Raw genomic sequence first — 57,671 nt, 5'->3', positions numbered from 1 at the left:
GCCGAGCTGGTGAAACCCACGGCCAGCCGGCCCGTCTCGCCGCGGGCGGCACGGCCCACCACTTCGGCCAGCCCATCGGAGCGGGCCAGCAGCGCCCTGGCCTCTTCCAGCAGCGCCAGCCCCGCCGCCGTGGGCCGCACGCCGCGCGGCAGGCGCTGCACCAGCTCCACGCCCAATTCGTGCTCCAGGCCCTGCAGCAACCGCGTCAGCGGCGGCTGCTGCATGCCCAGGCGCTCGGCCGCACGCGTGATGTGGCCTTCCTCGGCGATGGCGACAAAGGCGCGCAGTTGGCGAAGCTCGGGCACATCAATACTTTCAAGGTATGGGAAGGCTTCGATTGTGGCATTTGCAATCATGAATGGACGGATTTACGCTCGCGCCCCACAAACACACCTACCTGAAAGGCAACACGATGACCTGGTCCGCAAAGCAGTACACAACGTTCGAGCAGGAACGCACCCGCCCCGTGCGCGACCTGGTGGCCGCCATTCCCGATCTGCCTGGCCGCGCCGTGCGGCTGGCCGTGGACCTGGGCTGCGGCCCCGGCAACTCCACCGAGGTCCTGGCCCAGCGCTTCCCCGGGGCCACCATGACGGGACTGGACAATTCCGAGGACATGCTGGATGCCGCACGCAAGCGGCTGCCGGGCACGGCCTTCTGCCTGGCCGACATCGCCACCTGGCAGCCCGACCAGCCGCAGGACGTGATCCTGGCCAATGCCTCGCTGCAGTGGCTGCCCGATCACCAGCAGCTTTACCCGCGCCTCGTCAGCCACCTGGCCCCCGGTGGCAGCCTGGCCGTGCAGACGCCGGACAACCTGGAAGAACCGGCCCACCGGCTGGCACGCGAAGTGGCCGCCAGCGGCCCCTGGGCTGCCACGATTGGCGATGTGCGCCACCCCGCACGGCACAGCGCGGACTTCTACTACGCCCTGCTTCGCCCGCACTGCAGCAACGTCGATGTCTGGCGCACCACCTACTTCCACCCGCTGGCGCGCGGCCATGCCGCGGTGGTTGAGTGGTTCAAGGGATCGGCGCTGCGTCCCTTCGTCGCGCCGCTGGACGAGGAGCAAAAGGCCGGCTTCTACGCAGCGTATCTGCAGGCCATCTCCCAGGCCTACCCCGCGCTGGACGATGGCACGGTGCTGCTGCCCTTCCCCAGGCTGTTCATCGTGGCCAGCCGCTGAAGCAGCGCGCCTTCGGCCCTCAACGCGCCGGATGCGGCTCGATGAGATCCCACAGATTGCCGTAGAGGTCTTCGAACACGGCCACGGTGCCATGGGGCTTGCGCTGGGGATCCTGCACAAAGCGCACGCCGCGCGAGCGGTAGGCTTCGAAGTCGCGCAGGCAGTCGTCGGTCTGCAGGAACAGGAACACGCGCCCGCCGGTCTGGTTACCCACGCGCGCGGCCTGTTCCTCATTCGTGGCACGGGCCAGCAGCAGGCGCACACCGCCGCCACCGGGAGCCACGGTGACCCAGCGCTTGCCCTCGGACAGGGCGGTGTCCTCGATCAGCACGAAGCCCAGCGCGCCCACATAAAAGCGCAGCGCCTCGTCATAGTCGCGCACGGCGACGCTCACCTGTCCTATCACCTGGGGCATGGAATCCTTTGCAGCAATGGTGCGGTCCTCGGACCGCGGGCCCGCGAGGATAACGGAGCCCTGTCAATGCCCTGCCGCCCTGGGCCGTAAGCCCTGCAGCTGGCCCCACAATGGCGGCTTGCAATTGCCTCGTGAGGGACGGGAATCCATGCTGAATGCCTTGTGGCTGGGCTTTTTTCTGGTGGCGGCCGTGGCTGCGCTGGCGCAATGGCTGGTCGGCGGCCAGGCCGGGATTTTCTCGGCCATGGTGCAGGCGCTGTTTGCCATGGCCAGGCTGTCGGTCGAGGTCATGGTGCTGCTGTTCGGCACGCTGACGCTGTGGCTGGGCTTTCTGCGCATCGCAGAGAAGGCCGGCGTGGTGGAGTGGCTGGCGCGCGTGCTGGGCCCGTTGTTCGCCAGGCTCATGCCCGAGGTGCCGCGCGGCCATCCGGCCCTGGGCCTGATCACGCTGAACTTCGCGGCCAACGGGCTGGGACTGGACAACGCGGCCACGCCCATGGGCCTGAAGGCCATGCGCTCGCTGCAGGAGCTCAATCCCCGGCCCGACACCGCCACCAATGCGCAGATCCTGTTCCTGGTGCTCAATGCGTCGTCGCTGACCTTGCTGCCCGTGACCATCTTCATGTACCGCATGCAGCAGGGTGCGCCCGATCCCACCCTGGTCTTTCTACCGACCTTGCTGGCCACCTCGGCCTCGACCCTGGTCGGCCTGCTGGCCGTGGCCGTCGTGCAGAGGCTGCCGCTGTGGAGCCCCGTGGTGCTGGGCTACCTGCTGCCGCTGTGCCTGGCGCTGGCGGGCTTCATGGCCTTTCTGGCCACGCTGTCGGCGGCCGCGCTGGCGCAGCTGTCATCGCTGCTGGGCAACCTGACGCTGTTTGCCCTGATCGTGCTGTTCGTCACCCTGGGCGCCTGGCGCAAGGTCGCGGTCTACGACAGCTTCATCGAGGGCGCCAAGGAAGGCTTTGACGTGGCCAAGGGCCTGCTGCCCTACCTGGTGGCCATGCTCTGCGCCGTGGGCGTGTTCCGCGCATCGGGCGCGCTGGAGTATGCGCTGTCGGGCATACGCTGGGTGGTCGATGCCATGGGCATGGACGCCCGCTTCGTGGACGCCCTGCCCACGGCCCTGGTCAAACCCTTCTCGGGCAGCGCGGCGCGCGCCATGCTGATCGAGACCATGCAGACCCAGGGCGTGGACAGCTTCGCCGCCCTGGTGGCCGCCACCATCCAGGGCAGCACCGAAACCACTTTCTACGTCCTGGCCGTCTACTTCGGCGCCGTAGGCATACAGCGCGCCCGTCACGCCGTGCCCTGCGCCCTCATCGCCGAACTGGCCGGCGTGGTGGCGGCCATCGTGGTCTGCTACAAGTTCTTTGGCTGAAGGCACAAATGGGCGCTGCGCCTGAAGCCGACGCGGTCCAAGGCGAGGAAGACCGAGCAAGTGCCTACGCCGGCCGCCCCGCCGCGAGAGTGTCGCACCTCTCGGGAGAAGCCGCGCAGCGGCTCAGGGGGAACTAAAGTTCCGGCATGATCGCCTCGGCATAGTCATACAGCGCCCCCAGGATCTCCTCGCCGCGCTCGTCGGCAGTTTCCGATAGCTGATCGACCATGGCAAACATCTGCTCGGCCGTGCGTGCGCCGCCCTTGCCTTCGATCAGGCAGGCCGCGCAGTGCTGCAGCCAGCGCTGGCGCTCGGCCGGGTTCAGGCTGGCGGGGAAATTGCGGGCGCGGTAGCGGAACAGCAGCTCGGTCAGGCGTGCATCGTCGAAGCCCGTGCGGTCCAGCGCCAGCTCCTGCGCGGACAGGCTGCGCAGGTGGTTCAGGCGGCGCCGGTCCTCATTGCCCACGAAACCGCCGTACAGGTCCTGGTCGGCATCCAGCCCTTCCTGCGCAGGGCGCTGGTGAACGGCACGCCACAGCGCGCTCATGTCGGGCAGGTCCCGTGCAATGGCCGCATGGCCCATGCACTGCTCCACATCGATGCCCCATTGCGCGGCCATGGCCGGGCTCAGCGTCTTGAGGCTGCCGACCACCATGGGCGACTTGTTGACGTGGATGCTCTTGATGGGCAGGCGCTGCATGCCTTCGGGCAGGTCGGCCGCGCGCGAGAACAGGCGCAGGCGCAGCGTGTCCACGTCGATGGAGGCCAGCTCGGACGGGTCCTGCGCCAGATCCCAGCAGATGATCTCGTTCTTGTTGGTGGGGTGCGTGGCCAGCGGCCACATGACGGCGATGCAGCCGCGCTCGGGCCGGATCATGCCGCTGACGTGCAGAAAGGGCCTGGCATGCGCCGGCTCGGCCGGCAGGCCCATTTCCTGCAGCACACGGTCCTTCTTGTGCAGCGAGAAGGCGAAGTCGAACAATCTGGGCTGGACCTTGCGGATCAATCGGGCCAGCCCGATGGTGGCACGCACGTCGGACAGGGCGTCGTGCGCCTTCTCGTGCAGCAGGCCGTTGGCGCGGGCCAGGTCCTCGAGCTTGAAGCTTGGAGATCCATCCTCCTTTTTCGGCCAGACAATGCCTTCGGGGCGCAGCGCATAGACCATGCGCACCACGTCGAGCAGGTCCCAGCGCCCGCAGCCGTTTTGCCATTCGCGCGCATAGGGGTCGATGAGGTTGCGCCAGAACATGAAGCGCGTGATCTCGTCGTCAAAACGGATGGTGTTGTAGCCCACGCCCACGGTGCCGGCCTGGGCCAGTTCCGCCTCGATGCGGGCGGCGAACTGGGCCTCGGGCATGCCCTGCTCCAGGCATTGCTGGGGCGTGATGCCGGTGATCAGGCAGGACTGCGGATCGGGCAGGTAGTCGCCTGCCGGCTGGCAATACCACATGACGGGCTCGCCGATTTCATTGAGTTCCGCATCCGTGCGGATGCCCGCGAATTGCGCGGGCCGGTCATAGCGCGGCTGGGCGCCGAAGGTCTCGTAGTCGTGCCAGAAGAAGGTATGGGCCATCGGGCGAGTATGCCTGCGAAAAAAGTGCGTCCGGACATCACAGCAAGGGTGAGCAAAGGCGCGCGCCGGAGTCGAACAGGCGCAGTGCGAAGCCCAGGTCGCGCTTGAAATGCACGCGCTGCGCCTGCTCCAGGTCCAGCTCGAACTGGCGCGCCAGGTCGCCATTGAGCTGGGGCCCGTAGGCGATGGCGCAGACTTCGTAGTTCAGGAAGAAGCTGCGGTAGTCGAAGTTGGCCGTGCCGATGATGGAGATGCTGCCGTCCACCACCAGCGTCTTGGAGTGCAGCATGCGCGCCTTGTATTCGTAGACGCGCACGCCGCAGCGGATCAGTTCGTCGTAGTAGGAGCGCGCGGCCGCCGTGACCAGGGCCGAATCGGAGCGGCGCGGCACCAGCAGCTGCACATCCACGCCGCGCAGCGAGGCATTGGTGAGCGCGGCCAGCGCGGCCTCCGTGGGAACGAAGTACGGCGTGGTCAGCCAGACACGCTCCTCGGCCGCGTTGATGGCCGCAAGATGGGCGCGGTAGATGGCCTGCAGGCCGTTGTCGGGGCCGGAGGTGATGACCTGCACGGGCAGCGGGCCCTCGGGCGCGTCCGGCAGCAGCAGGTCGATGTCGGCGGGCTCGCTCTTGGGGTCCTTTTCGAGGGCGTAGGCCCAGTCCTCGAGGAACACGGTCTGCAGCCAGTTGACGATGGCGCCCTCCAGGCGCAGGTGCACGTCGTGGTAGGCATCGGGCATGACACGCGCGTTCTCTTCGTCGGTCACGTTGACGCCGCCCGTGAAGCCCACCTTGCCGTCGCACACCAGGATCTTGCGGTGGGTGCGGAAGTTGATGACCGGGCGCAGCCGCCGGCCGATCTTGGTGCCATGGAACAGCGCGACCTCGGCGCCCGCATCCTCCAGCGGCTGCAGAAAGCGCCGCCCCAGCTTCTTGGAGCCCAGGGCATCCACCAGCAGGCGCACCTGTATGCCTGCGCGGGCCCGCTGTATCAGCAGGTCGCGCAGGGCCGTGCCGGTCTGGTCGGGCTCGAAGATGTAGTACTCGAGGTGGATGTGGTGGCGCGCGGCATTCACCGCGTCGATGATGGCGTCGAAGGTGGCCGCGCCACCGACCAGCAGCCGCAGGTCGGTGGCCGTGCTCACCGGAAAGTCGCTGGTGGCGGCCACCAGTCGCGCGACCTGGTGCAGGCGCTCGGGACTGCCGGGCATGCGCTCGCGCAGCCGCTGCACGCCCGAGCGCACGCGCGATGTCTTGCGCGCGCGCAGCCGCTTGATGCGCTGGCGCTTGAGCCGTTGCGGGCCGAAGAAATAGTAGATGGCCAGCCCGCCCACGGGAATCGCCGCCATGGACAGCAGCCAGCTCAGTGTGGCCACGGGTGCGCTGCGCTGCAGAAGGATCCACACCGCGACGATCACCACATAGACCGACCAGGTCACCGACAGCAGCAGCAGCGCATTCTCATGGGTCAGGTACTGACGAAGCCACTCCACAAAGACTCCTTCGGGCGGATCAAAGAAAAAGCCGGCAGCCCGGGGGGCTGTCGGCTTGCGCGATGGGCATCAGGCGATGCACATCAGTCGGCGGTGGCCTCTTTGGGCTCGGCCGGCTCGGAAGCCGGATCCTGCCTGGGCTGGGGCGTGATGTCGAGCCTGACCTCGCCCTTTTCGGCGTCGTCGGCATCGACCACCCAGTCCACTTCCAGGCGGCCACCGTCGACCAGCTGCCCGAACAGCAGCTCGTCGGCCAGCGAGCGCCGGATGGTGTCCTGGATCAGGCGCTGCATGGGACGGGCGCCCATGAGCGGATCGAAGCCCTTCCTGGCCAGGTGCTTGCGCAGCGCGTCGGTGAAGGTGACCTCCACGCGCTTTTCGGCAAGCTGCTGCTCCAGCTGCAGCAGGAACTTGTCGACCACGCGCAGGATGACCTGCTCGTCCAGCGGCTTGAAGCTGACGATGGCGTCCAGACGGTTGCGGAACTCCGGCGTGAACAGGCGCTTGATGTCGCCCATTTCGTCGCCGGCCTGGCGCGGGTTGGTGAAGCCGATCGAGGCCTTGTTGATGGTCTCTGCACCCGCGTTCGTGGTCATGATGAGGATCACGTTGCGGAAGTCGGCCTTGCGCCCGTTGTTGTCCGTCAGCGTGCCGTGGTCCATGACCTGCAGCAGCACGTTGAAGATGTCCGGATGCGCCTTCTCGATTTCGTCGAGCAGCAGCACCGAATGCGGCTTCTTGGTCACGGCCTCGGTCAGCAGGCCACCCTGGTCAAAGCCCACATAGCCCGGAGGCGCGCCGATCAGGCGGCTGACGGCATGGCGCTCCATATACTCCGACATGTCGAAGCGGATCAGGTCCACGCCCAGAATGTAGGCCAGCTGCTTGGCAGCTTCCGTCTTGCCCACGCCGGTGGGGCCCGAGAACAGGAAGGAGCCGATCGGCTTGTCCGGCTTGCCCAGGCCCGAGCGCGCCATCTTGACCGAGGAGGCCAGCGCCTCAAGCGCCTTGTCCTGGCCGAAGACCACGCTCTTGAGGTCGCGCTCCAGCGTCTGCAGCTTGCTGCGGTCGTCGTTGGACACGTTGGCAGGCGGAATGCGCGCGATCTTGGCCACGATGGCCTCGATCTCGGCCTTGTCGATGGTCTGCTTGCGCTGCTCCACCGGAATGATGCGCTGCGCGGCGCCGGCCTCGTCGATCACGTCGATGGCCTTGTCGGGCAGGTGGCGGTCATTGATGTACTTGGCCGACAGCTCGGCCGCAGCCTGCAGGGCGGCGGCGGCGTACTGCACGCTGTGGTGCTCCTCGAAGCGCGACTTCAGGCCCTTGAGGATGTCAACGGTCTCGGCCACCGTGGGCTCGACCACATCCACCTTCTGGAAGCGCCGCGACAGGGCCGCGTCCTTCTCGAAGATGCCGCGGTACTCGGTGAACGTGGTGGCGCCGATGCACTTGAGCTGGCCGCTGGACAGCGCCGGCTTGAGCAGGTTGGACGCGTCCAGCGTGCCGCCCGAAGCGGCGCCCGCGCCGATCAGCGTGTGGATCTCGTCGATGAACAGGATGGCGTTGGGCTTGTCCTTCAGCGACTTGAGCACGCCCTTGAGGCGCTGCTCGAAATCGCCACGGTACTTGGTGCCTGCCAGCAGCGCGCCCATGTCCAGCGAATAGACCACGGCCTCGGTCAGCACCTCGGGCACCTTGCCTTCGGTGATGCGCCAGGCCAGGCCCTCGGCGATCGCGGTCTTGCCCACGCCGGCCTCGCCGACCAGCAGCGGGTTGTTCTTGCGGCGGCGGCACAGGATCTGGATGGTGCGCTCGACCTCGTAGTCGCGCCCGATCAGCGGATCGATCTTGCCATCCTTGGCCGCCTGGTTGAGGTTCAGCGTGAACTGCTCCAGGGGCGAGGCCTTTTCGTTGCGTTCGCCACCGGCACCCTCTTCGGATTCCGCAGGGTTCTCCGCCTTCGCAGGCTCGGGCGGCTCGCCCTTCTTGATGCCGTGGGCGATGAAATTGACCACGTCCAGGCGCGTCACGCCCTGCTGGTGCAGGTAGTAGACGGCATGCGAGTCCTTTTCACCGAAGATGGCCACGAGCACGTTGGCGCCCGTGACTTCCTTCTTGCCGTTGCCGGTCGATTGCACATGCATGATGGCGCGCTGAATCACACGCTGGAAACCCAGCGTGGGCTGCGTGTCCACTTCGTCGGTGCCCGCGACCTGGGGCGTGTTGTCCTTGATGAAGTTGGACAGGGCCGAGCGCAGGTCATCGATGTTGGCTGAGCAGGCGCGCAGCACTTCCGCTGCACTGGGGTTGTCCAGCAGGGCCAGCAGCAGGTGTTCCACGGTGATGAACTCGTGGCGCTGCTGGCGTGCTTCGACAAAGGCCATGTGCAAGCTGACTTCCAGTTCCTGGGCGATCATTGATGACTCCTTTTCGCTTGCTGGGGATTATTGACTGCAACCATAAATCAGGGCGGCCCGGGTTTATTCAACAGGCTCGAACATGGCCTGCAACGGATGGCCCGCTTTCTGGGCGGCCTGCAGCACCTGCTCGACCTTGGTGGCCGCCACATCGCGCGAGTACACGCCGCAGACGCCGCGGCCGTCGAGATGGATCTTGAGCATGATCTGGGTGGCCGTTTCGCGGTCCTTGCCGAAGAGTTCCTGCAGGACGATGATGACGAATTCCATGGGCGTGAAGTCATCATTGAGCATCACGACCTGGTACATCTGCGGCGGCTGCACGCGCTGGCGCCGCCGCTCCAGCACCACGGCGCCGTCGTCATCGGACACGGGCCGCACTGTGGGAATGGCAGGAGGGGTCGAAGGGGGTTGGGTTGCCATGAAAATCATTCTAGCCATCGGAGCCACTGTTTTCCGGAAGGGATATGCGAGGCGTGCCTGAAGAATTCAAGCGCGGCGCCTGCCCGGGCTGGCCAGCACGCACCAAAGCAGTGCCTGCTTGCCACCACCGGGCGCTGCGCCACCTTGCGCGTCATTCGTAGACCACCTTGACCTGGGCGCTGCCCGCCTGGGCATACCAGGCGGCCAGGGCCGCGTCGCTGGGATAGAAGCGGCTGCCGTCGCCCAGGGCCAGCTCGCAGCTGGCCGAGCCGCGCTCGTCCTCGCAGACCAGTCCCAGGCGCACTTTCATGCCGCGCTGCAGCTCGCCATGCTCGCCCTGCTCCACCACGGCGGGAAACTGGCGCAGCAGGCCAACCACGTCGGGCATCTTCTCGCCCACGCTGACCTGCAGGTAGCGCGCGAAGCGGCAGCGCGCATCGGCCAGGTTGAACAGCTGCTGTGCCTTCATGCGCAGGCCACCGCTGAAGTGGTCCAGCTGCAGGCGCCCGGTGATGACGACGAATTCGTCGTCCTTGAGCAGATCGCGATAGGTATTGAGCGTGTTCTCGTCCACCGAGGCCTCGATCACGCCCGAGCCGTCATCGATCTTGAACAGGCCCAGCCGCCCGCGCTGGCCGTTGATGGCGCGGAAGTCGCTGATGATGCCGGCCAGGGTCTGGGGCTCGCGGCTGTCGCGCAGCTCGGCCAGCGGCGTGCGCACAAAGCGGCGCACCTCCTTTTCGACCTCGTCGAACAGATGGCCCGACAGGTAAAAGCCCACGGCGGTCTTTTCCTGGGTCAGCCTCTCCTTCACGCCCCAGGGCAAGGCATCGGCCAGGGGCGGCTCCTGGGTGCTGGAGCCCACGGCGTCCTCGCCCATCATGTCGAACAGCCCGCCCTGATTGGCATTGGCCAGCGTCTTGTTGGCGAACTCGAAGGCATGGTCGATGGAGGCCACCAGGGCCGCGCGGTTCAGTTCGATGGCATCGAAGGCACCGCCCTTGATCAGGGCTTCCAGCGTGCGCTTGTTCAGGCGCGTGCGGTCCACGCGCACGCAGAAGTCGGCCAGGCTCTTGAACGGCCCCTTGTCGGCGCCGCGCGGGCCCACGCCACGGCCTTCACGGGCCGCTATGATGGCCTCGATGGCCTGCTGGCCCGTGCCCTTGATGGCACCCAGGCCATAGCGTATGACCTTGTCGGTGACGGGCTCGAAGCGGTACATGCCGCGGTTGACATCCGGCGGCTCGAAGCTGATGCCCATCTTGAGCGCGTCTTCGTACAGCACCTTGAGCTTGTCGGTGTTGTCCATTTCCACGGTCATGTTCCCGCAGTAGAACTCGGCCGTGTAGTGCACCTTCAGCCAGGCCGTGTGATAGGCCAGCAGCGAGTAGGCGGCGGCGTGCGACTTGTTGAAGCCGTAGCCCGCAAACTTCTCCATCAGGTCGAAGACCTCGTCGGCCTTTTCCTCGCTGATGCCCTGCTTGGCCGCGCCCTCGCGGAAGATCCCGCGGTGCATGACCATTTCCTCGACCTTCTTCTTGCCCATGGCACGGCGCAAGAGGTCGGCGCCGCCCAGCGAGTAGCCGCCCAGCACCTGGGCCGTCTGCATCACCTGCTCCTGGTAGACCATGATCCCGTAGGTTTCGGCCAGCACCTTTTCGACCAGCGGATGCGGATACTCCACCACTTCCTTGCCGTGCTTGCGCGCCACGAAGCTGGGAATCAGGTCCATGGGTCCCGGGCGGTACAGGGCGTTCAGTGCGATCAGGTCTTCCAGCCGGCTGGGCTTGGCGTCGCGCAGCATGCCCTGCATGCCGCGCGATTCAAACTGGAACACGGCCTCGGTCTTGCCCTCGGAAAACAGCTGGTAGGTGCGCGCATCGTCCAGCGGGATGTTCTCGAATGCGAAGTTCTCCTGGCCCTTGTGGCGCTTGATGATGAACTCGCGCGCAATCTCCAGGATGGTCAGCGTGGCCAGGCCCAGAAAGTCGAACTTCACCAGGCCCACGGCCTCCACATCGTCCTTGTCGTACATGGCCACGGCCGAGTCGCTGCCCGGCTGCTGGTACAGCGGGCAGAAATCGGCCAGCTTGCCCGGGGCAATCACCACGCCGCCCGCGTGCATGCCGATGTTGCGTGTCATGCCTTCGAGCTTCTGAGCCATTTCAATCAGTGTCTTGACGTCTTCTTCTTTGTCGATGCGCTCGGCCAGCATGGGCTCGGCCTCGATGGCGTAGGTGTACTTGTCGCCCTCCTTCTTGGGATTGGGCGGGTACTTGAGCGTGACGTGCAGGCCAGGCTTGTTGGGAATGAGCTTGGAGATGCCATCGCAGAAGGTGTAGCTCATGTCCAGCACGCGGCCCACGTCGCGGATGGCCGCGCGCGCGGCCATGGTGCCGAAGGTGGCGATCTGGCTGACGGCGTCGCGGCCGTACAGCTGCTTCACGTAGTCGATGACGCGGTCGCGGTTGGCCTGGCAGAAGTCCACGTCGAAGTCGGGCATGGACACACGCTCGGGGTTGAGGAAACGCTCGAACAGCAGGTTGTATTCCAGCGGGTCCAGGTCCGTGATCTTGAGCACGTAGGCCACCAGCGAGCCGGCGCCCGATCCGCGGCCCGGACCCACGGGACAGCCGTTGAGCTTGGCCCACTTGATGAAGTCGCCCACGATGAGGAAGTAGCCCGGAAAGCCCATCTTGAGGATGGTGCCGATCTCGAACTCCAGTCGCTCGACATAGCGCTCGCGCTGGGCCTCGCGCTTGGCGGGGTCGGGATAGAGATGGACCAGGCGTTCCTCCAGTCCCGCAAAGGACTCCTGGCGGAAGAACTCGTCCATGGTCATGCCTTCGGGCACGGGGAAGTTGGGCAGCTGCGGCTTGCCCAGCACCAGCGTCAGGCTGCAGCGACGCGCGATTTCCACGGTGTTGGCGATGGCGCTGGGAATGTCGGCGAACAGCGCCTGCATCTGCGCGACGGTCTTGAAATGCTGGTCGCGCGTGAAGCGGCGCACACGCTTGGGGTTGGCCAGGATCTCGCCCTCGGCGATGCACACGCGCGCCTCGTGCGCTTCGTAGTCGTCGGGGCCGAAGAACTGTATGGGGTGCGTGGCGACCACGGGCAGGTTCAGGCGATCGGCCAGTTGCACGGCGGCCAGCACATGGGCTTCGTCGTCAGGCCGGCCTGCGCGCTGCAGCTCGATGAAGAAGCGGTGCGGGAACATGCTCGCCAGCCGCTGGGCGACGGCTGCTGCGCCGGCCTCGTCACCGCGCATCAGTGCCTGGCCCACCGGGCCGGCCTGGGCGCCGGCCAGCACGATCAGGCCTTCGCCCAGCTCCTGCAGCCAGGCCCATGTGTGCACGGCCTGGCCCTTGACCACATTGCGGGTCCAGCCCCGGGCCAGCAGCTCGGACAGGTTGTGGTAGCCCAGCGGGCTTTGCACCAGCACGATGATGCGCGAGATCGCGGCGCCGTTTTCGCCCTCGATCTGGATTTCCGCGCCCAGCACGGGCTTGACGCCCTTGGCCCGGCCTTCGCGATAGAACTTGACGCCGCCAAACAGGTTGTTGAAGTCTGTGACGGCCAGTGCGACCTGCCCATCCTCGGCGGCGGCCTTGACGATGGCGTTGATGCGGTTGGTTCCGTCCACGACGGAAAATTCGGTGTGCAGGCGCAAATGGACAAACATATGGGCGCCATTGTAGAAAGCTCCGCAATGCCGGGACCCGTTCGCGGCCATGCCTTTGCCGCCGCCCCCGCCTGCAGGGCGGGCATCGCAGGCCGTTACAATGCCTCGGCCCGGTTGCGGGAAAATCAGGCTTCATGCGGCCCCTCAGCGCGGCCCGCGTCCCTGCCCGCCAACCCTCTCACCGCCCTTCGATTGCCCGAGAAACGTCCACCATGCAGCGTATTCCCCTGTCCATCGTTCCCGCCGTGCTGGTCGCAGGCGTCCTGACAGCCTGCTCCAGTACGCAACAAGACCCTACTGCCAAGTGGACCCCGGACCGCATCTATACCGAGGCGCGCGACGAAGCCGCGTCCGGTGCGTTCGACAAGGCCGTTCCGCTGTTCGAGAAGCTCGAAGGCCGTGCCGCCGGCACGCCCCTGGCCCAGCAGGCCCAGCTCGACAAGGCCTATGCCCAGTACAAGAGCGGCGACAAGGTCCAGGCCACGGCCACGCTGGACCGCTTCCTGAAGCTGCACCCGGCCAGCCCCGCCACCGACTACGCCCTGTACCTCAAGGGCCTGGTCAACTTCAATGACAACCTGGGCATGTTCTCCTGGCTGTCGCGCCAGGATCTGTCCGAGCGCGACCAGAAGGCCGCCAAGGACTCCTTCGAGTCATTCCGCGAGCTGGTGACGCGCTTCCCCGAGTCGCGCTACGCCGAAGACTCGCGGCTGCGCATGCAGTACATCGTCAACTCGCTGGCGCAGTACGAAGTCCACGTGGCCCGCTACTACTACGGACGCGGCGCCTACGTGGCCGCCATCGCACGTGCGCAGACCGCCGTCAAGGACTACCAGGGCGTGCCCGCCGTGCGCGAAGCCATGCAGATCCTGGTGAACTCATACGATGCACTGGGCATGACCCAGCTGCGTGACGATGCGCAGCGCGTGCTGACCGCCTCGTACGGCCAGGACTCCGACAAGGACGTCACGGCAAAGCAGAAGTCGTGGTGGAAACTGTGGTGACCTGCGGCGCAGGCTGCGCCAGCGCCTGCAGGGCCTGAACAAAGGCCGCCTCGTCCTCCAGGGTCCGCATGGGCGGCAGCGCAGCGCGCAGCCGCCGCCCATAACCCTTGGCGGTCAATCTGGGATCGCAGACCACAAGCACGCCGCGATCCGTCTCGCGCCGGATCAGGCGCCCGGCGCCCTGCTTGAGCGCCATCGCGGCCTCGGGCAGCATGTAGTCGGCAAAGGCCTGCCGGCCCACGGATTCCAGACTGCGCGAACGCGCCTCGACCAGCGGATCGTCGGGCGGCGGAAACGGCAGCTTGTCGATGACCACCAGCTGCAGCGCATCGCCAGGCAAATCCACCCCTTCCCAGAAAGTGGCCGATGCCACGAGAATGCAGCCGCGCCCCGCGCTGGCGCCCTTGCCTTCGCCTGCCGCAACAAAGCGCTCGATCAAGGTCAGCTTGGGCGCCTGCCCCTGGACCAGCACATCAAGTTCACCGAACAGCCCCAGCGACTGCTGCAGCGTGTCGCCTATGGCGTGCAGGGCACGCAGCGTGGTGGTCAGCACCAGAGTGCGGCCGCCCAGGCGCTGGGCCGCATCCAGCGCCAGGCGTGCCACCTCGGCGCTGTGGGCCGGGCTTCCTGCCTCGGCAAAAGGCCGCGGCACATAAAGCGCCGCCTGCCGCGCATAGTCGAAGGGGCTGTCCACGCGCAGCACCTGGGCCTCTCGCAGTCCGCAGGGCTCGGTGAACCAGCTCAGCCGCTCGTCGTCGCCCAGCGTGGCAGAGGTGAAGATCCAGGCGGTGCCCGCTGGCGACTCGTACGGGGCGGTGGGTGCGTTTTCCTGCGGCTCGGCGTCTTGCCCGCTTCCTTCCTGATGCTCTTGGTCTTGCTCTTGCGCTTGCGCTTGCGTCGGACCCAGCAGCCGCGTGCGCATGATGTGTGCAATGGTCAGCGGAGACTCCAGCATGCGCATCTGCTGGCTGCCCAGTTCCAGCCAGCGCACCGTGTCTTGCACGGCCGCCGCCGCGAAGGTGGCCAGGCGCCGCAGCAGTTCGCTGCCGCGCTCGAGCAGCCTGCGCAGTTCGGGATCGCTGACCTGCAATTGCACCAGCGGCTCCACCAGCGCCCGCAGGCTGCGCCCCAGCGTGACCAGGGCCGTGCGCCAGCTCTGGGCGTCCAGTCCCTGCGGCGTCACGCCCTGCCAGGACAGACGTCCGCCCACAGGGGGCTTGCCTGCGGCCAGGCGCAGCTCGCGCAGTGCCTGCTCCACACGCGCCGAGAGCATCATCCAGTCGGCCATGCCGCGTGCCAGTTCCTGGCCGGCGCGCAGCACATCGCGGGCATAGCCCGTCAATTGCTGGCCCGACAGGCTCAGGCCAGCGAACTGCACGCCGGTGTCGTTGAGCTGGTGGGCCTCGTCCACCACCACCACGCCCGCGCTGGGCAGCAGTTGGGCCACACCCGAATCGCGCACGTCGAGGTCGGCAAACATCAGATGGTGGTTGATGACCACCACGTCGGCGTCCAGCGCGGTGCGGCGGGCCACGTTGACATGGCAGTCCTGCCAATGCGGGCAGTCCGAGCCCAGGCAGTTGTCGCGCGTGGAAGTGACCAGGGGCAGCGCGGGCGAGCGCTCGTCCAGCGCGGGCAGCTCGCCCAGGTCACCTGTGCGCGTGGTGCGCGCCCAGCGCTCGACCAGGGCCACGCTGCGCAGCACCTGCGGGTCCTGCGGCGCCGTGCGGCCCTGGCGCACGCGCTCCAGCCGCTCCAGGCACAGGTAGGCGCTGCGACCCTTGAGGCGCGCCATGCGCAGCGGCATGCCCAGGGCGGCCACCAGACGCGGCAGATCCCGTGCGAACAATTGGTCCTGCAGCGCACGCGTGGCCGTGGACACCAGCACGCGCTGGCCGCTGAGCAGGGCCGGCACCAGATAGGCATAGGTCTTGCCCACGCCCGTGCCGGCCTCCACGACCAGGGTCTGGCGCTCTTCGATGGCCTGGGCCACGGCCAGGGCCATGCGGGTCTGGCCTTCACGCGGCAGGAACTGCGCCTCGGCGCGCGACAGCAGGCCTTGCGGGGCGAAGGCCGCCTGCACGGCGGCGGTCAGGGAATGCACAGGACAGGTCCGGTTGTTGAAAAAGACAGCGCCACGGGAGCCGGGCGAGCCGGCACCGGGGGCAGCGCTCCGATAATATGCGCCATGCCACTGGTGTGCCCATCCACCGCCCCAAGAGCCCACCAAACCAGAGACCATGCAGCCAGCGTACCGACTCCAAGCCGCCACAGGCATCCATCGCGGTGACAGGCAATACCAGCAAGACCAGGTGATGCTCATGGCCCACCCGTATGTCCACGGCTGCCTGCTGGGCGTTCTGGCCGACGGCATGGGCGGGCGCAGCGGCGGGCGCAAGGCCTCCGACCAGGTCATGCTCACGGCGCGCCAGCTGTTCGAGCGCTTCGAGCCGGGCAAGGAGGACTGCACAGCGCTGCTGGAGAGCATCGTGCGCGAGTCGCACACGGTGATCCGTCTGACCGCCATTTCGGCCGAGCAGGAGCCGCACAGCACCATCGCCGCCTTCGTCCTGCTGCCCCAGGGCCGCTGCCACTGGGTGCATTCGGGCGATTCGCGCATCTACCACTACCAGGACGCGACCATGGTCCACCGCACCAAGGACCATTCCTATGTGCAGTCGCTGGTGGACCGGGGAGAGCTCACCGAATTCGAGGCCCACGTGCACCCCAAGTCCAACATCCTGCTGGGCTGCCTGGGCACCGAGGCCGAACCGCCCATGAGCCACCATGTGATCGAGCGCGTGTATCCGGGCACCACCCTCATGGCCTGCAGCGATGGCGTCTGGCACTACTACACGGCCGAGGAACTGGGCACCGTGCTCAACGCGCTCACTCCGCGCGAGGCCACGGAGTTCCTCATCGACAAGGCCCGCGTGCGCGCCCAGGGCGGGGGCGACAACCTGTCCTTGGTGGTGCTCAAGCTCGAGGCGCTGGAGTCGGCCCAGACGGCTTGAACCGGGGTTGGAGCATCCAGGCCCTCACGCCAGCCCCCACCCGGTTGGCCTGTTGGCGCGTGGCAGAGAAAAAAAGGATCAGGGAGCAGGCGGCACCGGCAGCGGCGCAGCCTGGGGACCGCGCTCGCGGGCCGCTTCGGCGGCACGGGCCTTGCGCTCGGCCGCTTCCTTCTGCTTGGCTTCGAACTGCGCACGCGATGCCGCGCGCCGCTCCTGCTCCTGGGCGGACTGGCGCTGCTCCATCTGGGCCTGCCGTTCGCGCTGGTGGCTGGCCTGCTGGGCGGCGCGCTGCTGCGCCTCCTGGGCGCGCTGCGCGCGCAGGGCCTGGGTATCGCGTTGCACGGCCGGCGGCCGTTCCTTGGCCTCCATGGTGGAGGCTGCCTTCTGCGCCTTCTTGGCCTCGATGTCTTCCAGGCGCTGGACGGCGCGCTCCTTGCGCTCCTCGTCGTTGATCTGAAGCTCGCGTTCGCGCAGCGGACGATCCTGCTCACGGGCCTCTTCGCGCGCCTGCTTGAGGCAGTCTTCCACGGCAAAGCGCTGGTAGCACTCGGACTCCAGGGCCGTGCGCCGGCGCTCGATGACGGCGCGCTGGGCTGCGATGTCGGCACGCGCGGCCTTGCGTTCGGCCTGGGCCTGCCTGGCCGCCTGGCCAGGCTCCCGCGCGGCATCGGCCGCCACGGCCGGGCCCGCCAAGGCCAGGCAGGCCAGCGCGGCGCCCAAAGGAACGGGCAGTTTCTTCACAAGGGCAAAAGCAGAGGTGGGCAGTTTCAGCATGTACAGGTCCGGCAAACGACGCCAGGCGCGGCCACCTGCCTCAGGTCAGGCTGGTATCCACCACGCGGCGCTCCAGCGCCAGGAATTCCTTGGACTGCATCTCGTTCAGGCGCGAGACGGTACGGGGGAACTCATGGGCCAGCGGGCCCTCAGTGTAAAGCTGCTCGGGCGGCACGGCGGCCGAGATGACCAGCTTGACCCTGCGGTCGTACAGCACGTCCACCAGCCAGGTGAAGCGCCGCGCGGGCGACGCCATGTTGACCGGCATATAGGGCACGTCGGACAGCAGCACGGTGTGGAACTGGCTTGCGATCTCCAGGTAGTCGTTCTGCGAGCGCGGGCCGCCGCACAGCTCGCGGAAGTCGAACCAGACCACGCCACCGGCGCGGCGGCGCGCACGGATCTCGCGCGCCTCGATGTGCAGCACCGGGTCCTCGTCCTTGACCTCGGCCAGCTTGTCGAAGGTCTCGGTCATGGCCGCATCGGCCTCGGCGCCCAGCGGCGTGTGGTAGAGCCTGGCGTTTTCCAGCGTGCGGCGGCGGTAGTCCGTGCCGTTGTCCACGTTGACGACTTCCATGCGCTCGTTGAGCAGGTCGATGGCCGGTAGGATGCGGTCGCGGTGCAGGCCGCCCGGGTACAGCTCGTCGGGCTTGAAGTTGGAGGTGGTGACAAAGCCCACGCCGTTGGCGAACAGCGACACCAGCAGCCGGTGCAGGATCATCGCGTCCGTGATGTCGGCCACGTGGAATTCATCGAAGCAGATCAGCTTGTACTTCTTGGAGATGCGCGCACCCAGCACGTCCAGCGGGTTCTGGGTGCCCTGCAGCACGGCGAGTTCACGGTGGACCTCGCGCATGAATTCATGGAAATGCAGGCGCACCTTGCGCCTGAGTGGCACGGCGTTGAAGAAGCAATCCATGAGAAAGCTCTTGCCGCGCCCCACCCCGCCGTACATGTAGACGCCACGGGGGATCTCGGGATGGTTGATGAGCTTCTTGAAGGCGTTGGAGCGGCGCTGGCGGTAGACCGTCCAGTCGTCGGCACAGCGCTGCAGCGCCTCGACGGCGCGCAGTTGCGCAGGATCACTGTGAAAGCCCTTGGCTACCAGTTCGGCCTCGTAGGCCTCTCGCACTGAAACGCTCATGCAGCATCAACCATTTGCTATGTATTCAGAAGCTGAAAGCGCTTGCAGAGCAAGCGCTTTCAGGTCTCGGATTGGCTAGATGGCTAGCCTGGCACTCAGAAGTTCAGAGTACGCTTGTCGACTGCCAGGGCAGCCTCCTTGGTGGCTTCGGACAGCGAGGGGTGGGCATGGCAGATGCGGGCGATGTCTTCGCTCGATGCCTTGAACTCCATGGCAACCACAGCTTCGGAGATCAGCTCCGAGACCATGGGGCCGACCATGTGCACGCCCAGGATTTCGTCGGTCTCGGCATCGGCCAGGAACTTGACCATGCCCGTGGTGTCGCCCAGGGCGCGCGCACGGCCGTTGGCCAGGAAGGGGAAGGTGCCAGCCTTGTACTTGACGCCCTGCTCCTTCAGTTGCTGCTCGGTGCGGCCCACCCATGCGATTTCGGGGCTGGTGTAGATCACCCAGGGAATGGTGCCGAAGTTCACATGGCCATGCTGGCCGGCAATGCGCTCGGCCACGGCCACGGCCTCTTCCTCGGCCTTGTGCGCCAGCATCGGGCCGCGCACCACGTCGCCCACGGCCCAGACGCCGGGCAGGCTGGTCTTGCAGTCGTCATCGACCACGACGCAGCCGCGCTCGTCCAGTGCCAGGCCCACGGCCTCGGCATTGAGGCCGGCCGTGTTGGCGGTGCGGCCGATGGAGATGATCAGCTTGTCGGCCTCCAGCGCCTGGGCTTCACCCTTGGCGTTGGTGTAGGCGATGGACACGCCCTTCTTGCCGCTCTTGATTTCGCCGATCTTCACGCCCAGCTCGATCTTCAGGCCCTGCTTGTCGAACGCCTTCTTGGCTTCCTTGGCGATCTGCTCGTCCACGGCGGACAGGAACTTGTCCATGCCTTCGAGCACGACCACTTCCGTGCCCAGGCGACGCCAGACCGAGCCCATTTCCAGGCCGATCACGCCGGCGCCGATCAGGGCCAGCTTCTTCGGGGCCTTGCCCAGACGCAGGGCGCCGTCGTTGGACAGGATGTTCTCTTCATCGAAGGGCACGCCGGGCAGCGCGCGGGCGCTGGAGCCCGTGGCGACCACGATCTGCTTGCCCGTCAGCACTTCCTCTTCCTTGCCGGCAACCTTGATCTCGTAGCCGCCCTCGACCGCCTTGACGAACGAGCCACGGCCGTGGAAGAAGGTGACCTTGTTCTTCTTGAACAGGTACAGGATGCCGTCGTTGTTCTGCTTCACGACCGCATCCTTGCGGGCGATCATCTTGGCCACGTCCATCTCGACCTTGCCGGTGGAGATGCCATGGTCGGCAAAGTGCAGGTTGGCGTGCTCGAAGTGCTCGGACGACTGCAGCAGGGCCTTGGAGGGAATGCAGCCCACGTTGGTGCAGGTGCCGCCCGGAGCGGCGCCGCCGGCGGCGTTCTTCCACTCGTCGATACAGGCCACGTTGAAGCCCAGTTGTGCGGCACGGATGGCGGCGATGTAGCCGCCAGGGCCCGCGCCGATGACGATGACGTCGAATTGCTTGCTCATTTCAGGAATCTCTTGTCTGTGATGCATGAAAAAACCCACCGCAGGGCGCGCGGCCAAGGGTGGGTTTTCGTCGTGTCGAACCCTGTGGAATTACAGGTCGAACAGCAGGCGCGAAGGATCTTCCAGCGCGTCCTTCATGGCCACCAGGCCCAGCACGGCTTCGCGGCCGTCGATGATGCGGTGGTCATAGGACATGGCCAGATAGTTCATCGGGCGGACCACGACCTGGCCGTTCTCGACCATGGCGCGGTCCTTGGTGGCGTGCACGCCCAGGATGGCCGACTGGGGCGGGTTGATGATGGGGGTGGACATCATCGAGCCGAAGGTGCCGCCATTGGAGATGGAGAAGGTGCCGCCGGTCATTTCTTCAATGCCCAGCTTGCCTTCGGCAGCCTTCTTGCCGAATTCGGCAATCTTCTTTTCGATGTCGGCGAAGCTCATCTGGTCTGCATTGCGCAGGATGGGCACCACCAGGCCACGGGGCGAACCCACGGCGATACCGATGTCGAAGTAGCCGTGGTAGACGATGTCGTTGCCGTCCACGGATGCGTTGAGCACCGGGTACTTCTTCAGGGCGTGCACGGCCGCCTTGACGAAGAAGGACATGAAGCCCAGCTTGGTGCCGTGTTCCTTGGTGAAGGCGTCCTGGAACTTCTTGCGCAGATCCATCACCGGGGCCATGTTCACTTCATTGAACGTGGTCAGGATGGCGTTGGTGGACTGCGACTGCAGCAGACGCTCGGCCACGCGGGCACGCAGGCGGCTCATGGGCACGCGCTGCTCGGGACGGCCGCTGAGGTCTTCCTTGGCGGACGGAGCCGACACCTGGGGCAGCGCCTTGGTGGGCACGCCGGTGGGAATGACGGCAGCGGTGGACTGCACGCCGCCCTTGATGGCTGCCAACGCGTCACCCTTGGTCACGCGGCCATCCTTGCCGGAGCCAGCCACGCCGGCGGCCGACAGGTTGTTTTCGGCCAGCAGCTTGGCAGCGGCGGGCATGGCGACATCACCCTTGCTGCCACCGGTGGCGGCCGCGGCTGCGGGCGCTGCGGCGGGAGCGGCTGCAGCGGCGGGGGCGGCTGCAGGAGCGGCAGCGGCCACACCGGCCACGCCTTCGGTGTCGATCTTGGCGATCAGTTGCTCGGCCACCACGGTGGCGCCGTCACCTTGCACGATCTCGGCCAGCACGCCAGCGGCGGGCGCGGGCACTTCGAGCACGACCTTGTCGGTTTCGATCTCGATGAGGATCTCATCGACTGCAACCGCTTCGCCGGCCTTCTTCTTCCAGGTCAGCATGGTGGCCTCAGCGATGGACTCGGACAGCTGGGGAACTTTGACTTCAACGATAGCCATTTGTGATTCTTTCCAAAAGTGTTCTGTACTGATACGTAGCGGGTGGGGGCTGCCTTACTTGTTCAGGACAAAACCCTTGAGCTTGGAGAACGCGCCTTCCACCAGGGCCTTTTGCTGCTCCTGGTGCAGGTGGGCGTAACCCACGGCGGGCGATGCCGAGGCAGCGCGGCCGGAGTAGCCCAGCTTCTGGCCATCGAGCATGTTCTCGTGGATGTAGTGCTGCACGAAGAACCAGGCGCCCTGGTTCTGCGGCTCGTCCTGGCACCAGACGATGTCGGTGGCGTTGCCGAACTTCTTCAGTTCAGCGGCGAAAGCCTTGTGCGGGAAGGGGTACAGCTGCTCGACGCGGATGATGGCGACGTCCTTGCTTTCCTTCTCGGTGCGCTTCTTGACCAGGTCGTAGTAGACCTTGCCGGAGCATGCGATCACGCGCTTGACCTTGGCCGCGTTCTTCACGACGGCTTCGTCCTGCTCAGGGATCACGGTCTGGAAACCGCCGCTGGTGAACTCGGACAGCGGCGAGGTGGCGTCCTTGTTGCGCAGCAGCGACTTGGGGGTCATGATGACCAGCGGCTTGCGCAGCGGGCGCACCATCTGGCGGCGCAGCACGTGGAAGATCTGGCTGGCCGTGGTCGGCTGCACGATCTGCATGTTGGCGTCGGCGGCCAGCTGCATGAAGCGCTCCAGGCGGGCCGAGCTGTGCTCGGGGCCCTGGCCTTCGTAGCCGTGCGGCAGCATCAGCGTCAGGCCGTTGATGCGGCCCCACTTGACTTCACCGGAGGCGATGAACTGGTCGATCACGACCTGGGCGCCGTTGGCGAAGTCGCCGAACTGGGCTTCCCAGATCACCAGGGTGTTGGGGTCGTTCGACGCATAGCCGTACTCGAAGCCCAGCACGGCTTCTTCGGACAGGATGGAGTCGATGACGGTGAACGGAGCCTGGCTGTCGGCCACGTTCTGCAGCGGGATGTAGGTGCCTTCGCTCCACTTCTCGCGCTTTTGGTCATGGATGACCGAGTGGCGGTGCGTGAAGGTGCCGCGGCCGCAGTCCTCGCCCGACAGGCGCACGGGATAGCCCGATGCGACCAGCGATGCGAAGGCCATGTGCTCGCCCATGCCCCAGTCCACGTTGACTTCGCCGCGGCCCATCGCTGCGCGGTCGTCATAGACCTTCTTGACCAGCGCGTGCGGCGTCACGGTCTCGGGGATGGTGGTGATGCGTTCGGCCAGGCGCTTCCATTCCGTCAGCGGGATGGCGGTGTCGCCGGCGTCCGTCCAGGTTTTGCCCAGGAACGGGCTCCAGTCCACGGCGTACTTGCTCTTGAAGTTGGTCAGCACCGGGTCCACGGTGTGGCGGCCTTCGTCCATGGCGGCGCGGTAGGCCTTGGCCATGTCGTCGCCCAGCGATTCGCCCAGGCCCTGTGCGGCCAGCTTGTCGGCGTACAGCTTGCGGGTGCCGGGGTGGGCGCCGATCTTCTTGTACATCAGCGGCTGGGTCAGCGCGGGGGTGTCCTGCTCGTTGTGGCCCAGCTTGCGGAAGCAGACGATGTCCACGACCACGTCCTTGGAGAATTCCATGCGGAACTCCAGGGCCAGCTGCACGGCCAGCGCCACGGCTTCCGGATCATCGCCGTTGACGTGCAGCACGGGCGACTCGATCATCTTGACGATGTCGGTGCAGTACAGCGTGGAGCGGGTGTCGCGCGGATCGGAGGTGGTGAAGCCGATCTGGTTGTTGATGATGATGTGCACCGTGCCGCCCGTGGTGTAGCCACGGGTCTGGGCCAGCGCCAGGGTTTCCTGGTTCACGCCCTGGCCGGCGAAGGCTGCATCGCCGTGCACCAGCACGGGCAGCACCTGCTTGCCGTGCGGGTCGTCGCGGCGGTCCATGCGCGAGCGCACCGAGCCTTCGACCACGGGGTTGACGATTTCCAGGTGCGAGGGGTTGAAGGCCAGCGACAGGTGGACGGGGCCGCCTGCGGTGGACACGTCGGAGCTGAAGCCCTGGTGGTACTTCACGTCACCGGCGGGCAGGTCCTCGGGGGCGGTGTGGTCGAACTCGGCGAACAGGTCCTTGGGCATCTTGCCCAGGGTGTTGACCAGCACGTTCAGGCGGCCGCGGTGGGCCATGCCGATCACGACTTCCTGCACGCCCTTCTGGCCGGCAGCGTTGATCAGCTCGTCCATGGCGACGATGAAGCTCTCGCCACCTTCCAGCGAGAAGCGCTTTTGGCCGACGTACTTGGTGTGCAGGTAGCGTTCCAGGCCTTCGGCAGCCGTCAGGCGGTCGAGGATGCGCTTTTTCCGGCTGGCATCAAAGCTGGGCTTGGTACGGCTGGTTTCCAGCTTTTGCTGCCACCAGCGCTTTTGCGTCTGGTCCGTGGCATACATGTACTCGGAGCCGATGGTGCCGCAGTAGGTTTCGCGCAGAGCGTTCATCAGCTCGCGCAGGGACATGCTTTCCTTGCCGAAGAAGGTGTTGCTCGTGTTGAACACCGTTTCCTGGTCGGCATCGGTGAAGCCGTAGAACGACGGCTCCAGCTCGGGAATTTCGGGGCGCTCGGTGCGCTTGAGGGGGTCCAGATCGGCCCAGCGTGCGCCGACATTGCGGTAGGCGGCGATCAGTTGCTGGACGGCGGTGCGCTTGCGGCCCAGTTCGGAGTCGGCGCCGGAGGCCACGACCACCTTGGTGCCGCCTTGCTTGGCGCGCTCGGCGAAAGCGTTGATGACGGGCTGGTGCGGAACGTCCTTGGCGTCGGTGCCATCGACTGCGGGCACATGTTGCAGTGCATCAAAGTACTCGCGCCAGGAATCCGGCACGCTACCGGGATTGGCCAGGTAGTTTTCGTACATTTCTTCGACGTAGGGGGCATTGCCGCCGAAGAGGTAGGTATTGCCTTGGTAGGCTTGGTAGACCGACGTCTGATCGCTCATATTGCGCTGACCTCAGCCTCCCTGAGGGAGGCATTAGCTGGTTTGTGGAACCTTCCGCGACACGGCTGTACCGATTGGCGGATGCGACTGTGGCTGGGGAAGGGCCTGGTTGCGACCGCCATTGTGCCACCGTTCAAACATCGCAGCAGGGCAGTTACCAAGTGATTACCTGAACTCTCCGGGAGTTCCCGCAGTCGCGTACATTGGCGCATCTTCCGAACGGACCGCCAGATGAACCTGCTGCCCCTACACAAACGCACTTTCATGCTGCTGCTGATTGCGGCAACCATAGGCTTCGGTGCCGTGCTCTGGGAGTTCATGGGGGCCATCTTCTGGGGCGTCGCCCTGGCCATCCTGTTTTCGCCGCTGCACCGGCGCCTGCTGGCGCGCATGCCACGGCGCACCAATCTCGCCGCCCTGTCCACCCTGCTGCTGTGCCTGGTGGTGGCCATCCTGCCGCTGGCGCTGATCGGCGCCTCGCTGGTGCGCGAGGCCTCGTTGATCTATGAGCGCGTCAACAGCGGCAACCTGGATGCAGGCACCTATGTGCAACAGATCATGGACGCCCTGCCCTCCTGGGTCACACCCTGGCTGGAGAGGTTGCACCTGGGTTCGCTGGCCGAGCTGCAGGACAAGCTGTCCAGCATCGCCATGCAGGCCTCCAAGCTGGTCGCCACCAAGGCGCTGGGCATAGGCCAGAACACCTTCGGGTTTCTGGTCGGCTTCTGCGTGATGCTGTACCTGCTGTTCTTCCTGCTGCGTGACGGCCGCGACCTGACACAGCGCATCCGCATGGCCATCCCGCTGCAGTCCGATCACAAGGCCGAGCTGTCGAGCAAGTTCACCACCGTGATCCGCGCCACCGTCAAGGGCAACCTGGCCGTGGCGGCCGCCCAGGGCGCGCTGGGCGGGCTGATCTTCTGGATTCTGGGCATCCAGGGGCCCGTGCTGTGGGGCGTGGTGATGGCGTTCCTGTCGCTGCTGCCCGCCGTGGGCGCCGGCCTGATCTGGGCGCCGGTGGCCATCTACTTCCTGGCCACCGGTGACATGGGCAAGGGCCTGATCCTGATCGCCTACGGCGTGCTGGTGATCGGACTGGTGGACAACGTGCTGCGCCCGCTGCTGGTGGGCAAGGACACCAAGATGCCCGACTACATCGTGCTGATCTCGACACTGGGCGGCATGGCTCTCTTCGGACTGACGGGTTTTGTGATAGGCCCCGTGATCGCGGCGCTGTTCATGGCAATCTGGGACATGTTCACGCGCATGCAGCTGCAGGATGAGGAAAGGCGCCGCCAAATGGCCCAAACGGTGAACCCATCGGTGAACAAGACGGGTTTGGCGCATGCTGAATATCAGACGTCGGATGATCTGGGCCTCAAGCATGCCCCGCGCGATCCAGGCCCGCCGGCACGCTGATCCACCCCGGCCTCCGCTCCCGGGGGAGGCCAAAAACCCCATTCGGCAATTCAATCGACGCAAATGGTTCGCATTCACCCAATAGACTGGATTGATCGACGCCATTCAGTCAGCCAATGAATACCGGATTGATATAAAACAAAATATCCGAAGCCTTCAAACCAGATAATCAATTCAACTGATGAATCAGCCGGACACCGGACCGGCAAGCCCCGCGCAGCAAGGTGCAGCGGGGAGGCCGCGCATGAATGCCGCACAGGCCGACTCGGGATTAAGGGTTATTTCCCGGATTGTTTTCGGGGTGCACTCGTAGAATTTGCTTACAAGCGTCAATTTCTATTAGAAGGTACCCCACATGGTCCAATTCTCCAGACGCCAGTTCATGAAAGTGACTGGTTCGACTCTGGCCGGATCCAGCCTGGCGTTGATGGGCTTCTCGCCCACGGCCGCCCTGGCTGAAGTGCGCCAGTTCAAGCTGGCCGCCACCACGGTCACCCGCCAGACCTGCACCTACTGTTCGGTAGGCTGCGGCATCCTGATGTATTCGCTGAGCGATGGCGTCAAGAACGCCAAGCTGTCGGTGATCCACGTCGAGGGAGATCCCGACCACCCCGTCAACCGCGGAACGCTGTGCCCCAAGGGCGCATCGCTGCTGGACTTCGTCCACAGCCCGCACCGCCTGAAGTATCCCGAGTACCGCGCGCCCGGCTCCACCGAGTGGAAGCGCATGTCCTGGGATGAGGCGCTGACCCGCATCACCAAGCTGCTCAAGGACGACCGCGACGCGAACTTCGTCGAGCAAAACGACAAGGGCCAGACGGTGAACCGCTGGCTGACCACCGGCATGCTGGCCGCCTCGGCCTCCAGCAACGAAGCCGGCTACGTCACACACAAGGTGGCCCGCTCCTGGGGCCTGCTCGCACTCGATAACCAAGCACGTGTCTGACACGGCCCGACGGTGGCAGGTCTTGCCCCGACGTTTGGCCGTGGAGCGATGACGAACCATTGGGTCGACATCAAGAACGCGGACGTTATCCTGATCATGGGCGGCAATGCCGCTGAAGCACATCCCTGCGGTTTCAAGTGGGTGACCGAAGCGAAGGAGCACAACGGTGCGCACTTCATGGTGGTCGATCCGCGCTTCAACCGCTCCGCCTCCGTGGCCGATTTCTACGCCCCCATCCGGTCGGGCTCGGACATCGTGTTCCTGGGTGGCGTGATCAACTATCTGCTGACGAACGACAAGATCCATCACGAGTACGTGAGGAACTACACCGACTTCTCGTACATCGTGAAGGAGGAGTTTGCGTTCGACGAGGGCATCTTCTCGGGCTACGACCCACAGACCCGCAAGTACGACAAGTCCAGCTGGGACTATGAACTCGACGCCGACGGCTACGTGAAGGTGGACGCCAGCCTGCAGCATCCGCGCTGCGTGTACCAATGGCTCAAGCGCCACTACGCCAGCTATACGCCCGAGAAGGTGGAGAGCGCCTGCGGCACGCCCAAGGAAAAATTCCTGCATGTGTGCGAGAAGCTGGCCTCGACGGCAGTGCCGGGCCGCGCCGCAACCATCCTGTACGCACTGGGCTGGACACAGCACACCACGGGTGCGCAGATCCTGCGCACGGGCGCCATGGTGCAGCTTCTGCTGGGCAACATCGGCGTGGCCGGCGGCGGCATGAATGCGCTGCGCGGGCACTCCAACATCCAGGGCCTGACGGACCTGGGGATTCTGTCGGCTTCGCTGCCAGGCTATCTGACGCTGCCCAACGAAGGCGAGCAGGACTACCAGAAGTACATCGACGCGCGCACGCCCAAGGCCATGCGCCCGGGCCAGATGAACTACTGGTCGAACACGCCCAAGTTCCACGTGAGCCTGATGAAGGCCTGGTGGGGACCGGCGGCCACGGCCGAGAACAACTGGGCCTTCAACTACCTGCCCAAGCTGGACAAGCAGTACGACATGCTGCAGGTGTTCGACATGATGGCGCAGGGCAAGATCAACGGCTACATCGCCCAGGGCTTCAACCCGCTGGCGGCTCTTGCGAACAGCAACAATGTGCGCGAAGGCCTCAAGAAGCTGAAGTTCCTGGTGATCATGGACCCGCTGGTCACCGAAACGTCGGAGTTCTGGAAGAACCACGGCGAGTTCAACGACGTAGATTCGGCATCCATCCAGACCGAGGTGTTCCGCCTGCCCACGACCTGCTTTGCCGAGGAAGACGGCGCCGTCGTCAGTTCCTCGCGCGTGCTGCAGTGGCACTGGAAGGCGGCCGAGCCCCCGGGCGAAGCCAAGACCGACATCGCCATCATGTCGGCCCTGCACCTGCGCCTGAAGCAGGCCTACGAGAAGGACGGCGGCAAGTTCCCCGAGCCGATCACCAAGCTGTGGTGGCCGTATGCCCATGCCGATCATCCGACTTCGGAAGAGATCGCCAAGGAGTACAACGGCCGCGCGCTGGTGGACCTGTTCGACCCCAAGGACCCGACCAAGCTCATCCGCAAGGCCGGCGAGCAGCTCGCCGGCTTCGGCGAGATGCGCGACGACGGCACGACGATGGGCGGCTGCTGGATCTGGGCTGGCTGCTGGACCTCGTCCGGCAACCAGATGGCCCGACGCGACAACAGCGACCCTACGGGCATAGGCAATACGCTGAACTGGGCCTGGGCCTGGCCGGCCAACCGCCGCGTGCTCTACAACCGTGCCTCGTGCGACCGCAACGGCCAGCCGTTCAATCCCCAGCGCACGCTGATCCGCTGGAACGGCAAGGCCTGGGGCGGCGCCGACGTGCCCGACATGGGTCCGACCATGCCGCCGGAGACCACCGATCCGTTCATCATGAACCCCGAGGGCGTGGCGCGCTTCTTCGCCCGCAAGGGCATGAACGAGGGACCGTTCCCCACCCACTACGAGGCCTTCGACAACCCGCTGGGATACAACCCCATGTATCCCGACAACAAGCTGGCTGTCATCAACCCGGCCGCCCGCATCTTCGACTCCGCCAAGGATTCGGCAGGCTCGCCCAGCGAGTTCCCGCATGTGGGCACGACGTACCGCCTGACCGAGCACTTCCACTATTGGACCAAGCACGTTCAGTTGAACAACATCGTTCAGCCCGAGCAGTTCGTGGAAATCGGCGAGGCGCTGGCCAAGGAACTGGGCATCGAGACGGGCCAGCATGTGAAGGTCAGCTCCAAGCGCGGCTTCGTCAAGGCCGCCGCCGTGGTGACCAAGCGCATCAAGCCCATGAAGATCGATGGCAAGACCATCCACCACGTGGGCGTGCCCATTCACTGGGGCTTCTCGTCGACGGGCCGCAAGGGCTACATGGCCAACAACCTGACGGCATCGGTGGGCGATGGCAACAGCCTTACCCCGGAATCCAAGACCTTCCTCGTGAAGGTGGAAAAGGTTTAAGGAGCAGCTGATGTCATCAACCATGTCTCTCGATATCAAGCGTCGCTCGGCCACGACGACGCCTGCTCCCAGTGCGCGCGAAACGCACAGCGGTGAGGTGGCCAAGCTCATCGATGTCTCCAAGTGCATCGGGTGCAAGGCCTGCCAGACCGCCTGCATGGAGTGGAACGACCTGCGCGACGAAATCGGCACCTGCGCGGCCGGCGTCTATGACAACCCGACCGATCTGACCGATCAGTCGTGGACCGTCATGCGCTTTACCGAGTACGAGAACGAAGCGACCGGCAACCTGGAGTGGCTGATCCGCAAGGACGGCTGCATGCACTGCGAGGACCCGGGCTGCCTGAAGGCCTGCCCCTCGCCGGGCGCCATCGTGCAGTACAGCAACGGCATCGTGGACTTCCAGCAGGACCAGTGCGTGGGCTGCGGCTACTGCGTCACGGGCTGCCCGTTCAACATCCCGCGCATCTCCAAGAAGGACCACAAGGCCTACAAGTGCACGCTGTGCTCGGACCGCGTGGCCGTCGGCCGGGAGCCTGCCTGTGTCAAGACCTGCCCCACCGGCGCCATCATGTTCGGCACCAAGGAGGCGATGAAGGACCAGGCCGAGCACCGCATCGGCGACCTCAAGCGGCGCGGCTATGCCGAGGCCGGCCTGTATGACCCGCAGGGCGTGGGCGGCACCCATGTGATGTACGTGCTGCATCACGCGGACAAGCCTTCGCTGTACAAGGGCCTGCCCGACGACCCGAAGATCAGCCCCATGGTGTCCCTGTGGAAGGGTGTGGCCAAGCCGCTGGCCATGGCCGCGCTGGGCGCAGCTGCCGTCGGCAGCCTGTTCCACTACATCACCAAGGGCCCGAACGACGTGTCCAAGGAACTGGAAGACGAAATGGACCGCAAGGACCAGGAAGCCGCTGAAAAGGAGGCCCGCCGATGAAACGCAATCCACGTGACCTGGTGCGCTACAACGCATCGGAGCGTGCCAACCACTGGGTGGTCGGCATCTGCTTCATCCTGCTGGCGCTGTCGGGCCTGGCGTTCTTCCACCCGGCCTTCTTCCCGCTCACGCAGCTGTTCGGCGGCGGGCCGTGGACACGCATCCTGCACCCCTACATCGGGGTGGTGATGGCGCTGTTCTTCATCATCATGGCGCTGCGCTTCTGGCGCCTGAACGTGGTCGAGCCGCGCGACATCGAGTGGCTCAAGAACGTCAACAAGATGATCGACGGCGACGACCACGACATGCCCGAGCAGGGCAAGTACAACGGCGGCCAGAAGCTGCTGTTCTGGGGCCTGGTCATCGGCATGCTGGCGATCACCGTGACCGGCGCGCTCATGTGGCGCGCCTGGTGGACGCTGCCCGTCAACGTGGTGCGCGCCGCCTCGGTGGTGCACGCCATTGCGGGCGTGTGGATGATCGGCCTGATCATCATGCACGTGTACGCGGCCATCTGGACCCGGGGCACCATCCGCGCCATGCTGTACGGCACGGTGACACGGGCCTGGGCCAAGCAGCACCACCGGGGGTGGTATCGCAAGATGACCGGTGATAATGACTGACACCCCCTGAGCGGCTTACGCCGCTTCCCCCTCTCTACTCGCTGCGCGAGGGAGGGGGACGGCACCCTCGGTGCGGGACGGCCCTTCCTCGGTGCCCCTCGCCTTGGGCCGCGCCAGTTTTCACAGACATGGCGTCATACTAGGCATCAGCCTGAGCACCCAGCCGCCCAGCGATCCGGGCGGCTGTTTTTTTGGGATTCATTCCAATGCAACGCATTCTTCAACCCGGCGATATCGAGTCGCTGGACCACACCAGTTTTCCGCGCGTGCTGCTGCCGCAGTTGCCGGGGCTGTTCGTCGAGCGGGCGGCGCGGCTGCGGCAGCTGGCCGAGGGCAATCCGATTGCCGACTACCTGCGGTTCGTGGCGCAGATCGTGGACGCGCAAGCCAAGGCGGCCGGGCAACTGACGCTGGCCGAGCCCGATGCGGCGCTGATCGCGCGGGCGCAGGAGCATTCCATGCCGCTGCTGCCTGCCGCCGACCATATCGATGCCGCCTGGCATGGCGTGCTGGACCGCATGCTCGATGCCCTGTCGGGCGCCGATGGCCTGCCAGCGCCGCTGCAGCCGCTGCTGCAGGAGCTGCGCGCGCTGGACACGGCCGGGCGTGACGAGATCGCGCAGCGGCTGCTGCAAAAGGAAGTGGCGGCCCGCCACGTGGGCATGGCGCCCTTTGTGATGGCTGCGCTGCAGGTGGTGTTTGCCACGCGCGCCAGCGGCCTGAACGCACGCGACGTGCCCTATACCGATCCCGCCTCGATCTGTCCCGTCTGCGCCAGCGAGCCCGTGGCCAGCGTGCTGCGCATTGGCGGCAAGGCCGCAGGCCATCGCTACCTGCACTGCGGCACCTGCTGCACGGAGTGGCACATGGTGCGCGTCAAGTGCTCCCACTGCGAGTCGACCAAGGGCGTCGAGTACCAGGGCATCGATGGCGCAGGCGATACCGTGCTGGCCGAGACCTGCGAGGAATGCGGCAGCTACCGCAAGGTGGTCAACCAGGAAAAGGACCCCATGGCCGAGCCCCTGGCCGACGACCTGGCCTCGCTGATGCTGGACCTGCTGATGGGCGAGGAGACGCGCTTTCAGCGCGCCAGCGCCAATCCCCTGCTCTACGTGGCCTTTGCCGAGGAGCAGGACGAGGCCGGCGACGCGCTGATCGACCCCGCCACGCCTGCTGCCTGACCCTTTCGCACACCATGACCGATACCGCCGCCACCTCTGCCGCTTCCTCCACCCCGCCCGCGCTGCGCCTGCCTGCCGTGGACAAGGTGCTGCTGAGCGCCGACATGCTCGCGCTGCGCGAGCGCCACGGCCTTGATGCCTGCACCCAGGCCGTGCGCGAGACACTGGCACAGATGCGGGCCGATGCGCAGGAGCGGCTGCGGTCCGGCGAGCCCGATGCAGGCGCGCCCGGCATCACTGAGGTGATCCAGGCGGCCGGCCTGCGCCTGGCGCGGCGCTTTGCGCCCCGCCTGCGCACGGTCTTCAACCTCACGGGCACGGTGCTGCACACCAACCTGGGCCGCGCCCTGCTGCCGCAGGAGGCCGTGGACGCCGTGGTGGCCGCCATGACGGCGCCGGCCAACCTGGAGTACGACCTGGAGGACGGCGGCCGTGGCGACCGCGACGACCTGATCGAATCCCTGGTCTGCGAACTCACGGGCGCCGAGGCCTGCACCGTGGTCAACAACAACGCCGCCGCCGTGCTGCTGACCCTGGCCACGCTGGCGGCCGGGCGCGAGGTCATCGTCTCGCGCGGCGAGCTGGTGGAGATCGGCGGGGCCTTCCGCATCCCCGACGTGATGACGCGCGCGGGCGCCACCCTGGTCGAGGTGGGCACCACCAACCGCACCCATGCGCGCGACTACGAAGGCGCTGTCGGCGAACACACCGGCCTGCTCATGAAGGTGCATTGCAGCAACTACGCCATCACCGGCTTCACCAAGGCCGTGAGCGACGCGGAGGTGGCATCCATTGCCCACGCGCACGGCCTGCAGATGGTGGTGGACCTGGGCAGCGGCACCCTGGTCGATCTGCGCGAATGGGGCCTGCCCTACGAGGTCACGGTGCGCGAGACCATCGAGTCGGGCGCCGACATCGTCACCTTCAGTGGCGACAAGCTGCTGGGCGGTCCGCAGGCCGGCCTGATCGTGGGCCGCAAGGACCTGATCGCCCGCATCAAGAAACACCCGCTCAAGCGCGCGCTGCGCGTGAGCAAGCTCACCCTGGCCGCGCTGGAGCCCACGCTGCGCCTGTACCTGCACCCAGAAAAGCTGGCCGAGCGCCTGACCACGCTGCGCCTGTTCACGCGCCCCCAGGCCGACATGCAGGCCCGCGCGCAGGCGCTGCAGCCGCTGGTGCAGCAGGCGCTGGGCAGCCGCTATGTGGTGGAAACCGCCGAGATGAACAGCCAGATCGGCAGCGGCGCCCTGCCCGTGGAGAACCTGCCCAGCTGGGGCCTGCGACTGCATCCGGCCGACGGTCGCCAGGCCGGCCGCCAGCTCACCCGGCTTGAAGCGGGCCTGCGCGGCCTGCCCCGCCCCGTCATCGGCCGGCTGCATGACGACGCGCTGTGGCTGGACCTGCGCTGCCTGGAGGCAGCCGACGAGCCGGCCTTCACCGAACAGCTGCCGCTGCTGCACATCGCCTGAGGACGAACGCATGATCATTGGCACCGCCGGCCACATCGACCACGGCAAGACCACCCTGGTGCGCGCGCTCACGGGCGTGGACACCGACCGCCTCAAGGAAGAGAAGGCGCGCGGCATCTCCATCGAGCTGGGCTATGCCTACACGCCGCTGCCCAATGGCGAGGTACTGGGCATCATCGACGTGCCCGGCCACGAAAAATTCGTGCACACCATGGCCGCAGGCGCCGTGGGCATAGACCACGCCCTGCTGGTGGTGGCGGCCGACGACGGCGTCATGCCGCAGACGCGCGAGCACCTGGACATCCTGCAGCTGCTGGGCGTGCGCGAAGGCACCGTGGCCCTGACCAAGGCCGACCGCGCCACGCCCGAGCGCCTGCAGCAGGTGCGTGCCGAGATCGAGTCCCTGCTGGCGCCCACGCCGCTGGCCGGCGCCCCGGTCTTTCCCACCGCCGCCGCCCAGCCCGGTGACGCGGGCGTGGCGCAGCTGCGCGAGCACCTCATGGCGCGTGCCCAGTCCATTCCCGCGCGGGCCAGCGACGGACTGTTCCGCCTGGCCGTGGACCGCAGCTTCACGCTGCCCGGCCAGGGCACCGTGGTCACAGGCACCGTGTTCGGCGGGCAGGTGAAAGTCGGCGACACGCTGGTGCACTCGGCCTCGGGCACCGAGGTGCGCGTGCGCAGCCTGCATGCCCAGAACCAGGCCAGCGAACAGGGCCTGGCCGGACAGCGCTGCGCGCTCAACCTGTCGGGCATTGCCAAGGAAGCCATCACGCGCGGCGACTGGATCGCCGACGCACGGCTGCTGCAGGCCAGCGACCGGATCGACGTGCGCCTGCAACTGCTGGCCGATGCGCCATCACTGGCCCAATGGACGCCTGTGCATGTGCACATCGGCACCGCGCGCTGCACGGCCCACGTGGCCCTGCTGCAGGACCAGCCGCTGGGTCCCGGCGAGCAGGCCATCGTCCAACTGGTGCTGGACATGCCCGTACATGCCCAACCCGGCGACCGGCTCATCGTGCGCAATGCCCAGGCCAGCCGCACGATTGCGGGCGGCAGCGTCATCGACCCCTTTGCTCCCGCACGCAAGCGCCGCAGCCCCGAGCGCACGGCCTATCTGCAGGCGCTGGAATCGCTGATTGCCACCGGGGACGCCAGCGCGCTGGTGCAAGGCGCGGCGCACGGCATTGCCACGTCGCAGCTCATGCGCCTGACAGGCCGCGCATCCGTGACCACGGACAACGGCGGGCACCGGCTGCACCGACTTCCACTGGCCGAGGGCGACACGCTGTTGCTGGGTGACGCACGCTGGACGCAGCTGCGCGGCCAGGTGCTGGACAGCATGGCGCGCTTTCACGAAAAAAACCCCGACGAGCCCGGCGTGAACGCGGCACGCCTGCGCCGCATGGCACTGTCCGGCCTGGTCCATGCAGGACATGACGCGCTGTGGAAAGGCCTGCTGCAAACGCTGCTGCAGGATGGCAGCCTGGCCTCCAGCGGCGCCTGGCTGCACCTGCCCGGCCACAGCGTGCAGCTGTCGGACAGCGAAACACAGATCGCCCAGAAACTGCTGCCGGCCATCGAAGCCGGCCGCTACGACCCGCCCTGGGTGCGCGACCTGGCACGCGACAACGCCATCGGCGAGGAAACCGTGCGCCAGCTGCTGCGCAAACTCGCGCGCCAGGGACTGCTGTTTCAGGTGACCAAGGACCTGTTCTACTCCGCCGCCCGCACGGACGAACTCGCCGCCCTGGTGCGCGAACTGGCCGCCGCCACCCCCAACGGCGAAATCCAGGCCCACGCCTTTCGCGATGCCACAGGCCTGGGCCGCAAGCGCGCCATCCAGATCCTCGAATTCTTCGACCGCATCGGCTACACCCGCCGCCTGCGCGACGCCCACCTGCTGCGCCCCGATGTGCAGTGGACCACTGGCGCCACAGCAAGAATTTGAGGCAAGGGGCCGCTACAATGGCGAGCTTTGCTTCGCTACGGCGCCAGCAACCGGCGCGGCCCAGGGCGAGAGACACCGAGCAAGGGCCGCCCCGCAGCAAGGGTGTCGTCCCCCTCCCCCGCGAAGCGGGTAGAGAGGCGCCGTGCAACGGGGGGAAGCGGCGTAAGCCGCTCAGGGGGAGCTTCAATCCAGAAGGAAAGCATACGCACCCGGTGGTGCGCCCGGGCTTCAAACCCGGTCAGGGGCGTCAGCCGCTCCTGGGTAGGTTCGACTCCTGCTGCTTTCCGCCAATCCCCCGACTCTGATCCCAGCCAGGTTCCGGCTATTGCAAGGGCACGACGATGGCTACGCGGCGGTTCTCCGCCGCATCGCTGGGCACCACGGGCATGGCGCGGCCCAGGCCCTTGACCTCGATATCCTGGCGCGCCAGGCCGGCTTCGGCCAGCACATCGGCCACGGCCTCTGCGCGGCGCAGCGACAGGCGCATGTTGTAGGCATCGCTGCCGCGATCGTCCGTATGGCCTTCCACGCGCAGCCGCTCTATGCCCACGCCCTTGAGCGCCCGCCCCAGTTCCAGCACCTTGGTGCGCGCCTGGGCGCCGACTTCGGCCGAGTCAAAGCCGAACAGCAGCTTGCCCGACATCTGCAGCTCCCAGCCCTGCTCCGCCTGTGCAAAGCCCTGGCTGCGCAGCACTTGCTGCTGCTGCTCGGTCAGGCCCTGCGGCGTAGGCGGCGCCTCGGGCGCCGCCTTGCAGCCCGCCAGCGCAAGGGCCAGCACAGCGGCCGCACCTGCGCCGCACATCCGGGTCCAGCTCCGTCGTTTCAACATGTCATCCTCCTGTGACTCGTTCGGCCTGGCGCATGGCCTTGGCCTGGTACATGGCCTGATCGGCATGGCGCATCAGCGTCTCCATGCTCTGGCCATGCTTGGGAAAAAGGGCCACGCCCGCACTGACCGAAGGCTGCAGCACCACGCCTTCGCTGACCACCAAAGGCTCATGCATGGCGGCCTCTATCTTGTCCCGCACCATCTGCGCATCGCCGCCCCCGCCCACGGGATAGAGCAGGATGGCGAACTCATCGCCGCCCAGCCGCGCGACCAGATCGCTCTCGCGCACCTGCGAGCGCAGTCTTGCGCCTACGGCCTTGAGCAGCACATCGCCCACGGCATGGCCGTACGCGTCGTTGACCTGCTTGAAGCGGTCGTTGTCCAGAAACAGCACGGCCAGCTTCTGCCCGGTTTCGGCCGCATTGTCCAGCGCCTGCTGCAGGCGCTGCTCGAAATGCAGGCGGTTGGCCAGCCCCGTGAGGCTGTCTCGCGAAGCCTGGCGCTCCAGGGCCGAATTTTGCTGCTGCAGCCGCTCGTGGCGTGTCTGCAGCTCGGCCAGCAGGGCATTGAAGTTGTCTCCCAACTCGCGCAGTTCGGCAATGCGCGCCAGCGGCACGCGCTGGTCCATGGACCGGTCATGGCGCACGGCGTGCGCCACGCGCGCCAACTGCTGCAGCGGTTCGGCAATGTCGCGCAGCATGCGGCGCGATTGGCGCAGCCCCACATAGCCGCTCACGCCCACGCACAGCACCAGCACGATGAAGCCTGCGCCCAGAAAGCGGACCAGGCCCACGCCATCGCTGGACAGCTGCACGCTCCCGACCAGGCGGCCATCCTGGCGCACATCGGCCTCGGCGCGCGGCAGGCCTATGCCTATGGCCAGCAGTTCACCCACGCTGGACAGCGCCGAGCCGCCATGGCCCGACCACTGCACGAACGGGCGCTGCTCGGCATCGAAAACCTCGGCATGGGCCACGCCTTCGCCGCGCAGCAATTGGTCCAGCACGCGGGCAGCCTCGTCACGGTCACCGAAGACCAGCGATGCCTCGACCGTATAGGCCAGCGAACGTGCCACCAGATGCAGGTTGTTGGACAGGTAAAGACGCAGGGTGGCCACGCCGACGATGAGCAGCAGCGCGCCCGCCAGCGCAATGGCCACCGCCGCCATGCGCATGTGCGCGCGGCGGATCACGTTGCGCAGGGAGGCGCTGCCGGACAGGAACAACTTCATGGCAACGTCCTGTGGCGCGCAAGCTGCAGCACCTTGGGATTGACGCGCAGGCCGCTGCGTGCCACGGAGTCGAGGCTGACCTCGAAGCCCGCGCCCTCGCCACGGCGGCGCAGGCAGAACATGGCGCCGATGCGGCACAGCTCGCCCCGCTCGCTGATGGTAAGCAGCGGCCGTCCGGCCAGTTGCTCCATGAGCTTGCGCCAGGCCGCTTCATCGAGCTGGCCGGCATAGATGCCTTCGCATTCGGCCAGGATGCGCGCATCGGAAAGCACGACGCGCCGGACTTCCAGCCGCTGGCTGCCCACGGTCTGCGGGGCACCATTGAGCAGGTCATCGGCATATTCGGTGGAGCCCACCACGCACAGCCGCAGCATCGCGCTTTCCGTGGGCCAGCGCGTGTAGCCCAGGATGCCTAAGACTGTGCGTGTCACGCCCAGCTCATGCTCGTCGGCCGATGGTTCGGCATGCGCCTGCCCCACCAGCCCCACCCAACCCGTTTGCAGCGCCAGCAGGCACACGGCCACCCAGGCCCAGGCGGGCGGCAGGCCCTTGATCCTGCCACCCATGCACCACCTGCGGGATGGGAGAAGTGAGCGCTGCGAGCGCTGTGAGCGATTTATGCGAACAGCCAACCAAGGCTCCTTGAACGGGAAATCCATGCATTGCACCACGACGGCGCATCGAAGCATTTTTTCACATATCGCCCGCCTCGGAGCACCCGGAGTGTCGCGCTGGGTCATCATCCTTTCTTAGTCGCTGCGGCACATCAAGGCGCCGCGGCAGGCAGGCGGTAGTGATAGGCGTAGAGCGGATGAAAGCCCAGGCTTTCATACAGCCCGCGCGCCACCCGGTTGGGAGTCCTCACCTGCAGCTCGGCCCATTGCGCCCCCTGCGTCCGTCCCCAGTGCAGCAGGCCGCACACCAGCGCACGGCCCAGCCCCCGCCCGCGCATTGCAGGTGCGATGACGATGTCATACAGGCCCACGCAGCCGCGCTCCAGCACGGCCAGGCCGAACCCGGCCACCTCGCCCCCGACGCGCAGCGTGGCAAAGGCGGCGGGCCAGGCAATGGACTGCAGCATGTGGTGATGCGCCTGCCTGTGACGGGGCGGCACGGCGCCGGCCTCGGCAAAGCCTTGCAGCCAGGCCGCACCGGGCCGGGCATCCATGGCGAGGGTCCAGCCTTTTTCGTCCGCCGGCTGCGCCATGTCCGCCAAGGCTGCGCGCATCACGAGCGAAGGATCGGCCAGCAGGTAGCCGGCCTGCGCCAGCTGTGCATCGGCCTCGGGGCTGGCCAGGGGCGAGAGGCGGAAGACGGGCGGCAGGCCCTGGCGTTGGTAGAAGGCTTCGATCTGCGCCAGCAAGGCGCCAAGGCGGGCGCCGGGCTGATGGGCATTGGCGGAGTTGGCCCGCTTGGTATGGCCCTGCGCGGCGCGCAGCAGCCAGTCCCCGCAGAGCACGGTGCGCTGGGCCGGCCAGGCGTTGAAGCCGCGCTGCTCCACGCCGACCACCGTCTCGGGATCGCAGTCCACGGATGCGCGGTCATGAGCGAAAGACTTGGACATGCCCGCTTGTACCATGGCCGCACGCCGTGCCCGCCCATAATATGGCGCGCCGCCGCGCTGGCGGCAGGCACTCTTTTCCACTACTGCGATCGCCCCCGTTCGCCGGATTGCTCCATGACCACAGACACCTCCCAAGCTCCCCGACTCACCTCGCTGTCCCATGGCGGCGGCTGCGGCTGCAAGATTGCGCCGGGCCTGCTGGCGGAGCTGATCGGCAAGAGCGCGCTGCCCAAGCAGTTCTTCCCGGACCTGCTGGTGGGCACGGAGACCGCTGACGACGCCGCCGTCTACCGCATCAACGACGAGCAGGCCATCGTGGCGACCACGGATTTCTTCATGCCCATCGTGGACGATCCGTATGACTTCGGCCGCATCGCCGCGACGAATGCGCTGTCCGACATCTACGCCATGGGCGGCCAGCCGCTGATGGCCCTGGCCATCGTGGGCATGCCCATCAATGTGCTGCCGCACGACACCATTGCCAAGATCCTGGAAGGCGGCGAGTCGGTCTGCCGCGATGCCGGCATTCCACTGGCCGGCGGCCACTCCATCGACTCGGTCGAGCCCATCTACGGCCTGGTGGGCATCGGCATCGTCAACCCGCGCCAGATGAAACGCAACGCCGACGCCAAGGCCGGCGATGTGCTGATCCTGGGCAAGCCGCTGGGCGTGGGCATTCTGTCGGCCGCGCTCAAGAAGAACCTGCTGGACGAAGCCGGCTACCGCGCCATGGTGGAGGCAACCACCTTGCTCAACCGCCCCGGCACGGCGCTGGGCAAGATGGACGGCGTGCACGCGCTGACCGATGTGACGGGCTTCGGCCTGCTGGGCCATGGCCTGGAGCTGGCACGCGGCGCGGGCCTGACGGCGCGCATCGACAGCCGCAGCCTGCCCGTGCTTCCCACGGTGCAGGGCTTTGCCGAGCAGGGCGTCATTACGGGCGCCTCGGGCCGCAACTGGGCCTCATATGGCACGCAGGTGGTGCTGGGCGCCGGCATCACCGATGCCCAGCGCGCGCTGCTGACCGATCCGCAGACCTCGGGCGGCCTGCTCGTATCGTGCACGCCCGATGTGGCGGACCAGGTGCTTGCGCTGTTTGCCGAACAGGGCTTTGGCGATGCAGCCATCGTCGGCCGCATGGAAGCGGGCCAGGCCCGCGTCGTGGTGGACTGAGCCAGGCAACCAGTCAAGCGAAACGGGGGCCTGGGCCCCCGTTTGCATTGCATGCCTGATGCAGCCCCTTCAGGCGGGCACTGCATCACGCCGGACAGCGGATGTCACTCGCTCACGGTCTGCGTCTTGTAGGCCGGGCTGGCCTGGATGGCGCTGTCGGTGAACGGCAGCTTGAGCCACTGGCGCGCACCGTAGGCCTTGGTGTAGTCCGCATAGTGGGCCGAGGCAGGATCGTCCGACAGCGAGAAGGTCAGGAAGGTATGGGCCTCCACTCCGGCCGCCGGGAAGCTCACCACCTGCATGTAGCTGTTGCCGTGCGGCTGCCCGTCCATGCTGTAGCCGCCCTGCTCTATCTTGTTTTCCGAGCAGGTGATGGTGAAGTAGCCCACCTCGCCGCATCCGCCATACAGCGCCGTCTTCTCTCCGCCACGCTGCGAGAACAGCACGGTGCCACGCGCCGCATCCATGGCAAAGCCGCTGGCCTGCACGGCCTTCACTGCTTCGGCGAACGCCTTTTGCAGCGCCGCCTTGGCCGTGGGCTTGATGCCGCGCGGCGTGTTGACGGGGTCGGCCGCATCGAAGGGCACGGCATACAGGTCGGCCGATTTGATCTGGCTGGCCACGCGCTTCCAGAACTCGTCCCAGACATGGGAGCCCCTGGATGCCGCCGTGCCCGTGCCGTCCCAGGCCTGCAGCGCCGTGCAGGCAGCCGATACGTCCACCGTTTCACCCGCCGAGGACACGGGGCCTGGACAGACCTGGGCCAATGCCTCGTCCTTGAAACGCGCGCTGTACACACGGCTGTCCAGCACCATCTGGCGAACGATGTCGCTGGTGGCCATCTTGCCCGGATAGCCGTCCGTGCCCGCCAGCCGCTGCAGCGCCATGGTGTGGCCCAGGCGCGTGCGCAGGCTCTGGGCAGAAGAGGTGGAGCCGAAGATGGCCGGATAGCCGGTCAGCGGTGCCGAGGCATTGGACAGCCAGTAGCTGTCGTTCATGTTGCCCACGTAGTCGCCACGCAGCAGGCTGGGCATGCGTGCCGGGCCGATGGCGCCGGCCTGCACCGAATCCGCATCCGAGCCCCAGTCGCACTGGCTGCTGCCGCCGGCCAGCACCGGCACCTGGGGCAGCGCCGCGTTGATGGCCGCCGAGGCCGGCGTGGCGCAGGCCTGCAGCTGCGCGGGCGGCACGTTGGGCACGGCGCCTATGTCGGCATACCAGACCTGGGCGTTGCCGCGTCCCGCAGCGACGGTGTTGACCCAGGGAATGGCCGACTCCTCCTTCTGGATGCGGATGAACTCGTCCAGCGACTTGGCCTGGTTCCAGCGCAGCCAGTTGCGGAAGGTGCGGTAGTTGTAGGCGTTGATGTCGCGGATGGCGAACACGCTCTGCGTGGTCCAGCCCAGCGCCGGGTCCATGGCGCCCAGGTTGACCACGGGGCCGTGCACGGTCTTGTACAGCGTGCGCGTGACCTGGTCCTGCCCGCCGGAGGCATTGCGCACGCTCACGGTGATCTTGCTGGCCTGCATGGCCTCGGTCTTGCCGTCGCGCACATAGCGGGTCGGATCATTGGGGGCCAGCTGGTACATGAACAGGCCGAAGCGCCGCGCCGTGGACACGGTGTGGCTCCAGGCCACGTCGTTGTTGAAGCCGATCAGCACCATCGGGATACCCAGGAAGCTGGCGCCACTGACGTCGATCTCGCCCGGAATCGTGAGCTGCGATTGGTAAAAGCGGTCCGGCCCCTTCCAGTACCAGTGCGGATTGCCGAACAGCACGCTGCTGCCGCCCGTGGCCTGCTGGCCGAAGCCGTACATGTTGCTGCCTATGCCCGTGGTGCCGCCCACCTGCAATGATGGCGCCACCACCTGGCCCGGCTTGAGCGCGGCCAGCTGCGTCGCGGCCGACCGGCCCTTCGCCGGCTTGGCCGAGGCCGTTGCCGCCGCAGCCGCTGCAGGTGGCACGGCATTGGCGATCTGGGCCACGAAATTGCTGTAGCCGCCGGCAAGATTGGCCGTATACATGCGCCGCCAGATGTCCTGGGCCGTGATGGCCTGCACCCAAGGCTGGCCCGCGCAGGCCGCATTGGTCTTGGCCCCGGCCGGGGTCTCGCGCACCACGCGGTTGTAGCCTGCCACGAAGCCATCGACCAGTTGCTTGAGCTTGTCGGGCTGGGCCTGGATCATGGCGGCCACGGCGTCATCGGAGACGACATGGCGGAAGAAGAAGTCCGAATCGATGTTGCGCGGCCGGTCGATGGTGCTGTCATAGACGGCCTGGGCATCGCCGCCGAAGTGGCGCGAACGCTCCCCGCGGTAGGTCAGGAAGGAGTCGGCCATGGTGCACAGGTTGTCCTGCGCCTGGGCATAGCCCGCACCATAGCCCAGGCCCGTCCAGTCCTTGGCCTTGATGTGCGGAATGCCCATCTCCGTGCGGCGGATCTCCGCGCTGTACTTGCTGCCGGAGCCGTCTCCCGAACCGCCGCAGGCCGCCAAGGCGGCCAGGGCTATCAATGACAAGGGTTTCCATCCACTGCGAAGCGCTGGGTGCATGCTTTGTCTCCTGGTGTTATGCGTACACAAAGGCCCCGGTCTGCCACGGGGCCCGCATCAGCATAGGAGCGAGGCAATGCACTGCCTACCCGGCAGTTTCACTAGGAAATGTCTGATGCCCGACAGTCGATGTGGACAGCCACCCGGCTCTCCATCGGCCGGCACGGGCAGAAGACTCAGGCGGCAGATTCAGCCAGCTGGCCCAGCGCCGCCGTCATGCGCCGGTCGATCTTGCGGCTGAGCACCACCGAGGTATAGGTCTGCTGTATGCCGTCGATCAGGCCTATGCGGTCCAGCAGCGCGTCGAGCTTTTCGTTGCTCTCGCAGCGCACGAACACCATGTAGTCGTACTGGCCGCTGACGGCGGAGACCTCCTCGACCTCGGTGAAACGGTTGAGTGCCTGCATTACTGAAGTGGCGGTCTTGGGCTGCACGCGAATGCCGCAGTACGCGCGCACCGCAGACTGCTCCACGCGCGCACCCAGGCGAACGCCGTATCCGGCGATCACGCCTTCCTGCTCCAGCCGGGCAATGCGGGCCACCACCGTCGTGCGCGCCAGATTCATCTGCCGGGCCAGATGCGCGGTGGAAGCCCGCGCATTGGTCTGCAGCAGGCGCAGCAGTTGGCGGTCGGTTTCATCAAGACGGTATTCCATGCAGCTCCCTGGACGTCAACGGCAAGAGCCTATGGCGGCGGCTCGGACGTGTTCAACATTTCGGCAGAGATATCCACCAATCCGGCAATTCTATGCGCTGCAAATCGTCGCTTTCATCAACAAGATCCTCGTTTCATCCGATACCGCCGCATCTGGAATGCATCCCCATCCCGCATCGCCCAGCAGCGACGGCACATGGGCACCACCAGGCAAGAGTAATGGCTAGCAGAAACAAAAGTAACTAATTACAAATCCCCCGACACACCCCGATGCTCCGCCGCTGCATGTCACCCGGCTGGGACCTCGCATAAATACTTAGCATGCATCCCATCCTTCCTTTGGCGACGCTGCTCCGCGGGTAGGGCTGCCGCCTGCGGCCGTACTGGCCGGGCTCGACGGAACACGGCAAACCGCTTGGGAAGGCGCAGCACGCATGATGGATCAGTACTTGCAAATACATGCATTTCCGCTAGATTGGCCCCGAAGGCGTAAATTTTGTGAACTCAAGTTACCCCGCATCCGTCGGCTTCCGACGCATGGCCTGCCCGCAGTTACGCGGCTTGCCGCAGCACGCCAAAGGAGGGTTTTCCGATTTCCCGCTGCCCGCCGGACCGCTCGTTCCCCATGACAAGGGCATGCCCGGCATGCCCGACGAACGCGCGCAGTGTCCGGTGCCTCCATTCAGTCTCCACAGGGGAGACATATGTCATATCGCGCCGTATCTGGAGATCCGTGGATTTCACAAGCTGCAACGCCCTGGCGGGACAGCTTTGTGCTGGGCGGGGTGCTGTTTCTGTGCTCGGCCGTGGCGCTGGGCCTGCGCTCTCCGGGGCATCTGTCATCTCTGTGGCTGTCCAACGCCCTGCTCCTGGGCTGGATGCTGCGCAGCCCCGCCTACAGCCATAGACACTGCTGGACGGCGGCCGCCGTGGCCATGGCGTTGGCCGAATGGTTGTCGGGCAGCCCGCTTGACCAGACCCTGTGGCTGACTTTCGCCGATCTGGCAGCCGTGGCCTGCGGCTGGGTGATGATGCGGCGCCTGCCGCTGCGGGTGCGGCAGATGCGCTCCCCCTCATCGGTGCTGCACCTGGTGATGTGCAGCCTGCTTGTGAGCGTGGTCGGCGCCGTGCTGGGCTCGGTGGGCATGCACCAGCTGATGCATTGGCCCTGGCAGCCCATGATGGCCATGTGGTTCAGCAGCGAGCTGATGCACATGACCCTGTTGCTGCCCGTTCTGTTGAGCTTTCCCGCAAGCCTGGAGCCGCTGTCCTGGCGTGGCCAGCCGTTCAGGCAGACCGTGCAGGCCCTGCTGCCGCTGTTGGCCCTGGTGATCTCCGAGGCCATTGCCATCTACCTGGGCGGGCCGGGCGCGCTGTCCCTGAGCATGCCGGCCATGCTGCTGTGTGCCATGCGCTACCGGCTGTTCGTGGTCGCCCTGCTCAACCTCGCCAGCTGTGCCATCAAGCTGGCCACGTTTTCAGATGTACTGCTCACCTCGCCCAGTTCCGAACTGGAGACCACGTTCTCGTTCCGCCTGGGCCTGGCCATGCTGTCCATAGGCCCGCTGGCCGTGGCCTGCACGCTCATGGCCTTCAAGGACATGCTCAGCAAACTGCGCCATGCAGTGAACCACGATGCGCTGACCGGCCTGCTGGCACGCACCAGCTTTCTGGAGCGCGCTCAGCGCACGCTGGAGCGCCTGCAGCGCGAGCACCAGTCGGGCGCCATGCTGATGCTGGACCTGGACCACTTCAAGCACACCAACGACCGCCACGGCCATGCCGCTGGCGACCGGGTGCTGCAGGAAGTCTCGGCCCGCCTGTCGCAGGCGCTGCGCCCGCATGAACTCATAGGCCGCCTGGGCGGCGAGGAATTCGCCGTGCTGCTGCCTGGCGCCGACTGCGCCACGGCCAGCGCCGTGGCCCAGCGGCTGTGCGAAGCCACGCGCGAAATCCGCATCGAGACAAGCGATGGCGCAACCATCTGCCCCACGCTGAGCATTGGCATCGCCTGCACGAACATGGCCCAGCCGCCGCTGGGTTTGAGCGCCTTGCTGCGCACGGCCGACACGGCGCTGTACCAGGCCAAGGCCAGCGGCCGGGACCGGTATTTCGTGGCGGGCGAGCGGCCGGACGAGGCCGGTACACCGGCCTTTGCCTGCGAGCATTCCGGGGGCGCCAAGGCGGCCTGACACCAGGCGCCGCCTCGGCGTTTTGCCCGCGCTCAGCGCAGGCGGCGGGCGCCGTTTCCTTCGTCGAGCTTGAAGCCCGCCACGGCCTGGGCCAGCTGCACGGCCTGTTGCTGCAGCGATTGCGCAGCCGCCGTGACCTCTTCCACCAGGGCGGCGTTCTGCTGCGTGACCTGGTCCATCTGTCCAATGGCGCTACCCACCTCGGCAATGCCACGGCTTTGCTCCTGGCTGGCGTTGCTGATCTCGGCCACCAGCGTGCTGAGCTTGCGCACGCCGTCCACGGCCTGGTCGATGGTGGTGCCCGCATTGCGCACCAGCCGGCTGCCCGTGTCGATCTGGCCCACGGAATCGTCGATCAGCGCCTTGATCTCCCGCGCCGCCGTGGCGCTGCGCTGGGCCAGCGTGCGCACCTCGCTGGCGACCACCGCAAAGCCACGGCCCTGCTCGCCGGCACGGGCCGCTTCGACGGCAGCATTGAGCGCGAGGATGTTGGTCTGGAAGGCGATGGAGTCGATCACGCCGATGATGCTTTCGATCTTGCGTGCCGACGCCTCGATGCCACCCATGGTCTGCACCACCTGGCCCACGGCCTCACCGCCCTGCGTGGCGATCTGCGAGGCGCTGGTGGCCAGCTCGCTGGCCTGGCGGGCATTGGCCGCGTTTTGCTGCACGGTTGCCGTGATCTGCTCCATGGCGGCTGCCGTCTGCTCCAGCGAGCTGGCCTGCTGCTCGGTGCGTGACGACAGGTCCTGGTTGCCGCCCGCGATCTCGGCCGACGCCATGCGCACCGATTCCGACGATTCGCGAATGCGCAGCAGCACCGTGGCGATCTTGTCCACGAACTGATTGAAGGACTGGCCGATCTGCGCCAGTTCGTCCCGGCCTGCAGCCGTGAGGCGGCGGGTCAGATCGCCCTCGCCGGAAGCAATGTCCTGCAAGGCATCGCGCGCCACGGCCAGGCGCATGAGCATCCGGCGCAGCACCACGGTCAACAGCACGGCCGTACCCAGCACGGAAAGCGCGGTGATGAAGGCGGCCACCTGCAGCAGCGCGCTTACGGAATGCGTGGCCTGTGCGCGGTCGATCACCACGGCCAGCGTCCAGGGCGTGCCCTCCACCTTGGCGGCATAGACCATCTGCGGCTCTCCATCGAGCACCAGGTCGGCACGTCCGCCCTGCTCGGCCAGGCGCTTGATCAGGGCCGCATCGAGCTCCGGTGCAATCGCCGAAGCGGGCTTGAGCGCCAGCTCGGGCCTGGCGTAGGCCAGCAGACGGCCTTCGCCGTCCATCAGAAAGGCGAAGCTCTTTTCCTGGGGGCGTATGGCCGCCACTTTCCTGGACATGGCCGCCAGCCGCACATCGGTGCCGACGACGGCCGTGATCGCGCCCGAGGCCCCGACCGGATCGACAAAGCTGATCGTCAGCTCACCCGTGCTGGCGTCCACGTAGGCCGGCGTGACGCCCGGACGGCCTTCCCGCACGGCCTGCTTGAACCAGTCGCGCTGGGTGCCGTCGTAGTTCTCCGGCATGGGATGGGTGAACACGGCACGCTTGTCCGCATGCACGAAGTAGGCGTCATCGAAGCCGCCGGCCTGCTGGCCTGCCAGCAGGAAAGGAATCGGGTCAGGCTGTTGCACCGCCGTTTTCAGCGAGCCGGTGATGCGCTGCTTGTCCTGGACCCAGTCGGTCAATGCGGCTGCATGGGCCTGCGTGAGCTGGCCGATGTTTTCGTCGATGCCGGACAGCGTGCTGCCGCGCGCCGTCCAGAAGGTGGCCATGGACAGCGCGAACAGCGCGGCCACTGTGATTGCCACGCAGATGAGGATCAGGCGGGCACGAAGTGTTTGAAACATGATGCGTAGTAAAGGCAAAAACGAGGGCTGTGGATGCCCACCGAGCCTATCCGAGACACACCGGCCGCCAGAGCTCAAAGAGTGCGTACTTGCCCTTGCAATTGCACGCTTCCTGGCTGCAGGTGATCCGCTGCCCCCTTCGAGCAAGCAGCGCTTTGCTCGCAACGCCACCGGAGCCTGAGTCGTCAGGTTTTTGCAAGTTATCGTCACATCCTGGACGGATGCATGCTATAGTGTCAATTTGTAACACATACATTTCCCGCCCTGCAGGCGGAATCTTTTTGTCGCAAACGCCAGGGCCTTGCAACAGGGTCCTGCCGTTTGCGCCGCGCACCCTGTGTTTTTCCCTCCCTCATATTTTTGGGGTGCACCATGCGGCCTTTTCTTGCCCTTCCTGGACTGCCATGGATCCATGAAGGCCCCTGACCAGGATCGGCAGGGAGCAGGATACAAAATGTTTCATCTTGATGCAAAGATGCCGATAAGCAGGCAGACCTGTCATTCAAGGGGAGAGAAACATGAAGCGATGCATCATCAAAGTGGCCGGCGCCTGCTACACGGCCCTGTTTCCCAGCACCTGCGCAGCGGTGGCAGATGCGATGACCCGGTTTCCATACGCCACAAAAATCAGCGTCAGACTCGCCTAGACTCAGGCAACATGGGAACCTGTTCTCAAACAGGCTCTCTGACAATACGCCTGTCGTCATCCGGGTGTTGCGCGGCAGTGTAGGCTCACTTTGCCAAAAGCTCTCCCGGATTCCTTTATATTGGCAGATCAACATTCATTGATATACATGACCACAGATTACAAGACACTGCTGCAGCAGAAAGCCCAGCTCGAAGCCCAGATCGCCGAAGTGCTCAAGACCGAAAAGTCCGGAGCCATTGCCCAGGTGCGCACCATCATCGACCAATACGGATTGACCGAGGCCGATGTCTTTCCCTCGTCCAAAGCCAAGACTGGCGCTGGTTTCCGCGTGGTCGGCGTTCCCAAGTACCGCGATCCCGCCACCGGTGCGACCTGGACCGGCCGCGGCAAGCAGCCCCGCTGGATTGAAGGCAAGGACCGCACTCCCTTCGCCATATGAGATGCGGCCTGCCACGCCTTCCGGCAGCCACGAAGCTGCGACAGAGCCCGCCAAGTGCGGGCTTTTTGTTGCCAGAAGCAAGGGGTTAACCCTATTGCCCAGAAGTTACAAATTCTTCAATGTAGTGCTGATGTGTGAGCCGAGAGGTGCCTGCATGTTTCGGTACCCAAGCAATCACAACAAGGGAAACAGCAGGTATCGCACAGGGAACTGTCCTACACCTGCACTCTCCAAAATCATGATGCCCACTTCAGTGCAGCACCCGCAAGCCAGGGGCATCCCGTCACGCAACGGCAAGGCCCTAACGGCCACTGGAGCAATCCGCCACCACCACGAACCATTTTCCAGCCGAGCCAGGGAGACTATCTCCTCCCTCCCCTCTCACTGACTTACCCTGGCAGGCCCGCAAGGGCCACGGCTTTTCTCTGCAACAGGACCGCCCCGGCGGTCCTTTTTTTCTGCACGCGCTATCGCAGGGCTGGCACAGCGTTGCCAACCTTGAATACGGCCACCATACCCGACAGGCGCTGCGCCTGGTCGCTCAGTGCGGCCGCTGCCGCTGCGGACTCCTCCACCAGGGCCGCGTTTTGCTGCGTCATCTGGTCCAGATGGCTGACGGCCTGGTTGACCTGGCCAATACCGTCGCGCTGCTCGGTGGAAGACGCCGTGATCTCGCCAATCATGTCCGAGACCTTGCGCACGCTGCCCACGATGTCATCCATCACCTGGCCGGCCTGGGCGACCTGGGCAGAGCCTTCCTGCGCGGCATCGACCGAGGTGCTGATCAGCCCCTTGATCTCCTTGGCAGCCTCTGCGCTGCGATGGGCCAGGGCCCGCACTTCGCCAGCCACGACAGCGAAGCCACGGCCCTGCTCACCCGCGCGGGCCGCTTCCACGGCGGCATTGAGCGCGAGGATGTTGGTCTGGAAAGCAATGGAGTCGATCACGCCGATGATGTCGGAGATGCGGCGTGCGCTGTCGCTGATGCGGTCCATGCTAGCCACCACATGGCCCACCACGGCGCCCCCGCGCTCGGCCGCCTGGGCGGCGCTGCCGGCCAGGTGATTGGCCTGGCGCGCGGTGTCGGCGGCCTGGCCCACGGTCGCGGTCAGTTGCTCCATGCTGGCGGCCGTTTCCTCCAGGTTCGACGCCGTCTGCTCGGTGCGCGAAGACAGGTTGTGATTCCCGGCGGCAATCTCGGTGGATGCAGTGGAGATCGAGTGCACGCTGTCACGCACCTCCGTCACCAGGCCACGCAGCCGTGCCGCCATGCCCGAGACCGAGCGCAGCAGATGACCGAATTCGTCCTTGCGGCTGTCCTCGGCCGACACGGTAAGGTCGCCCTGCGCAATGGCATCGGTCAGTTGCACGGCTCGCTCCAGCGGACGCGTGATGGCACGCGTCAGCACGAAGGCCAGCGCCAGTCCGGCCAGGAGCACCACGCCCTGGACAATCCAGGCCAGCACACTGGCCTGTTGGCGCGCGGCCTGGGCCTGCTCCATGGCCGCATCGCGCTGGCTGCGCTGCAGCTGCACGAAGACTTCCAGCGAGTCCACATAGCGGCTGATGGCACCCAGGTACTGTTGCTGGACGAACTCGCGGAACGCCGCGGCATCGCCCGTCAACTTGATCTCGCGGGCCCGCTTGTTCAGCGCCAGCACCTCGGCACGGATGCTGGCGATGCGCTCTAGCGCAGCCTTGTCGGCCTCGCTGGCACCCTTGACGATCTCGGCCTGCAGCTTGGTGATCAGGCCAGAGCCCTCCTTGACCCGGCCGTCGAGCAGGCGCGTCAATTCCTCATCGGTGGAGGCATTGCTGGCCAGCACCCGCTCGCCCGTGGTTTCCGTTGCGCCCTTCCATTGAATGGCCAGACCGATGCGGTTCTCATATTCGGACAGCGTCTGCATGCCCTGGTCCATGGCGCGGGCCGCCGCAAACTGTGCCCACAGCGATACCGCAAGCATCATCGCCAACAAGCCGCCCAGCGTGCCCCAAAGCTTGGCGGACACGCTCCATTGATCAAATTTCATTCGTAGAACTCTCGTCGGAAAAACTGAACAGAGGAAAGGTGAAACAACAGGCCACGCGCACTAGCGCTGGCCGTCTTCCGGTGAAAAGCCCCGCCATATCGACATGGCCCATCAATCCGGAAAAGATGACTTGCTTTTTCGTCAGAAATACCCGGAACTTGAGGCTGCGCGCGGGCAGACCCGATATCACCCGCTGTGCACAACGCGGAACAGTGCATATGCAGTGGCAAGCGCCGGTGACATCGGATGCAAAATGCAATGACGCTTGCGGCTGCCACGCCATTGAATGCCTGGGCTTGGAAGCTGCCAGCTGCCGTCTTTCGCACCTGCAAGTGCATAACACGCTGTGGATGTGTCACTCGATACCGATCGCCTCTATGTACTGATTGCGCCGCTGAGCATTTTGCTGCTCAGCTGCACGCTGGCCGTGTGCTGGCTGGTGCAGCGTCGCCAGCGCTATCTGCTGTGGATTGCCGGCGGCTATGCCCTGGTTTCCCTGGCGCTTGCATGGCAGAGCATTGCCCCCCCCGAACAACTCCACCATTGGGCCGTGTACACAGGCGCCATGTACCTGTTTGGCACCTGGTGCTTTGCGCGCTGCATGGCGGGGCGTTACGGGGTCTCGGCCCATCCCGTGCTGGGTTTGCTCATAGGTGCGGTGGTTCTGGCCGCGCTGTACTACTACAGCCGGATCCAGGTCGATCTGTGGGTACGCGTGCATTGGCTCAACACAGGCCTGGGCCTGCTGCAGTTGCTGCCGGCGCCCGCCATGCTGCGGCGCCGGCCACCGCAGGATTGGCTGGAGAGAATGCTCTACTGGTCCTACGTGGTGTTTGCCGGCTACACCGCCGCCCGGCCGCTGCTGGTGCTGGCCCTGGGCAGCACCGACCTCAATGAGATTGCTCGCTCCACCTACTGGCTGGTGACTCTGGTCAGCACGCTGTCGTTTGCTCTGCTGTTCACCCTGATGCTGCTGGCCTGCACGGTGCGCGATGTCTTCACCGCTCTGCGCCAGGAGCGCAACCACGACTCGCTGACCAACCTGCTCAACCGTCGCGCCTTCCAGGAGGCCGCCGAGCTGCGCCTGGCCGATTCGCACATGGCGCCGGTTTCCGTGCTGATCGGCGACATAGACCACTTCAAGCGCATCAACGACAGCTGGGGCCATGACTGTGGCGACCGCGTTCTGCAGGCCGTGGCCAGGACCTTGCAGCAGCATGTGCGCAGCGACGATCTGGTCTCACGCTTTGGCGGCGAGGAATTCGTGCTGCTGCTGATGCGCACCACGCCCGAGGAGGCCGAGCGCGTGGCCGAGCGCATACGCGCTCAGCTCAGCGCGGACGGCTATGTGCTGGCAGCCGGCCAGCGGATCACCATCAGCTTCGGCATCGCCCCCGTGGCCGCCAACACCGCCCTGACCGATGCGCTGACGCGCGCCGACGCCCTGCTCTACTCCGCCAAGCAGGCAGGCCGTGACCGTGTGCACGTGGCCGCGGACCCCGGCCGCAAGCTGCCCCAGACCGCCTGATAAAGGAAGCAAGGAACGCCTTGCTCGGGCTTGCGCCCGTCAAAACTCGCTGAAAAGAAAAGCCCGCCAGGGAGTGGCGGGCTTGTTCGTCATCAAGGCAGCGTGGGCGCCTTACTTTTTCGCATCCTTCAGGGCTTCCTTCACATCGCCCAGCTTTTTCTGAGCCGTGCCTTCGACCTGCTTGGCAATGCCCTTGGCCTGCTGTTCGGGGCTGTCGATCAACTCGCCAGCCTTTTGCTGCACCTTGCCTGCGGCATCCTTGAGCGTGCCCTTGATCTGATCCGTGTTCATAGCTGCGTCCTTTGCTGCAAGAGCTTCTAAAAAAGGGATGGATCCTTGCAGACCCGACGCAACGATAAGCGCGCCCCGCAAGGACAGGCGCCAGCTCTCGGCAACGATGAGCGTGGTCTCAGGCCTACAGCCTCATCTCTTCCCCGGAGCGCGGCCTGCCGCCATGCCTGTTTCGGAGCGCAGGCGTTTCAGCGCCTCGTCCACCACCGCTTCCTTGTGCGCCTCGAACAGGCCTGCCGCAGCGTCCTTGTGCTCTTGCAGCAACTGGCACAGGCGCGAAATTTCCTCTCTCAATCCCGCCGCACCCTGCTCGACCCCGGCCTGGTCGGCATCGCCGGCTTCGTCCAATTCGAAGCTGCGCCGTATGCGCGCAACGATTTCTGCATTCATGGAACGGTGGCCGGCCTTTGCCGCTTCCGAGATGCGATCACGCATGCCATCCGGAAAACGGACGATGAAGCGCTCCTGGGTTTCGCTGGGAAAGGGTTTGCGTTGCATTGCGCGATGGTACCTGCCGGATGCAAATTCAGATTCATGCCTAGTTGACATGATTCCAAGTTGGCATAAAACTCGAAACGACCCGCCCGGGGGCTGTGCAAGCCCACATCCACGCCCTCGAACCACCAGCCCTGAATCCAGGACACATTGCGCAAGGACAGAACCATGCCGGACACAGACATGCCAGCCTCCGTGCATCCTGCGCAGGCCGTCGCCAGCCCGCCCGACCCTGAGACCCTGGCAACAGACGCGCTATGCCACATCAGCGCAGCGCTGAGCGTGCTGGAAATGCATGTGGAAAGATCCAGCCGCGCCATGGTTATCGGTGTCCGCGACCTGCTGCGCGGCTATCACCACAAGGCGGACCGCGCCGCTGCCGAGCAGCCGGTGGAGGCCCTGGCCAGCAGCGTGCTGCCACAGATGTCCGCCGATCTTCAGGGCCTGCTGGAAATCATTGACCGCGTGAACGACGACGAGACGGACGACCCCATCCTCTATGCCGTGAGCTACCTGCTCAGGGCGGCCAAGAGATTCTCGGATGCGGCGGCGCAGGCCTAGCAGCCTGCGCATCGCCGCTTTCCATCACTCCTCGTTGGTCCACTCCACCCGAGCGCCCAGACTGCGCAGGTTCTCCACGAAGTGCGGATGCGCCCGGCGGATCGGCGTGGCGTTGCGGATCTCCGAGCGGCCCTCGATGCTGCTGGCAACCATGAACAGCGCAATCGCCACGCGGATGATGTAGGGGCTCTCCACCACGGCCGGCGTCAGCGGATTGCCGCCGAAGGTGACCACACGATGCGGGTCCGAAGAAAACACATGGGCGCCGAACTTGGACAGCTCTCCCGTCCAGCCCAGCGCGCCGTCGTAGATCTTGTTCCAGAACAGCGCATTGCCCTGCGCATGCACGCCCAGCGCAATGAAGATGGGCAGCAGATCCACCGGAAAGTACGGCCACGGCGCAGCCTCGACCTTGGTGAGCACATTGCTGGTGAACGGCGTCTGCACCTTCAGCGGCCCCGAGCGCAGCGCGCGTGACCAGCCGTTCTTGTGCTCCACCTGCACGCCAAACTTGGCGAAGGTGCGGTCGATCAGCGGAAAGTTGTCCGGCGTGCTGTTGCGCACCTCCACATCGCCGCCCGTGATCGCGCCCAGCGCGAGAAAGGTGGTGATCTCGTGGAAGTCTTCCTCGAAGGTGAACTCGCCGCCGCTCAGCGGCGCGCCGCCACGCACCGTCAGCCGCGAGGTGCCGATGCCGTCGATGTCGGCACCCATCATCACCATGAAGCGGCAAAACTCCTGCACATGCGGCTCGCAGGCCGCATTGGTCAGCATGGACTCGCCCTGCGCGGCCACGGCGCACAGCACGAAATTCTCTGTCGCCGTGACGGAGGCGTAGTCCAGCCAGTGGCGCACGGCCTTGAGCGGCTGTGCGCTGTGGATCAGCAGCGAGCCGCTGGCGCGCTCCACCTCACCTCCGAAGGAGCGGAAGATGTCCACGTGCGGATCGATCTCACGCACGCCCAGCGTGCAGCCCTTGACGTTGTCCTCCAGCCGCGCCACGCCAAAGCGCGCCAGCAGCGGCGGCACCAGCATGATGGAAGAGCGCATCTCCTCCGGCAGGCGATGCGACGATGCATCAAAGCGCGTATCGCGATGATGCAACTGCAGCGTGCGTGTGGTTTCGTCCAGCTGCACCTCGCTGCCCAGCGTGCGGAAGATGTCCAGGATCTTGCGCACATCGGTGATGTCCGGCACGCCATGCAGCCGCAGCGGCTGATCGGTCAATAGCGTGGCGCACAGGATCGGCAACACGGCATTCTTGTTGGCGGAAGGAACGACGCGGCCGCGCAAGGGCGTGCCGCCGTGGACGATGAGATTGGACATGGGGGTGCAGCGCAAGCAGCGAAAGGACAACGCGTGATTCTAGGGTTGCCAAGCCCCCCCGGCGGACCTGCATCGGCTGCGCGCACCCGCTGTTTCAACAGGTTTCTTCTCTGGATCGCCAACCCGACAACAAAGCGTCAGGCTCTGCCCTGGAGTTCGTGCCCGTAGACGATGAAGCCACGATGCTCGGCCACCTGGTCATACAGCGCACGGCCCGCTTCGTTGGAAGACTGCGTCTGCCAGTAGACACGGCGCGCTCCCGCCAGGGATGCCTGCTCGTAGACCGCGCGGATGAGCGACTTGCCTATGCCCTGCTTGCGCCGGCGTGCATCGGCAAACAGATCCTGCAAATAGCACACGGGCTCCAGCCGCGTCGTGCTGCGGTGGAACAGGTAGTGCGCCAGGCCCACCAGCTCACCCTCGCTCTCTGCCACCAGCGCAAACACCGGCTCCAGCGGATTGAGAAAGCGCTCCCAGGTCGCCTGCGTGATGTCATCGGGCAGCGCCGTCTCGCCAGCGCGCCCGTAAAAGGCGTTGTAGCCCTGCCAAAGAGGAAGCCATTGCTGATGGTCCGCCTGTGCAACGGGCCGGATCTGAAGCGTGGGAACGGAGGACATGGAACTCCTGGCAAATGAGATGGGGATCCCGAATTCTAGGGACTGCCAGCCGCCGCAAAGCCGTTGCAGACGCGCTGCTCACACCTGTGAAGACCTGCGGACAGGCCGCACAGCGCGTGCGCAAAACACATACGCAGCGTACAGACCCGGCCTACATGCGGCCACAAACTTGACCCGCACGGAAACGCCGCGAAACCAATTGAAATAGATCCCGTCAGAGGCCGCGCTCCCCAAAGGCTTCCGAAATCACATGACGGAGATACAAGATGCATCGAGTCGTTCCCACAGAAAGCTTCAACCCGGACCCGGATGCCCGCTACCACCGCAGCCTGCTGGAAGCCTTTCCCGTGCGCGGCGGCCAGCAGCTGTTGCTGCTGCGCATGGAGCCACGGCCTCTGCTGCAACGCCTTTCAATGCTCGGGCTGCGCATTCTGAACCGCATCCGCAATTGAACTGGCAAGAACCACCAAACACTCCCGAGAGCTGCACGATGCGCCACCTCTTCCTCGTCTTCCTGTGGTCTGCAATCTGCGCCATCTCCTTTGCGGTGGCGATGCTGGCCAGCCCCATGTTCAGCCACGCCATCTGACAGCGGTGCCCTCTGCACCCGCATGCGCGCAGGCCCATGCGCGGCATCTCCAATGACCGCCAGTTTGCCGGCCCGCCTTTTCACAAGGCGGCCATTTCTGACCTGGGTACGAATGACGCACTACACTGCGCCAGTCCATTTGCCTGCAAAGGAGTTGCCATGAAGAAACGCAGACTGCAGATTCACCCCGTAGTGGGCGCATTGCTGATGGGAATTGCCGGCCTTACGGCCCTGCCCAGCACCTGGGCCTGCACCCGCCTTGTCTTTCTTGGTGCGAATGGCCAGGTCGTCACCGCGCGCTCCATGGATTGGAAAAGCGACATCGTCAGCAATCTCTGGGTGCTCCCGCGTGGAATGGAGCGCTCAGGCAAGGCAGGCCCCAACTCGTTGCGCTGGACGTCCAAATACGGGAGCGTCATCACCTCGGGCTATGACGTCTCCACCACCGATGGAGTCAATGAAGCCGGCCTCAACGCCAACCTGCTCTGGCTGGTGGAGTCCCAATACCCGGCCTTCGGTGCGGGCAGCAAGCCTGGCCTGACCATTGCAGCCTGGGCGCAATACGTGCTAGACAACTTCGCCACCGTCCAGGAAGCCGTTGCGGCGCTGGAGAAAGAACCTTTCACCATCGTCTCCGACAACGTTCCCGGAGAGAACCGGCTGACGACGCTGCATCTCTCGATGTCCGACGCCAGCGGCGACAGCGCCATCGTCGAGTACATCAATGGCCGGCAGGTGATACATCACGGCCGGCAATACCAGGTCATGACCAATTCACCGACGTTTGATCAGCAGTTGGCTCTCAACACCTATTGGCAGCAAGTGGGCGGCACCACCATGCTGCCCGGCACCAATCGCGCCGCCGATCGATTTGCCCGCGCATCCTTCTACGTCAACGCCATCCCCAAAAGTCAGGACCCCAACAAGGCGCTGGCCAGCGTCTTCAGCGTGATCCGCAACGCCTCGGTGCCCTACGGCCTGAATACGCCGGAGGAGCCCAATATCTCGTCAACCCGCTGGAGAACCGTTTTCGACCACCAGCGCAAGCTCTACTTCTTCGAATCAGCGTTGACGCCAAATACCTTCTGGATAGACCTCAAGGCACTCGACTTCAGCCAGAAAACCGGCAAGGTTCTCAAGCTGGATCTGGGCCCAGACCAGAACCACACCTTCTCGGGCGATGCCACGCGGCAGTTTCAGGAATCATTACCGTTTCAATTTCTAGGCATCTAGGGAAAAAAAAGCGAGCAGAAACACCAAATCAACAACGGCCGCTGGCGGCCCCCAACATTGCACGGTGCCTGCAGGCATCACAACCATGACCGTTACCGTCATCGGCGGGGGCGGCGCGATGGAAGGGCCCGTCAGGGCAGGCCTCGGCACTGATCGGAGTTCTTCCTGCAAACCGCGCCCGTCGGGTGCGCCCAAGCGGAAAATCATCTGGTAGCCTGCATGCAAGCGAGGCGATCAGTGCCTCTTAGAGCGGCTAACACCACTTGGTCAGAAGCCCCCCGCAGAGCGTTATGCTCGCTGCCCTCATGGCACGACGACCCGTAAGCAAAGAACTGTGGCGACAGCTACAACCTCTCATCCCAGCCTTCGTACCTTCCTCCAAAGGCGGTGCGCGCAAGCTCGCAGTCAGCGATGAAGCCGCCCTCAACGGCATCCTGTTTGTGTTGCAAACAGGCATTCCGTGGGAAGACCTTCCCCAATCCCTTGGGTACGGCAGCGGCATGACTTGCTGGCGCCGCCTGCGCGACTGGAACGCTGCTGGT

44 protein-coding genes and 1 tRNA gene (1 of these 45 running past the window's edge) are annotated in these 57,671 nt (G+C 65.8%); 20 read left to right on the top strand and 25 right to left on the bottom strand.

Annotated features, from left to right (window positions below; all coding sequences use genetic code 11):
- A protein-coding gene (locus HFGMBDPB_RS15195) for a LysR family transcriptional regulator (protein WP_212645677.1) crosses the window boundary here: on the bottom strand, positions 1-305 show its 5' portion. The gene continues 604 nt to the left of window position 1, outside the view; 305 of the gene's 909 nt are visible here — the first part of the coding sequence; the start codon lies at positions 303-305; its stop codon lies off the left edge, out of view.
- A gap of 107 nt (positions 306-412) precedes the next feature.
- On the opposite strand from HFGMBDPB_RS15195, the gene tam reads away from it, so the two are divergent.
- A complete protein-coding gene (tam, locus tag HFGMBDPB_RS15190) occupies positions 413-1,186 on the top strand; it encodes a trans-aconitate 2-methyltransferase (RefSeq protein WP_189354041.1) in 774 nt (257 codons plus the stop codon).
- A 19-nt stretch (positions 1,187-1,205) separates the two neighbouring features.
- On the opposite strand, the gene HFGMBDPB_RS15185 is transcribed toward tam, so the two are convergent.
- Complete coding sequence (locus HFGMBDPB_RS15185; protein ID WP_013802649.1) at positions 1,206-1,601, bottom strand: VOC family protein; 396 nt, start codon at positions 1,599-1,601, stop codon at positions 1,206-1,208.
- A gap of 148 nt (positions 1,602-1,749) precedes the next feature.
- Between HFGMBDPB_RS15185 and HFGMBDPB_RS15180 the strand changes: the two genes are divergently transcribed.
- A complete protein-coding gene (locus HFGMBDPB_RS15180; protein WP_212645676.1) occupies positions 1,750-2,979 on the top strand; it encodes a spore maturation protein in 1,230 nt (409 codons plus the stop codon).
- A 133-nt stretch (positions 2,980-3,112) separates the two neighbouring features.
- Here the strand turns inward: HFGMBDPB_RS15180 and sbcB are convergent, their stop codons facing one another.
- The 5 genes from sbcB to dnaE all read right to left on the bottom strand — a co-directional run bounded on the left by sbcB (position 3,113) and on the right by dnaE (position 12,572).
- Positions 3,113-4,552, bottom strand: coding sequence for an exodeoxyribonuclease I (sbcB, locus tag HFGMBDPB_RS15175; protein WP_017404791.1), 1,440 nt, complete (start codon positions 4,550-4,552; stop codon positions 3,113-3,115).
- Between the two features lie 37 nt (positions 4,553-4,589).
- On the bottom strand, positions 4,590-6,044 hold the full coding sequence (cls, locus tag HFGMBDPB_RS15170) for a cardiolipin synthase (RefSeq protein ID WP_016446867.1): 1,455 nt from the start codon (positions 6,042-6,044) through the stop codon (positions 4,590-4,592).
- 83 nt (positions 6,045-6,127) lie between these two features.
- The gene (clpA, locus tag HFGMBDPB_RS15165; RefSeq protein ID WP_016446866.1) at positions 6,128-8,464 is read right to left on the bottom strand and encodes an ATP-dependent Clp protease ATP-binding subunit ClpA; all 2,337 of its coding nucleotides are present in this window, start codon (positions 8,462-8,464) and stop codon (positions 6,128-6,130) included.
- A gap of 63 nt (positions 8,465-8,527) precedes the next feature.
- A complete protein-coding gene (gene clpS / locus HFGMBDPB_RS15160) occupies positions 8,528-8,905 on the bottom strand; it encodes an ATP-dependent Clp protease adapter ClpS (protein WP_016454840.1) in 378 nt (125 codons plus the stop codon).
- 133 nt (positions 8,906-9,038) lie between these two features.
- Positions 9,039-12,572 (bottom strand): DNA polymerase III subunit alpha, encoded by a 3,534-nt coding sequence (dnaE, locus tag HFGMBDPB_RS15155; protein ID WP_017404787.1) that lies wholly within the window; start codon positions 12,570-12,572, stop codon positions 9,039-9,041.
- A 212-nt stretch (positions 12,573-12,784) separates the two neighbouring features.
- Between dnaE and HFGMBDPB_RS15150 the strand changes: the two genes are divergently transcribed.
- The gene (locus HFGMBDPB_RS15150; RefSeq protein WP_016454842.1) at positions 12,785-13,576 is read left to right on the top strand and encodes an outer membrane protein assembly factor BamD; all 792 of its coding nucleotides are present in this window, start codon (positions 12,785-12,787) and stop codon (positions 13,574-13,576) included.
- On the opposite strand, the gene yoaA is transcribed toward HFGMBDPB_RS15150, so the two are convergent.
- Complete coding sequence (gene yoaA / locus HFGMBDPB_RS15145; RefSeq protein ID WP_017404786.1) at positions 13,539-15,680, bottom strand: DNA repair helicase YoaA; 2,142 nt, start codon at positions 15,678-15,680, stop codon at positions 13,539-13,541. The two genes, HFGMBDPB_RS15150 and yoaA, sit on opposite strands and share 38 nt — an antisense overlap.
- Before the next feature lie 136 nt (positions 15,681-15,816).
- Between yoaA and HFGMBDPB_RS15140 the strand changes: the two genes are divergently transcribed.
- Positions 15,817-16,590 (top strand): PP2C family protein-serine/threonine phosphatase, encoded by a 774-nt coding sequence (locus HFGMBDPB_RS15140; RefSeq protein ID WP_026062214.1) that lies wholly within the window; start codon positions 15,817-15,819, stop codon positions 16,588-16,590.
- Between the two features lie 78 nt (positions 16,591-16,668).
- Here HFGMBDPB_RS15140 and HFGMBDPB_RS15135 read toward each other — a convergent pair whose 3' ends face one another.
- The 5 genes from HFGMBDPB_RS15135 to HFGMBDPB_RS15115 form a co-directional block, all read right to left on the bottom strand.
- Positions 16,669-17,364: a hypothetical protein gene (locus tag HFGMBDPB_RS15135; protein WP_212645675.1), complete on the bottom strand. Its 696-nt coding sequence runs from the start codon at positions 17,362-17,364 to the stop codon at positions 16,669-16,671.
- A 40-nt stretch (positions 17,365-17,404) separates the two neighbouring features.
- On the bottom strand, positions 17,405-18,508 hold the full coding sequence (zapE, locus tag HFGMBDPB_RS15130) for a cell division protein ZapE (protein WP_016446859.1): 1,104 nt from the start codon (positions 18,506-18,508) through the stop codon (positions 17,405-17,407).
- Between the two features lie 95 nt (positions 18,509-18,603).
- Positions 18,604-20,031, bottom strand: a complete 1,428-nt coding sequence (gene lpdA / locus HFGMBDPB_RS15125; RefSeq protein WP_013802658.1) for a dihydrolipoyl dehydrogenase — start codon at positions 20,029-20,031, stop codon at positions 18,604-18,606.
- 90 nt (positions 20,032-20,121) lie between these two features.
- Complete coding sequence (gene odhB, locus HFGMBDPB_RS15120) at positions 20,122-21,384, bottom strand: 2-oxoglutarate dehydrogenase complex dihydrolipoyllysine-residue succinyltransferase (protein ID WP_016454845.1); 1,263 nt, start codon at positions 21,382-21,384, stop codon at positions 20,122-20,124.
- A 54-nt stretch (positions 21,385-21,438) separates the two neighbouring features.
- The gene (locus HFGMBDPB_RS15115; RefSeq protein WP_016446856.1) at positions 21,439-24,318 is read right to left on the bottom strand and encodes a 2-oxoglutarate dehydrogenase E1 component; all 2,880 of its coding nucleotides are present in this window, start codon (positions 24,316-24,318) and stop codon (positions 21,439-21,441) included.
- A 231-nt stretch (positions 24,319-24,549) separates the two neighbouring features.
- Between HFGMBDPB_RS15115 and HFGMBDPB_RS15110 the strand changes: the two genes are divergently transcribed.
- The 8 genes from HFGMBDPB_RS15110 (at position 24,550) to HFGMBDPB_RS15075 (ending at position 35,612) form a co-directional block, all read left to right on the top strand.
- Positions 24,550-25,737: an AI-2E family transporter gene (locus HFGMBDPB_RS15110; RefSeq protein ID WP_046985511.1), complete on the top strand. Its 1,188-nt coding sequence runs from the start codon at positions 24,550-24,552 to the stop codon at positions 25,735-25,737.
- Positions 25,738-26,092: 355 nt separating this feature from the next.
- Positions 26,093-29,158, top strand: a complete 3,066-nt coding sequence (gene fdnG, locus HFGMBDPB_RS15105; protein WP_080650104.1) for a formate dehydrogenase-N subunit alpha — start codon at positions 26,093-26,095, stop codon at positions 29,156-29,158.
- 10 nt (positions 29,159-29,168) lie between these two features.
- Positions 29,169-30,098 (top strand): formate dehydrogenase subunit beta, encoded by a 930-nt coding sequence (gene fdxH, locus HFGMBDPB_RS15100; RefSeq protein ID WP_012205325.1) that lies wholly within the window; start codon positions 29,169-29,171, stop codon positions 30,096-30,098.
- Positions 30,095-30,721, top strand: coding sequence for a formate dehydrogenase subunit gamma (locus HFGMBDPB_RS15095; protein ID WP_012205324.1), 627 nt, complete (start codon positions 30,095-30,097; stop codon positions 30,719-30,721). The genes fdxH and HFGMBDPB_RS15095 overlap by 4 nt, the downstream gene beginning before the upstream one ends.
- 206 nt (positions 30,722-30,927) lie before the next feature.
- Positions 30,928-31,902, top strand: coding sequence for a formate dehydrogenase accessory protein FdhE (gene fdhE, locus HFGMBDPB_RS15090; protein ID WP_016446852.1), 975 nt, complete (start codon positions 30,928-30,930; stop codon positions 31,900-31,902).
- Positions 31,903-31,916: 14 nt separating this feature from the next.
- Positions 31,917-33,371, top strand: coding sequence for an L-seryl-tRNA(Sec) selenium transferase (selA, locus tag HFGMBDPB_RS15085; protein ID WP_126312742.1), 1,455 nt, complete (start codon positions 31,917-31,919; stop codon positions 33,369-33,371).
- Between the two features lie 10 nt (positions 33,372-33,381).
- Positions 33,382-35,322, top strand: coding sequence for a selenocysteine-specific translation elongation factor (gene selB / locus HFGMBDPB_RS15080; RefSeq protein WP_212645674.1), 1,941 nt, complete (start codon positions 33,382-33,384; stop codon positions 35,320-35,322).
- A gap of 194 nt (positions 35,323-35,516) precedes the next feature.
- A tRNA-Sec gene (locus HFGMBDPB_RS15075) sits at positions 35,517-35,612 on the top strand.
- Positions 35,613-35,644: 32 nt separating this feature from the next.
- On the opposite strand, the gene yfiB is transcribed toward HFGMBDPB_RS15075, so the two are convergent.
- The 4 genes from yfiB to HFGMBDPB_RS15055 form a co-directional block, all read right to left on the bottom strand.
- Positions 35,645-36,151, bottom strand: a complete 507-nt coding sequence (gene yfiB, locus HFGMBDPB_RS15070; RefSeq protein ID WP_016446849.1) for an outer membrane lipoprotein YfiB — start codon at positions 36,149-36,151, stop codon at positions 35,645-35,647.
- Between the two features lies 1 nt (position 36,152).
- Positions 36,153-37,382: a diguanylate cyclase DgcN/YfiN gene (gene dgcN / locus HFGMBDPB_RS15065; RefSeq protein ID WP_016446848.1), complete on the bottom strand. Its 1,230-nt coding sequence runs from the start codon at positions 37,380-37,382 to the stop codon at positions 36,153-36,155.
- Complete coding sequence (yfiR, locus tag HFGMBDPB_RS15060) at positions 37,379-37,948, bottom strand: regulatory sequestration protein YfiR (protein WP_212645673.1); 570 nt, start codon at positions 37,946-37,948, stop codon at positions 37,379-37,381. Before yfiR ends, dgcN begins: the two co-directional genes overlap by 4 nt.
- Before the next feature lie 200 nt (positions 37,949-38,148).
- The gene (locus HFGMBDPB_RS15055) at positions 38,149-38,961 is read right to left on the bottom strand and encodes a GNAT family N-acetyltransferase (RefSeq protein WP_133072359.1); all 813 of its coding nucleotides are present in this window, start codon (positions 38,959-38,961) and stop codon (positions 38,149-38,151) included.
- A 99-nt stretch (positions 38,962-39,060) separates the two neighbouring features.
- Here HFGMBDPB_RS15055 and selD point away from each other — a divergent pair, with 99 nt between their 5' ends.
- Positions 39,061-40,119, top strand: a complete 1,059-nt coding sequence (gene selD, locus HFGMBDPB_RS15050) for a selenide, water dikinase SelD (RefSeq protein ID WP_016446845.1) — start codon at positions 39,061-39,063, stop codon at positions 40,117-40,119.
- A 104-nt stretch (positions 40,120-40,223) separates the two neighbouring features.
- Here selD and HFGMBDPB_RS15045 read toward each other — a convergent pair whose 3' ends face one another.
- A complete protein-coding gene (locus HFGMBDPB_RS15045; protein ID WP_212645672.1) occupies positions 40,224-42,671 on the bottom strand; it encodes a penicillin acylase family protein in 2,448 nt (815 codons plus the stop codon).
- A gap of 176 nt (positions 42,672-42,847) precedes the next feature.
- Positions 42,848-43,327 carry an Lrp/AsnC family transcriptional regulator gene (locus HFGMBDPB_RS15040; protein ID WP_074923365.1) on the bottom strand — a complete coding sequence of 160 codons (480 nt, stop codon included), beginning with the start codon at positions 43,325-43,327 and terminating at the stop codon, positions 42,848-42,850.
- A gap of 703 nt (positions 43,328-44,030) precedes the next feature.
- Here HFGMBDPB_RS15040 and HFGMBDPB_RS15035 point away from each other — a divergent pair.
- Positions 44,031-45,518, top strand: coding sequence for a GGDEF domain-containing protein (locus tag HFGMBDPB_RS15035; protein WP_209800631.1), 1,488 nt, complete (start codon positions 44,031-44,033; stop codon positions 45,516-45,518).
- Between the two features lie 32 nt (positions 45,519-45,550).
- On the opposite strand, the gene HFGMBDPB_RS15030 is transcribed toward HFGMBDPB_RS15035, so the two are convergent.
- Positions 45,551-47,371, bottom strand: coding sequence for a methyl-accepting chemotaxis protein (locus HFGMBDPB_RS15030; protein ID WP_016454855.1), 1,821 nt, complete (start codon positions 47,369-47,371; stop codon positions 45,551-45,553).
- Between the two features lie 794 nt (positions 47,372-48,165).
- Between HFGMBDPB_RS15030 and HFGMBDPB_RS15025 the strand changes: the two genes are divergently transcribed.
- Positions 48,166-48,459 (top strand): H-NS histone family protein, encoded by a 294-nt coding sequence (locus HFGMBDPB_RS15025; RefSeq protein WP_016446839.1) that lies wholly within the window; start codon positions 48,166-48,168, stop codon positions 48,457-48,459.
- A 467-nt stretch (positions 48,460-48,926) separates the two neighbouring features.
- Here the strand turns inward: HFGMBDPB_RS15025 and HFGMBDPB_RS15020 are convergent, their stop codons facing one another.
- The gene (locus tag HFGMBDPB_RS15020) at positions 48,927-50,489 is read right to left on the bottom strand and encodes a methyl-accepting chemotaxis protein (protein ID WP_212645671.1); all 1,563 of its coding nucleotides are present in this window, start codon (positions 50,487-50,489) and stop codon (positions 48,927-48,929) included.
- 352 nt (positions 50,490-50,841) lie between these two features.
- On the opposite strand from HFGMBDPB_RS15020, the gene HFGMBDPB_RS15015 reads away from it, so the two are divergent.
- Positions 50,842-52,017 carry a GGDEF domain-containing protein gene (locus HFGMBDPB_RS15015; protein WP_227468596.1) on the top strand — a complete coding sequence of 392 codons (1,176 nt, stop codon included), beginning with the start codon at positions 50,842-50,844 and terminating at the stop codon, positions 52,015-52,017.
- 111 nt (positions 52,018-52,128) lie between these two features.
- Here the strand turns inward: HFGMBDPB_RS15015 and HFGMBDPB_RS15010 are convergent, their stop codons facing one another.
- On the bottom strand, positions 52,129-52,308 hold the full coding sequence (locus HFGMBDPB_RS15010) for a CsbD family protein (RefSeq protein WP_016446836.1): 180 nt from the start codon (positions 52,306-52,308) through the stop codon (positions 52,129-52,131).
- A 132-nt stretch (positions 52,309-52,440) separates the two neighbouring features.
- Positions 52,441-52,806 carry an Arc family DNA-binding protein gene (locus HFGMBDPB_RS15005; protein ID WP_016446835.1) on the bottom strand — a complete coding sequence of 122 codons (366 nt, stop codon included), beginning with the start codon at positions 52,804-52,806 and terminating at the stop codon, positions 52,441-52,443.
- Between the two features lie 165 nt (positions 52,807-52,971).
- On the opposite strand from HFGMBDPB_RS15005, the gene HFGMBDPB_RS15000 reads away from it, so the two are divergent.
- Entirely contained in the window at positions 52,972-53,364 is a 393-nt protein-coding gene (locus tag HFGMBDPB_RS15000) for a hypothetical protein (RefSeq protein ID WP_209671306.1), read from the top strand.
- A 24-nt stretch (positions 53,365-53,388) separates the two neighbouring features.
- Here HFGMBDPB_RS15000 and HFGMBDPB_RS14995 read toward each other — a convergent pair whose 3' ends face one another.
- Together HFGMBDPB_RS14995 and HFGMBDPB_RS14990 are read right to left on the bottom strand one after the other, a co-directional pair.
- Positions 53,389-54,690 carry a UDP-N-acetylglucosamine 1-carboxyvinyltransferase gene (locus tag HFGMBDPB_RS14995; protein WP_016454857.1) on the bottom strand — a complete coding sequence of 434 codons (1,302 nt, stop codon included), beginning with the start codon at positions 54,688-54,690 and terminating at the stop codon, positions 53,389-53,391.
- Positions 54,691-54,827: 137 nt separating this feature from the next.
- Positions 54,828-55,307, bottom strand: coding sequence for a GNAT family N-acetyltransferase (locus HFGMBDPB_RS14990; RefSeq protein ID WP_016454858.1), 480 nt, complete (start codon positions 55,305-55,307; stop codon positions 54,828-54,830).
- 266 nt (positions 55,308-55,573) lie between these two features.
- Here HFGMBDPB_RS14990 and HFGMBDPB_RS14985 point away from each other — a divergent pair, with 266 nt between their 5' ends.
- From HFGMBDPB_RS14985 to HFGMBDPB_RS14975, 3 genes are all read left to right on the top strand, one after another.
- The gene (locus HFGMBDPB_RS14985) at positions 55,574-55,759 is read left to right on the top strand and encodes a hypothetical protein (RefSeq protein ID WP_016446831.1); all 186 of its coding nucleotides are present in this window, start codon (positions 55,574-55,576) and stop codon (positions 55,757-55,759) included.
- A gap of 296 nt (positions 55,760-56,055) precedes the next feature.
- Positions 56,056-57,129: a linear amide C-N hydrolase gene (locus tag HFGMBDPB_RS14980; protein ID WP_016446829.1), complete on the top strand. Its 1,074-nt coding sequence runs from the start codon at positions 56,056-56,058 to the stop codon at positions 57,127-57,129.
- Between the two features lie 305 nt (positions 57,130-57,434).
- Positions 57,435-57,671 (top strand): transposase (locus HFGMBDPB_RS14975; RefSeq protein ID WP_249343495.1); only part of this gene is annotated, 237 nt, incomplete at its 3' end.

It is taken from the genome of Delftia sp. PE138, assembly GCF_018320755.1.
GTDB lineage: Bacteria > Pseudomonadota > Gammaproteobacteria > Burkholderiales > Burkholderiaceae_C > Comamonas > Comamonas tsuruhatensis.
Note: the sequence above shows the minus strand (reverse complement) of the source record. Positions and strands in the feature narration are given on the sequence as shown.

Bases quoted from the DNA above. Each gene is read 5' to 3' on its own strand.
- tam (WP_189354041.1), top strand. From the start codon at position 413: ATGACCTGGTCCGCAAAGCAGTACACAACGTTCGAGCAGGAACGCACC.
- HFGMBDPB_RS15185 (WP_013802649.1), bottom strand. From the start codon at position 1,601: ATGCCCCAGGTGATAGGACAGGTGAGCGTCGCCGTGCGCGACTATGAC.
- HFGMBDPB_RS15180 (WP_212645676.1), top strand. From the start codon at position 1,750: ATGCTGAATGCCTTGTGGCTGGGCTTTTTTCTGGTGGCGGCCGTGGCT.
- sbcB (WP_017404791.1), bottom strand. From the start codon at position 4,552: ATGGCCCATACCTTCTTCTGGCACGACTACGAGACCTTCGGCGCCCAG.
- clpA (WP_016446866.1), bottom strand. From the start codon at position 8,464: ATGATCGCCCAGGAACTGGAAGTCAGCTTGCACATGGCCTTTGTCGAA.
- clpS (WP_016454840.1), bottom strand. From the start codon at position 8,905: ATGGCTAGAATGATTTTCATGGCAACCCAACCCCCTTCGACCCCTCCT.
- dnaE (WP_017404787.1), bottom strand. From the start codon at position 12,572: ATGTTTGTCCATTTGCGCCTGCACACCGAATTTTCCGTCGTGGACGGA.
- HFGMBDPB_RS15150 (WP_016454842.1), top strand. From the start codon at position 12,785: ATGCAGCGTATTCCCCTGTCCATCGTTCCCGCCGTGCTGGTCGCAGGC.
- HFGMBDPB_RS15140 (WP_026062214.1), top strand. From the start codon at position 15,817: ATGCAGCCAGCGTACCGACTCCAAGCCGCCACAGGCATCCATCGCGGT.
- HFGMBDPB_RS15135 (WP_212645675.1), bottom strand. From the start codon at position 17,364: ATGCTGAAACTGCCCACCTCTGCTTTTGCCCTTGTGAAGAAACTGCCC.
- zapE (WP_016446859.1), bottom strand. From the start codon at position 18,508: ATGAGCGTTTCAGTGCGAGAGGCCTACGAGGCCGAACTGGTAGCCAAG.
- lpdA (WP_013802658.1), bottom strand. From the start codon at position 20,031: ATGAGCAAGCAATTCGACGTCATCGTCATCGGCGCGGGCCCTGGCGGC.
- odhB (WP_016454845.1), bottom strand. From the start codon at position 21,384: ATGGCTATCGTTGAAGTCAAAGTTCCCCAGCTGTCCGAGTCCATCGCT.
- HFGMBDPB_RS15115 (WP_016446856.1), bottom strand. From the start codon at position 24,318: ATGAGCGATCAGACGTCGGTCTACCAAGCCTACCAAGGCAATACCTAC.
- HFGMBDPB_RS15110 (WP_046985511.1), top strand. From the start codon at position 24,550: ATGAACCTGCTGCCCCTACACAAACGCACTTTCATGCTGCTGCTGATT.
- fdxH (WP_012205325.1), top strand. From the start codon at position 29,169: ATGTCATCAACCATGTCTCTCGATATCAAGCGTCGCTCGGCCACGACG.
- HFGMBDPB_RS15095 (WP_012205324.1), top strand. From the start codon at position 30,095: ATGAAACGCAATCCACGTGACCTGGTGCGCTACAACGCATCGGAGCGT.
- fdhE (WP_016446852.1), top strand. From the start codon at position 30,928: ATGCAACGCATTCTTCAACCCGGCGATATCGAGTCGCTGGACCACACC.
- selA (WP_126312742.1), top strand. From the start codon at position 31,917: ATGACCGATACCGCCGCCACCTCTGCCGCTTCCTCCACCCCGCCCGCG.
- selB (WP_212645674.1), top strand. From the start codon at position 33,382: ATGATCATTGGCACCGCCGGCCACATCGACCACGGCAAGACCACCCTG.
- yfiB (WP_016446849.1), bottom strand. From the start codon at position 36,151: ATGTTGAAACGACGGAGCTGGACCCGGATGTGCGGCGCAGGTGCGGCC.
- dgcN (WP_016446848.1), bottom strand. From the start codon at position 37,382: ATGAAGTTGTTCCTGTCCGGCAGCGCCTCCCTGCGCAACGTGATCCGC.
- yfiR (WP_212645673.1), bottom strand. From the start codon at position 37,948: ATGGGTGGCAGGATCAAGGGCCTGCCGCCCGCCTGGGCCTGGGTGGCC.
- HFGMBDPB_RS15055 (WP_133072359.1), bottom strand. From the start codon at position 38,961: ATGGTACAAGCGGGCATGTCCAAGTCTTTCGCTCATGACCGCGCATCC.
- selD (WP_016446845.1), top strand. From the start codon at position 39,061: ATGACCACAGACACCTCCCAAGCTCCCCGACTCACCTCGCTGTCCCAT.
- HFGMBDPB_RS15045 (WP_212645672.1), bottom strand. From the start codon at position 42,671: ATGCACCCAGCGCTTCGCAGTGGATGGAAACCCTTGTCATTGATAGCC.
- HFGMBDPB_RS15040 (WP_074923365.1), bottom strand. From the start codon at position 43,327: ATGGAATACCGTCTTGATGAAACCGACCGCCAACTGCTGCGCCTGCTG.
- HFGMBDPB_RS15035 (WP_209800631.1), top strand. From the start codon at position 44,031: ATGTCATATCGCGCCGTATCTGGAGATCCGTGGATTTCACAAGCTGCA.
- HFGMBDPB_RS15030 (WP_016454855.1), bottom strand. From the start codon at position 47,371: ATGTTTCAAACACTTCGTGCCCGCCTGATCCTCATCTGCGTGGCAATC.
- HFGMBDPB_RS15025 (WP_016446839.1), top strand. From the start codon at position 48,166: ATGACCACAGATTACAAGACACTGCTGCAGCAGAAAGCCCAGCTCGAA.
- HFGMBDPB_RS15020 (WP_212645671.1), bottom strand. From the start codon at position 50,489: ATGAAATTTGATCAATGGAGCGTGTCCGCCAAGCTTTGGGGCACGCTG.
- HFGMBDPB_RS15010 (WP_016446836.1), bottom strand. From the start codon at position 52,308: ATGAACACGGATCAGATCAAGGGCACGCTCAAGGATGCCGCAGGCAAG.
- HFGMBDPB_RS15005 (WP_016446835.1), bottom strand. From the start codon at position 52,806: ATGCAACGCAAACCCTTTCCCAGCGAAACCCAGGAGCGCTTCATCGTC.
- HFGMBDPB_RS15000 (WP_209671306.1), top strand. From the start codon at position 52,972: ATGCCGGACACAGACATGCCAGCCTCCGTGCATCCTGCGCAGGCCGTC.
- HFGMBDPB_RS14995 (WP_016454857.1), bottom strand. From the start codon at position 54,690: ATGTCCAATCTCATCGTCCACGGCGGCACGCCCTTGCGCGGCCGCGTC.
- HFGMBDPB_RS14990 (WP_016454858.1), bottom strand. From the start codon at position 55,307: ATGTCCTCCGTTCCCACGCTTCAGATCCGGCCCGTTGCACAGGCGGAC.
- HFGMBDPB_RS14985 (WP_016446831.1), top strand. From the start codon at position 55,574: ATGCATCGAGTCGTTCCCACAGAAAGCTTCAACCCGGACCCGGATGCC.
- HFGMBDPB_RS14980 (WP_016446829.1), top strand. From the start codon at position 56,056: ATGAAGAAACGCAGACTGCAGATTCACCCCGTAGTGGGCGCATTGCTG.